The 57394-nt window shown below is 72.0% G+C and carries 50 protein-coding genes and 1 pseudogene (1 of these 51 only partly in view); 18 read left to right on the top strand and 33 right to left on the bottom strand.

The window, feature by feature from the left end; genetic code table 11:
- Positions 1-44 precede the first annotated feature (44 nt).
- The gene (locus AB0B55_RS29495) at positions 45-734 is read left to right on the top strand and encodes a metal-dependent transcriptional regulator (protein ID WP_355053263.1); all 690 of its coding nucleotides are present in this window, start codon (positions 45-47) and stop codon (positions 732-734) included.
- 15 nt (positions 735-749) lie between these two features.
- On the opposite strand, the gene AB0B55_RS29490 is transcribed toward AB0B55_RS29495, so the two are convergent.
- Both AB0B55_RS29490 and AB0B55_RS29485 read right to left on the bottom strand, forming a co-directional pair.
- Positions 750-1295, bottom strand: coding sequence for a hypothetical protein (locus tag AB0B55_RS29490; RefSeq protein WP_357122672.1), 546 nt, complete (start codon positions 1293-1295; stop codon positions 750-752).
- A gap of 88 nt (positions 1296-1383) precedes the next feature.
- The gene (locus AB0B55_RS29485; RefSeq protein WP_357122670.1) at positions 1384-1638 is read right to left on the bottom strand and encodes a DUF5522 domain-containing protein; all 255 of its coding nucleotides are present in this window, start codon (positions 1636-1638) and stop codon (positions 1384-1386) included.
- Between the two features lie 50 nt (positions 1639-1688).
- Between AB0B55_RS29485 and AB0B55_RS29480 the strand changes: the two genes are divergently transcribed.
- Positions 1689-2648, top strand: coding sequence for a MerR family transcriptional regulator (locus AB0B55_RS29480; RefSeq protein WP_357122667.1), 960 nt, complete (start codon positions 1689-1691; stop codon positions 2646-2648).
- Here the strand turns inward: AB0B55_RS29480 and AB0B55_RS29475 are convergent.
- Entirely contained in the window at positions 2624-3559 is a 936-nt protein-coding gene (locus AB0B55_RS29475; RefSeq protein ID WP_357122664.1) for a DUF2332 domain-containing protein, read from the bottom strand. The two genes, AB0B55_RS29480 and AB0B55_RS29475, sit on opposite strands and share 25 nt — an antisense overlap.
- 138 nt (positions 3560-3697) lie before the next feature.
- Between AB0B55_RS29475 and AB0B55_RS29470 the strand changes: the two genes are divergently transcribed.
- Entirely contained in the window at positions 3698-4810 is a 1113-nt protein-coding gene (locus AB0B55_RS29470; protein WP_357122661.1) for an FAD-dependent monooxygenase, read from the top strand.
- 144 nt (positions 4811-4954) lie between these two features.
- On the top strand, positions 4955-5083 hold the full coding sequence (locus AB0B55_RS29465) for a hypothetical protein (RefSeq protein ID WP_357122658.1): 129 nt from the start codon (positions 4955-4957) through the stop codon (positions 5081-5083).
- A gap of 102 nt (positions 5084-5185) precedes the next feature.
- On the opposite strand, the gene pyrE is transcribed toward AB0B55_RS29465, so the two are convergent.
- The 3 genes from pyrE to nrdR all read right to left on the bottom strand — a co-directional run bounded on the left by pyrE (position 5186) and on the right by nrdR (position 9327).
- Positions 5186-5710 carry an orotate phosphoribosyltransferase gene (gene pyrE, locus AB0B55_RS29460; RefSeq protein ID WP_357175240.1) on the bottom strand — a complete coding sequence of 175 codons (525 nt, stop codon included), beginning with the start codon at positions 5708-5710 and terminating at the stop codon, positions 5186-5188.
- A 174-nt stretch (positions 5711-5884) separates the two neighbouring features.
- Positions 5885-8791 (bottom strand): vitamin B12-dependent ribonucleotide reductase, encoded by a 2907-nt coding sequence (locus AB0B55_RS29455; RefSeq protein ID WP_357175237.1) that lies wholly within the window; start codon positions 8789-8791, stop codon positions 5885-5887.
- A gap of 35 nt (positions 8792-8826) precedes the next feature.
- A complete protein-coding gene (nrdR, locus tag AB0B55_RS29450; RefSeq protein ID WP_355053254.1) occupies positions 8827-9327 on the bottom strand; it encodes a transcriptional regulator NrdR in 501 nt (166 codons plus the stop codon).
- A 518-nt stretch (positions 9328-9845) separates the two neighbouring features.
- Here nrdR and lexA point away from each other — a divergent pair.
- Entirely contained in the window at positions 9846-10631 is a 786-nt protein-coding gene (gene lexA, locus AB0B55_RS29445) for a transcriptional repressor LexA (protein ID WP_355053253.1), read from the top strand.
- Positions 10632-10745: 114 nt separating this feature from the next.
- Here lexA and AB0B55_RS29440 read toward each other — a convergent pair whose 3' ends face one another.
- A complete protein-coding gene (locus AB0B55_RS29440; RefSeq protein ID WP_357175234.1) occupies positions 10746-12476 on the bottom strand; it encodes a hypothetical protein in 1731 nt (576 codons plus the stop codon).
- A 50-nt stretch (positions 12477-12526) separates the two neighbouring features.
- The gene (hflX, locus tag AB0B55_RS29435) at positions 12527-13981 is read right to left on the bottom strand and encodes a GTPase HflX (RefSeq protein WP_357122642.1); all 1455 of its coding nucleotides are present in this window, start codon (positions 13979-13981) and stop codon (positions 12527-12529) included.
- Positions 13982-14166: 185 nt separating this feature from the next.
- Here hflX and AB0B55_RS29430 point away from each other — a divergent pair, with 185 nt between their 5' ends.
- Entirely contained in the window at positions 14167-15633 is a 1467-nt protein-coding gene (locus AB0B55_RS29430) for an NAD-dependent malic enzyme (RefSeq protein ID WP_355053250.1), read from the top strand.
- Positions 15634-15784: 151 nt separating this feature from the next.
- Here the strand turns inward: AB0B55_RS29430 and dapF are convergent, their stop codons facing one another.
- The 3 genes and pseudogenes from dapF to AB0B55_RS29415 all read right to left on the bottom strand — a co-directional run bounded on the left by dapF (position 15785) and on the right by AB0B55_RS29415 (position 18307).
- Positions 15785-16630 carry a diaminopimelate epimerase gene (gene dapF, locus AB0B55_RS29425; RefSeq protein WP_357122638.1) on the bottom strand — a complete coding sequence of 282 codons (846 nt, stop codon included), beginning with the start codon at positions 16628-16630 and terminating at the stop codon, positions 15785-15787.
- Between the two features lie 7 nt (positions 16631-16637).
- Positions 16638-17540 (bottom strand): annotated as a pseudogene (miaA, locus tag AB0B55_RS29420) (tRNA (adenosine(37)-N6)-dimethylallyltransferase MiaA); the annotation flags it as partial.
- Positions 17540-18307, bottom strand: coding sequence for a hypothetical protein (locus AB0B55_RS29415; protein WP_357122635.1), 768 nt, complete (start codon positions 18305-18307; stop codon positions 17540-17542). The pseudogene miaA and the gene AB0B55_RS29415, both read right to left, overlap by 1 nt.
- Before the next feature lie 201 nt (positions 18308-18508).
- On the opposite strand from AB0B55_RS29415, the gene AB0B55_RS29410 reads away from it, so the two are divergent.
- The 3 genes from AB0B55_RS29410 (at position 18509) to AB0B55_RS29400 (ending at position 23991) form a co-directional block, all read left to right on the top strand.
- Complete coding sequence (locus AB0B55_RS29410) at positions 18509-19717, top strand: DUF349 domain-containing protein (RefSeq protein WP_357122632.1); 1209 nt, start codon at positions 18509-18511, stop codon at positions 19715-19717.
- Between the two features lie 942 nt (positions 19718-20659).
- A complete protein-coding gene (locus tag AB0B55_RS29405; protein ID WP_355053246.1) occupies positions 20660-22267 on the top strand; it encodes a cellulase family glycosylhydrolase in 1608 nt (535 codons plus the stop codon).
- 344 nt (positions 22268-22611) lie between these two features.
- On the top strand, positions 22612-23991 hold the full coding sequence (locus tag AB0B55_RS29400; RefSeq protein ID WP_357175231.1) for a cellulose binding domain-containing protein: 1380 nt from the start codon (positions 22612-22614) through the stop codon (positions 23989-23991).
- Between the two features lie 46 nt (positions 23992-24037).
- Here the strand turns inward: AB0B55_RS29400 and miaB are convergent, their stop codons facing one another.
- Positions 24038-25537 carry a tRNA (N6-isopentenyl adenosine(37)-C2)-methylthiotransferase MiaB gene (gene miaB / locus AB0B55_RS29395; protein WP_357122626.1) on the bottom strand — a complete coding sequence of 500 codons (1500 nt, stop codon included), beginning with the start codon at positions 25535-25537 and terminating at the stop codon, positions 24038-24040.
- Positions 25538-25592: 55 nt separating this feature from the next.
- Here miaB and AB0B55_RS29390 point away from each other — a divergent pair, with 55 nt between their 5' ends.
- On the top strand, positions 25593-25844 hold the full coding sequence (locus AB0B55_RS29390) for a DUF2277 family protein (protein WP_357122623.1): 252 nt from the start codon (positions 25593-25595) through the stop codon (positions 25842-25844).
- 151 nt (positions 25845-25995) lie between these two features.
- Here AB0B55_RS29390 and AB0B55_RS29385 read toward each other — a convergent pair whose 3' ends face one another.
- Positions 25996-26475 carry a hypothetical protein gene (locus AB0B55_RS29385; RefSeq protein ID WP_357122620.1) on the bottom strand — a complete coding sequence of 160 codons (480 nt, stop codon included), beginning with the start codon at positions 26473-26475 and terminating at the stop codon, positions 25996-25998.
- A 240-nt stretch (positions 26476-26715) separates the two neighbouring features.
- On the bottom strand, positions 26716-27705 hold the full coding sequence (selD, locus tag AB0B55_RS29380; protein WP_357122617.1) for a selenide, water dikinase SelD: 990 nt from the start codon (positions 27703-27705) through the stop codon (positions 26716-26718).
- Between the two features lie 194 nt (positions 27706-27899).
- On the opposite strand from selD, the gene AB0B55_RS29375 reads away from it, so the two are divergent.
- The 4 genes from AB0B55_RS29375 to AB0B55_RS29360 all read left to right on the top strand — a co-directional run bounded on the left by AB0B55_RS29375 (position 27900) and on the right by AB0B55_RS29360 (position 31345).
- Complete coding sequence (locus AB0B55_RS29375) at positions 27900-28655, top strand: amino acid ABC transporter ATP-binding protein (protein ID WP_357122614.1); 756 nt, start codon at positions 27900-27902, stop codon at positions 28653-28655.
- A 57-nt stretch (positions 28656-28712) separates the two neighbouring features.
- A complete protein-coding gene (locus AB0B55_RS29370) occupies positions 28713-29648 on the top strand; it encodes a glutamate ABC transporter substrate-binding protein (RefSeq protein ID WP_357122611.1) in 936 nt (311 codons plus the stop codon).
- An 82-nt stretch (positions 29649-29730) separates the two neighbouring features.
- Positions 29731-30387 carry an amino acid ABC transporter permease gene (locus AB0B55_RS29365; protein ID WP_357122608.1) on the top strand — a complete coding sequence of 219 codons (657 nt, stop codon included), beginning with the start codon at positions 29731-29733 and terminating at the stop codon, positions 30385-30387.
- A gap of 85 nt (positions 30388-30472) precedes the next feature.
- A complete protein-coding gene (locus tag AB0B55_RS29360) occupies positions 30473-31345 on the top strand; it encodes an amino acid ABC transporter permease (RefSeq protein WP_357122605.1) in 873 nt (290 codons plus the stop codon).
- A gap of 103 nt (positions 31346-31448) precedes the next feature.
- Here AB0B55_RS29360 and rny read toward each other — a convergent pair whose 3' ends face one another.
- The 7 genes from rny to AB0B55_RS29325 form a co-directional block, all read right to left on the bottom strand.
- Positions 31449-33215, bottom strand: coding sequence for a ribonuclease Y (gene rny, locus AB0B55_RS29355; protein ID WP_357122602.1), 1767 nt, complete (start codon positions 33213-33215; stop codon positions 31449-31451).
- A gap of 583 nt (positions 33216-33798) precedes the next feature.
- Positions 33799-34491 (bottom strand): regulatory protein RecX, encoded by a 693-nt coding sequence (locus AB0B55_RS29350; RefSeq protein WP_357175228.1) that lies wholly within the window; start codon positions 34489-34491, stop codon positions 33799-33801.
- Between the two features lie 14 nt (positions 34492-34505).
- Positions 34506-35552, bottom strand: a complete 1047-nt coding sequence (gene recA, locus AB0B55_RS29345) for a recombinase RecA (protein ID WP_354884861.1) — start codon at positions 35550-35552, stop codon at positions 34506-34508.
- Positions 35553-35736: 184 nt separating this feature from the next.
- On the bottom strand, positions 35737-35937 hold the full coding sequence (locus tag AB0B55_RS29340) for a DUF3046 domain-containing protein (protein ID WP_357122594.1): 201 nt from the start codon (positions 35935-35937) through the stop codon (positions 35737-35739).
- Positions 35938-35941: 4 nt separating this feature from the next.
- Positions 35942-37363 carry an MFS transporter gene (locus AB0B55_RS29335; protein ID WP_357175225.1) on the bottom strand — a complete coding sequence of 474 codons (1422 nt, stop codon included), beginning with the start codon at positions 37361-37363 and terminating at the stop codon, positions 35942-35944.
- 265 nt (positions 37364-37628) lie between these two features.
- On the bottom strand, positions 37629-39233 hold the full coding sequence (locus AB0B55_RS29330; protein WP_357175222.1) for an FAD-dependent oxidoreductase: 1605 nt from the start codon (positions 39231-39233) through the stop codon (positions 37629-37631).
- Between the two features lie 111 nt (positions 39234-39344).
- A complete protein-coding gene (locus tag AB0B55_RS29325; RefSeq protein ID WP_357175219.1) occupies positions 39345-40034 on the bottom strand; it encodes a TetR/AcrR family transcriptional regulator C-terminal domain-containing protein in 690 nt (229 codons plus the stop codon).
- A gap of 88 nt (positions 40035-40122) precedes the next feature.
- Here AB0B55_RS29325 and AB0B55_RS29320 point away from each other — a divergent pair, with 88 nt between their 5' ends.
- Positions 40123-40353, top strand: coding sequence for a hypothetical protein (locus AB0B55_RS29320; RefSeq protein ID WP_357175216.1), 231 nt, complete (start codon positions 40123-40125; stop codon positions 40351-40353).
- Between the two features lie 40 nt (positions 40354-40393).
- Here the strand turns inward: AB0B55_RS29320 and AB0B55_RS29315 are convergent, their stop codons facing one another.
- Both AB0B55_RS29315 and AB0B55_RS29310 read right to left on the bottom strand, forming a co-directional pair.
- Positions 40394-41098: a UdgX family uracil-DNA binding protein gene (locus tag AB0B55_RS29315; RefSeq protein WP_357175213.1), complete on the bottom strand. Its 705-nt coding sequence runs from the start codon at positions 41096-41098 to the stop codon at positions 40394-40396.
- Positions 41099-41357: 259 nt separating this feature from the next.
- Positions 41358-42698 (bottom strand): aminotransferase class I/II-fold pyridoxal phosphate-dependent enzyme, encoded by a 1341-nt coding sequence (locus AB0B55_RS29310; RefSeq protein WP_357175210.1) that lies wholly within the window; start codon positions 42696-42698, stop codon positions 41358-41360.
- 34 nt (positions 42699-42732) lie between these two features.
- On the opposite strand from AB0B55_RS29310, the gene AB0B55_RS29305 reads away from it, so the two are divergent.
- The gene (locus AB0B55_RS29305; RefSeq protein WP_357175207.1) at positions 42733-43974 is read left to right on the top strand and encodes a bifunctional pyridoxamine 5'-phosphate oxidase family protein/GNAT family N-acetyltransferase; all 1242 of its coding nucleotides are present in this window, start codon (positions 42733-42735) and stop codon (positions 43972-43974) included.
- A complete protein-coding gene (gene leuE / locus AB0B55_RS29300; protein WP_357175204.1) occupies positions 43974-44645 on the top strand; it encodes a leucine efflux protein LeuE in 672 nt (223 codons plus the stop codon). Before AB0B55_RS29305 ends, leuE begins: the two co-directional genes overlap by 1 nt.
- A gap of 126 nt (positions 44646-44771) precedes the next feature.
- Here leuE and AB0B55_RS29295 read toward each other — a convergent pair whose 3' ends face one another.
- The 10 genes from AB0B55_RS29295 to AB0B55_RS29250 all read right to left on the bottom strand — a co-directional run bounded on the left by AB0B55_RS29295 (position 44772) and on the right by AB0B55_RS29250 (position 54957).
- A complete protein-coding gene (locus tag AB0B55_RS29295) occupies positions 44772-45698 on the bottom strand; it encodes a sporulation protein (RefSeq protein WP_357122567.1) in 927 nt (308 codons plus the stop codon).
- A gap of 72 nt (positions 45699-45770) precedes the next feature.
- The gene (locus AB0B55_RS29290; RefSeq protein ID WP_357122564.1) at positions 45771-46835 is read right to left on the bottom strand and encodes a hemolysin family protein; all 1065 of its coding nucleotides are present in this window, start codon (positions 46833-46835) and stop codon (positions 45771-45773) included.
- Positions 46832-48199: a hemolysin family protein gene (locus AB0B55_RS29285; RefSeq protein WP_357122561.1), complete on the bottom strand. Its 1368-nt coding sequence runs from the start codon at positions 48197-48199 to the stop codon at positions 46832-46834. Before AB0B55_RS29285 ends, AB0B55_RS29290 begins: the two co-directional genes overlap by 4 nt.
- 161 nt (positions 48200-48360) lie before the next feature.
- A complete protein-coding gene (gene mnhG / locus AB0B55_RS29280; RefSeq protein ID WP_357122558.1) occupies positions 48361-48744 on the bottom strand; it encodes a monovalent cation/H(+) antiporter subunit G in 384 nt (127 codons plus the stop codon).
- A complete protein-coding gene (locus tag AB0B55_RS29275) occupies positions 48744-49007 on the bottom strand; it encodes a monovalent cation/H+ antiporter complex subunit F (RefSeq protein ID WP_357122555.1) in 264 nt (87 codons plus the stop codon). Before AB0B55_RS29275 ends, mnhG begins: the two co-directional genes overlap by 1 nt.
- Positions 49007-49603: a Na+/H+ antiporter subunit E gene (locus AB0B55_RS29270; RefSeq protein WP_357175201.1), complete on the bottom strand. Its 597-nt coding sequence runs from the start codon at positions 49601-49603 to the stop codon at positions 49007-49009. Before AB0B55_RS29270 ends, AB0B55_RS29275 begins: the two co-directional genes overlap by 1 nt.
- The gene (locus tag AB0B55_RS29265) at positions 49600-51105 is read right to left on the bottom strand and encodes a Na+/H+ antiporter subunit D (protein WP_357175199.1); all 1506 of its coding nucleotides are present in this window, start codon (positions 51103-51105) and stop codon (positions 49600-49602) included. The genes AB0B55_RS29270 and AB0B55_RS29265 overlap by 4 nt, the downstream gene beginning before the upstream one ends.
- Entirely contained in the window at positions 51102-51590 is a 489-nt protein-coding gene (locus AB0B55_RS29260; RefSeq protein ID WP_357175196.1) for a Na(+)/H(+) antiporter subunit C, read from the bottom strand. The genes AB0B55_RS29265 and AB0B55_RS29260 overlap by 4 nt, the downstream gene beginning before the upstream one ends.
- Positions 51587-54421 (bottom strand): Na+/H+ antiporter subunit A, encoded by a 2835-nt coding sequence (locus tag AB0B55_RS29255; RefSeq protein ID WP_357122543.1) that lies wholly within the window; start codon positions 54419-54421, stop codon positions 51587-51589. The genes AB0B55_RS29260 and AB0B55_RS29255 overlap by 4 nt, the downstream gene beginning before the upstream one ends.
- A 149-nt stretch (positions 54422-54570) precedes the next feature.
- Complete coding sequence (locus AB0B55_RS29250; protein WP_357122540.1) at positions 54571-54957, bottom strand: hypothetical protein; 387 nt, start codon at positions 54955-54957, stop codon at positions 54571-54573.
- Between the two features lie 178 nt (positions 54958-55135).
- Here AB0B55_RS29250 and AB0B55_RS29245 point away from each other — a divergent pair, with 178 nt between their 5' ends.
- Positions 55136-57394, top strand: partial view of a DEAD/DEAH box helicase gene (locus tag AB0B55_RS29245; RefSeq protein WP_357175193.1) — the 5' portion only. It continues 2424 nt past the right edge of the window; the window shows 2259 of its 4683 coding nt (coding positions 1-2259); it begins with the start codon at positions 55136-55138; its stop codon lies off the right edge, out of view.

Here is a 57394-nt window from a genome sequence, read left to right as displayed (position 1 = left end):
GCGCGCGGCAGGGTAGCATCGTGCATCGGAGGGCCGCTTACCTTATGAAGTCTCACGATCTGGTCGACACGACCGAGATGTACCTGCGCACCATCCTCGAGCTGGAGGAGGAGGGAGTGCCGCCGCTGCGCGCCCGGATCGCCGAGCGCCTCAAGCAGAGCGGCCCCACCGTCAGCCAGACCGTGGCCCGGATGGAGCGCGACGGCCTGCTCACCGTCGAGGGCGACCGGCACCTGACGCTCACCGCGCTCGGCCGGGGCACCGCCGTGGCCGTGATGCGCAAGCACCGCCTCGCCGAGCTGCTGCTCGTCAACGTCATCGGGATGCCCTACGAGGAGGCCCACGAGGAGGCCTGCCGCTGGGAGCACGTGATGAGCGACGCCGTCGAGAAGCGGGTGTACGACCTGCTCAACCGGCCGACCCGCTCGCCGTACGGCAACCCGATCCCGGGTCTGGAGGAGCTGGGCTCCCCCGGGGCCCCGGCCAGCGAGGCCGGCGAGGGCGAGCGCAACCTGGCGTTCCCCGGGCTGTCCGGGCCGGTCGTGGTCCGCCGGATCTGCGAGAGCGTGCAGACCGACTCCGACGTGCTGCGCCAACTGCACGCCGCGGGCGTCGACCCGGGCGCCACGGTGACCGTGGCCCAGGAGCGCGACGGGGTGTCGATCGACCGCTCCGGTGACCGGGTACGGCTGCCCCGCGAGGTCGCCTCCCGGGTCTTCGTCGCCGCCAGCTGACCGGGACTCGGGCGGTCACAGCGCCCGAGTGTCGACCTTCTTGGCCACGGCGATCAGCTCAGCGGCCAGCTTGTCCGCAGCAGTGCGCTCGCCCCGGGCGCCGGTCCAGGTCAGGGTGGCGAGTCGGCCGTCGGTGGCCAGCCAACCGACCTCGGCGACCGGCCCGTGCCCGCCGCTCGCGGCGGCCGTCCGCCGGTACGCCTGCTGACCCAGGCCGGTGACCTTCGTCGCCTTGTCGGGCACCACGTCCGCGCCGAAGGTGGTCTTGTCGATGCTGGTCTCGGACACGCTGAGCGTCAATTCCGGCAGCGCCGCGCGCTCGGCCCGGACCACGCAGGTGTGGGTGTCGTTCCGCTCGCTGGCCGCCGCCACGTCGAAGCGCACCTTGACGATCTCTTCGATCACCGCGAAGTCCAGCAGCCGGCACGCCCCGCCCGACGAGGCCGCCGCCACGTCCAGGGCCACCGGCGCCGGTGGTGGCACCGCCACCGGCCCGGCCTCGGCGGCACAGCCGCTCACCAGCAGGCCCGCCAGCCCGGCGACCACGATCCGCCCGCGCACGTTCCACCCTCTCGCCGACCGACGGCGGAAGGGGCCCGCCGGATGTCCGTCGGAAACCGTACGGGGTGTCCGGGTCCGGCGGAAGTCCTCATTCCGAGGGTGGATCGTCCACGTACGGGCAGTGCCGGCAACCCCGTCCGCAGCACGTGCCACGACGTGCCAGGAAGCCGGCGCTGAGCACGAACAGACCCGTCGCCGGATCGGGGTAACCGGCCTCTCCGGCGGCCAGCGCGGCGTCGTGCGCGGCGAGGATCCGGGCCCGGTCGGGGTGCTCGGGCGGCAGGCGGGACGGGTGCGGCTCGGTGAGCGGCCGGCCGGCCAGGGGTCGTCGCTCTCCGCTCACCGGGCCAGTCTGCTTGAGTCTCCACCGGGGGGAGACGCGAGGGTGGTGGCATGAGCGGTGACGAGCGGTACACGATCGGCGACCTGGCCCGGCGCACCGGCCTGAGCGTCAAGACCATCCGCTACTACGCCGACAGCGGGATCGTCCCGCCGACCGACCGGAGCTCCGCCGGCTATCGCCTGTTCGACGCCGAGGCGGTCGCCCGGTTGGAACTCGTCCGGACGTTGCGTGACCTGGGCGTCGACCTGGCCGCCATCCGTCGGGTGGTGGACCGTGAGGCGCCCCTGCGCGAGGTGGCGGCCACCCACGCGCAGGCCTTGGCGGCGCAGATCCGCGTGTTACGACTGCGCCAGGCGGTGCTGACCGTCGCCGCACGGCGCGGGGCCGGCCCGGCGGAGGTCGACGACCTGCGCCGGTTGGCCCAGCTCACCGCCCACGAACGGGCGCACCTGGTGGACGACTTCCTGGACAGCGTCTTCACCGGCGATCCGCCGATGTACCCGGGTGTGCTCGTCTCGATGACGCCGGAGCTGCCCGACGACCCCACGGCCGAGCAGGTGCAGGCGTGGCTGGAGCTGGCCGAGCTGTGCCGCGACCCGACCTTCCGGACGAGCATGCGGCGGCTCGCCCGCCAGCACGCCGCCGACAACGAGGTGCCCGGCCTCCCCCGCCCGGACGCCGTCGCCCTGGTCCGGGACGGGGTGGCGGCTGCCCTGGCCGCCCGTCTCGATCCGGCTGGGCCCGAGGCCGATCCGGTGGTCGCGGCGGTCACCGGCCGGTACGCCCGCCTGCACGGCCTCGCCGACGACGCCGACCTGCGCCGACGGATGCTGGACCGGCTGGTCCTGGCCAACGACCCCCGCCGGGACCGCTACCTCGACCTGCTGTCGGTGATCAACGGCTGGTCGGGTGGGGGTGCGGTCGCGCCGGCCGTGGGCTGGTTCGTCCGAGCGTTGCGCGTCCGGATGCCGGTGGAGGCTCAGCCTCAGCCGAACCAGGTCATCGCCTGACCATGGCCCCGGGTCCAGGCCAACGGCTTGCCGTCCAGCGCGAGGACGTTGTGCAACGCCGCGTTCGGCGAGTCGGGTAGCCCCTCGTGGGGCAGCACCTCCGGGGCCTCGTTCGCGATCCAGTGCCCTGGCAGCTCACCGACCAGCCGCACGAACGCGTCCCGGCGCGCGGCGGGTACCTGGTAGAGCACGGACGTGTGGAAGACCACGAGCGTCGCGTCGGCCGGCGCGCGGGCCGCCAGTGCCGGCAGGTCGTCCACCAGGTCGCCCCGGACCAGCAGCGGCGGGTCGGCGGCGGCGACCGCCGCCGCCGCGCGCAGCCGGGCCCGCCGGTGCGCGTGCTCCGGCCAGATCAGGGCGTCCAACCAGGACACGTCGTCGGGGTCGCGCACGTCGAGCGGGTTCAGGTCGAGGCCGGCCCGCCACACCACCTGGGGTACGCGCCCAGGCGGCACCAACCCGCTGGCCGCGCACTCCAGGACGGGCCCGCCGTCGCCGACCTCGTGCTCGCCGTACCGGTAGGCGTACCGGTCGGGGTAGAGGCACAGCCCGGCCGACGCGCCGACCTCCAGCAGGGCGAGGGGCTGCGGCAGCGCGGCGAGCACCGGCAGCAGCACCGCGCACCGGCCCGCCTCGTTCGTCTGGGTGGCCCTGCGCTTCAGCTCGGTGTCGATTGCCGGCCAGTGGGCCAGCACGTAGTCGTGGAACGCGGTCGGGTCGTCGACCGGGCCGCCCAGCCAGCGGACCACGCCGTACAGCAGGTTCGGCTGGCGCTTGGCGGGCGGGAGCCCGTCGAGCAGGGCGAGCAGGGCGTGGTCGTCGGCGACGGCGTACGACAGCCGCTCGTACGTGGGTGAGACCCCGTACGCCTCGCGGCGGGCGAACTCGACGTACGCCTCGGCGGTTGTCATGCCCTGATCGTCGCAGCCCATTGGCCGGAAATTCAGCCCCCGGACCCGTGCGCTGGCTCACCCACCTTCTAGAGTGCTGCCGCGGCCAAACCGCTGAGCAGCAGCTCAGCCGGCCGGCGCAGCGGAAGGGAACACGTCGTGCGGGGTGACAATGTCCGGGTACTCATCGTCGGCGGGGGCATCGCCGGGCTGGCGACGGTCGCCGCGTTGCGTCCGTGGGGCGCGACGGTCGACGTGGTCGAGCGGGCACCCGGGCCGACCGACTCCGGCACCGGCATCTACCTCACCGGCAACGCGACCCGCATGCTCGACGTCCTCGGGCTGCGCGAGCCGGTCGCCGACGTCGACGTGGAGATCACCCGGCAGCGCAGCGCCAACCAGCAGGGACGTCGCCTCTTCGACATCGACGTGACCGCGCTGTGGCAGGGCGTCGGCCCGTGCGTGTCGCTGCCGAGGGCGCGACTGCACCGGGCCCTGGCGGCCGGCGTCGGAGACGCCCCGATCCGCTGGGGTCGCCACCCGGTCGCGCTCGACCCGGAGGGCGACCGGGTCGCCGTCGAGTTCGACGACGGCAGCACCGGACGGTACGACCTGGTGATCGGCGCGGACGGGGTGCACTCGACGGTGCGCCGGCTCGCCTTCGCCGGTCAGGCGGCCCGCGACCTGGGCCAGTACGCGTACCGCTGGGTCGCTCCCCGGATCGACGACGAGCCGTTCTGGTCGGTGCAGCTGGGGCGGGGCCGGCAGTTCCTGACCATCCCGATCAGCGCCGAGCACACGTACTGCTACTACAACGACGGCCCGGTGGCCGACCGGCCGGGCTGGCGCGACGACGTGGCCGCGTCGTTCACCGAGCCGGCGGCGACCATGCTCAAGGCCCTCGACCACGACGACAGCACCCTGCACGCCGGCCCGAACCAGGAGGTCGTCCTCGACTCCTGGACCCGCGGGCCGGTGCTGCTGATCGGCGACGCCGCCCACGCCACCTCGCCGAACATGGCCCAGGGCGCGGCGATGGCGCTGGAGGACGCGGTCGTGCTCGCCTCGTCGCTGGCCGCCGCCGACTCCCTCCCCGAGGCGCTACGGGGGTACGAGGCGCGGCGACGCCCCCGCACCAACTGGGTGCTCAGCCAGACCCACCGCCGGGACAAGGCCACCGGCCTCCCGCCCGCGCTGCGCGACCTGGTGATGCGCCGCCTCGGTGAGCAGATGTTCCGCTCGAACTACGGTCCGCTGTTCGCCCAGCCCTGACCCCCGTCGGGTCGGTCGGGACACATTCCACGATCATGCGCCCGGATTCCACGACCCGTTCAGCCGCCACCGCGCCCGGCTCACCAGGCCGGGTGGACGGTCGCCAGGCACGGCCGGCAGCAGCGGATCCGGGGAGTGGAGCCAGTGCGCAGACAGTGGACGAGCTGGGCGTTCGCCGCGGTGGCGACCGGTGTGGTGGTCGGCGTCGTGCCGTCTGCCGTGGCGGGCGCGATGGACGGCGCGCGGGCAGCGCCCCTCGGCATGATCCCTTGATGCTGACCAGTCGTGGCCGAGCTGCTGCGACTGGTCAGCATCAGATGATCGTGCCGGTGTTCTGAGCAGGAACTGGCTCACGCAGCCGCCTTGTCAGGCCACTCAGCCCGGCAGGGCGAGTTCCAGATCGCGACGGGTCAGGGCGGCGCGCAACCGCAGCCCTTCGGCGGCCAGATTCTCCAGCCCGCCCTGCTCGCGGTCGATCGCACAGATCACCGAGTCGACTGTCGCGCCGTTGGCCCGTAACTGCCGACACGACGCGAGCAAGGCGCCGCCGGTGGTGACCACGTCCTCGATCACCACGACCCGCCGGCCGTCCACGGGAGCGCCCTCGGCGGCCTTGCCGGTGCCGTACTCCTTCGCCTGCTTGCGGACGAAGGCGGTCAGCAGCCCGGTCAACTGGGACATCACGGTGGCGATCGGGATACCGCCCATCTCCATCGCCGCCAGCACGTCACACTCGGGCAGCAGGGCGACCATCGCCTCGGCCACCTCCCGCAACAGGCCGGGCTGCGCCTCGAACAGGTACTTGTCGAAGTACTCCTCGCTCGTCTGACCGGAGCGCAGGCGGAACGACCCGGTCAGGTGACACGTTTCGTAGACGCGACGCGCGAGGGGAGAAGTCACGCGGCGAGCCTCGCATCTCCCCGGCCGGCAACCAACCTCCGTGCCCACTGCGGTGGAGATCGAATTCGGCTGACAACGCCCAGCTTCGCGGACATCTCCCGAACCGGAACTGAGCCTCGCAAACAGCGCTGCCCCGACCTCGGGTCAGAGGCCGGGGCAGCGCTGGGGCGTACGTCAGCTGCAGCCGCTGGTGGAGCCGCAGCCCTCGCAGACGTAGCAGCTACCGGCCGGGCGCATCTTCGTACCGCAGGTGAAGCAGAGCGGCGCGTCGGCGGCCTTGCCGATCACGGCCTCCAGCAGCTCGGTGCTGGAACCCACGCTCGTCACCGGCTTGGCGGCGGCCACGTCGGCCATCTCCTGGGCCGGCTGGGCGACGGCCTCGGTCTTGGCCGGAGCCTCCACCGGCGCGGAGGACGCCATCGCGGTGAGATCCGCACCGGTGACGGCGGCGGCCTCCGCGTCGGCCTCGGCCCGCAACTGGGCGGCCCGCTCACCGGCGGTGAAGATGCCCAGCTCGGCGCGGCGCTCGTAGGGCAGGAAGTCCAGCGCCAGGCGACGGAAGATGTAGTCCATCACCGAGGCCGCCATCCGCACGTCCGGGTCGTCGGTCATACCGGCCGGCTCGAAGCGCATGTTGGTGAACTTGCTGACGAACGTCTCCAGCGGCACGCCGTACTGCAGGCCGATGCTGATGGCCACCGAGAAGGCGTCCATCACGCCGGCCAGGGTCGAGCCCTGCTTGGACATCTTGAGGAAGACCTCGCCGAGGCCGTCGTCCGGGTAGGACGACGCGGTCAGGTAACCCTCGGCACCACCGACGGAGAAGCTGACCGTCTCGGACGGGCGCTTCTTCGGCAGGCGCTTGCGCACCGGCCGGTACTCGATGACCTTCTCCACCGCGGCCGGCGCGGCGGTCGTGGTCTCGACGGTGGCCGGCTCGGTGGCCTTGTTCTTCTTGGCCACCGACAGCGGCTGGCCGACCTTGCAGTTGTCCCGGTAGATCGCCAGGGCCTTGAGGCCGAGCTTCCAGCCCTCGAAGTAGATCTTCTCAACGTCCTCGACGGTGGCCGCCTCCGGCATGTTGACCGTCTTGGAGATGGCGCCGGAGACGAACGGCTGGATGGCCGCCATCATCCGGACGTGGCCCATCGGGGCGATGGTCCGCTCACCCATCGCGCAGTCGAAGACCGGGTAGTGCTCCGGCTTCAGGCCGGGGGCGTCCACCACGTGGCCGTGATCGGCGATGTGCTCGACGATCGCCTCGACCTGCTCCTCGGGGTAGCCGAGGCTGCGCAGGGCGCGCGGCACGGTCTGGTTGACGATCTGCATCGAGCCGCCGCCGACCAACTTCTTGAACTTGACCAGCGCCAGGTCCGGCTCCACGCCGGTCGTGTCGCAGTCCATCATGAAGCCGATCGTGCCGGTCGGGGCGAGGACGCTGGCCTGCGCGTTACGCCAACCGTTCTTGTCACCGATCTTGTTGCCCTGGGTCCACTGCTTGGTCGCCTCACGGACGATCGCGGTGGCCACCGGGCTGGTCGGCTTGATCTCGTCATTGGCGGCGGCGTGCTTGCGCATGACCCGCTTGTGCGGCTCGGCGTTACGGGCGTAGCCGTCGTACGCGCCGACGACCCCGGCCAGCTCGGCCGAGCGCCGGTACGCGGTACCGGTCATCAGGGACGTGATCGCGGCAGCGACCGAGCGGCCCTGCTCCGAGTCGTACGGCAGACCGGTGGCCATCAGCAGGGCGCCGAGGTTGGCGTAGCCGATGCCGAGCTGCCGGTAGGCGCGCGACGTCTCGCCGATCTTCTCGGTCGGGAAGTCGGCGAAGCAGATCGAGATGTCCATCGCGGTGATGACGAACTCGACGGACTTGACGAACTTCTCCACCTCGAAGCCACCGTCGGCGCGGAGGAACTTCATCAGGTTGAGCGAGGCCAGGTTGCACGAGGAGTTGTCCAGGTGCAGGTACTCCGAGCACGGGTTCGACGCGGTGATCCGCCCGGTCTCCGGGCAGGTGTGCCAGTCATTGATCGTGTCGTCGTACTGCAGGCCCGGGTCGGCGCACTCCCAGGCGGCCTGGGAGATGGCACGGAAGAGGTTCTTGGCATCGACGGTCTCGATCGTCGCGCCGTCCAGCCGACCGCGCAGGTCGAAACCCTTGCCGTTCTCGACCGCCGACATGAACTCGTCGGAGACCCGGACCGAGTTGTTGGCGTTCTGGTACTGCACGCTGACGATGTCGGAGCCGCCGAGGTCCATGTCGAACCCGGCGTCGCGCAGCGCGCGGATCTTGTCCTCCTCGCGCGCCTTGGTGACCACGAACTCCTGGATGTCCGGGTGGTCCACGTCGAGGATGACCATCTTGGCCGCGCGCCGGGTGGCACCGCCGGACTTGATGGTGCCGGCCGAGGCGTCCGCGCCACGCATGAAGCTGACCGGGCCGGAGGCGTTGCCGCCGGAGGAGAGCAGCTCACGGGACGAGCGGATGCGCGACAGGTTGACGCCGGAGCCGGAGCCGCCCTTGAAGATCAGCCCCTCCTCCTTGTACCAGTCGAGGATGGAGTCCATCGAGTCGTCGACGGCCAGGATGAAGCAGGCGCTGACCTGCTGCGGCGACGGCGTACCGACGTTGAACCAGACCGGCGAGTTGAAGCTGAACACCTGGTGCAGCAGCATCCAGGTCAGCTCGTGCGCGAAGATCTCGGCGTCGGCCGGGCTGGCGAAGTAGCCGTACTCCTCGCCGGCGGTGCGGTACGTGCTCACCACCCGGTCGATGAGCTGCTTGAGCGACCACTCCCGCTCCGGGGTCCCCACCGCGCCCCGGAAGTACTTCGTGGTGACGATGTTCGCCGCGTTGACGCTCCACGACTCCGGGAACTCCACGCCCCGCTGCTCGAAGTTGATCGAGCCGTCCCGCCAGTTCGTCATCACGACGTCCCGGCGCTCCCACGAGACCTCGTCGTACGGGTGGACCCCCTCCGTCGTCCACACGCGCTCGATCTTCAGCCCCGCGCCTGCCTTGTTCCGTGAACGGCTCGTTGTCACGCCGTCGCCCCCCTCGTCTGCGCGGTCACCCACCGCGCGTCCTGATCTCTCGGAAAAACAGTGAAGTCTCAGTTGGTACGGCCGGCGGCCTCGACCGCGTCGGCCCGACCCTGCTCCCGGGCTCGCGCCGCAGCCCGCAGCGTCTCGATCTCGCGCTCGAAGTCGGCGAGCGAGTCGAAGGAGCGGTAGACGCTGGCGAACCGCAGGTAGGCGATCTCGTCCAGGTCGCGCAGCGGACCCAGGATCGCCAGGCCCACGTCGTGGCTGGGGATCTCGGCGGCCCCCTTGGCCCGGACCGTCTCCTCCACCCGCTGCGCGAGCAGCGCGAGTGAGTCGTCGTCCACCGGCCGGCCCTGGCACGCCTTGCGCACCCCGCCGATGATCTTCGTGCGGCTGAACGGCTCGGTCACCCCGCTGCGTTTGACGACCGCGAGGACCGCCTCCTCGACCGTGGTGAACCGCTTGCCGCACTCCGGGCAGGAACGCCGCCGCCGGATGAGCTGACCGTCGTCGGCCTCCCGCGAGTCGACCACCCGGGAGTCGGCGTGCCGGCAGTACGGACACCGCATCGCGGACCCCCTAATCATGATCAATCGCGTCGTACCGGACACACCCGGGCACAGGCCGCCGCAACGGTGCCATGCGCTCATGGCGCCCGCTGTGATCGACCCTACGGGAGTGCGGTCGGTAGTCAGACCCAACCTGTGGGCAACTTACGCCCGTGTCACTACTACATCTAGGGGTCGACGGTATGTCGCCGACGAACCCGGGTCAAGTTGACCGGCGTGTCCGGCGCGTCACGGACCATCGGCGTCGTCCACCCCCCGCGAGACCAACGCCGACACCCCGCCTGGGTTACCGGCCGCCCACCCCGAGCGCGACCGGAATCGGGCAACAATCGAACACGCGTGCTACTCGACGTACCATTTATCAGAACATCCGTACGAGGAGAGTGGTTTTTCACCCCGACACGCCGGTGAGAGGTCGTACAGATGTTTGAAAATGACCGATCTCACCTATACGGTCAGGAACAACCGCACGCACCACGAGCCGACGAGGCACCCAGCGCCGACCAGGGAGGACGGACGTGACCGAGGACCGGGCCAGCCGGCCGAAGAGCCCGCAGCAGATTACCGAGGCGGGCCCGCCGGCCACCCGACGCCGCACCGCCGCGCGCAGCCGGACGGGTCAGCCCGCCGTGCGCCCGGTCACACCGGTGGTCAGCGCCTTCCCCGACCCGGCGACGGTCGACCTGACCGCCCGCCAGCGCCGCATCCTGGAGTTCATCCGCACCTGGGTGGAGCGGCACGGCTACCCGCCGAGCGTCCGGGAGATCGGCGAGGCGGTCGGCCTGGTGTCCCCGTCGAGCGTCGCCTACCAGCTCAAGGAGCTGGAAAAGAAGGGCTTCCTGCGACGCGACCCCAACCGACCGCGCGCCGTGGACGTCCGCGCGCCCAGCGAAGCCATCGACGACGAGCTGTCCCGCGCCCAACGGCCCACCCCGGCGTACGTGCCGATGCTCGGCCGGATCGCCGCCGGTGGACCGATCCTCGCCGAACAGGCCGTGGAGGACATCTTCCCCCTCCCCCGCGAGCTGGTGGGCGAGGGCGAGGTCTTCATGCTCCAGGTCAAGGGCGACTCGATGCTCGACGCGGCGATCTGCGACGGCGACTGGGTCGTCGTGCGGCAGCAGCCGACCGCCGACTCGGGTGAGATCGTGGCCGCCATGCTCGACGGCGAGGCGACCGTCAAGACCTACCGTCGCCGGGACGGGCACGTCTGGTTGATGCCGCAGAACCCGGCCTTCGACCCGATTGCCGGTGACGACGCCACCATCATGGGCCGGGTCGTCGCGGTACTCCGCCGGATCTGACCGACACGCGGGTGGGTGCCGTCGGCGCTCACCCGCGTCGCTCGACCGTTCGCCCCCTGCTGACCGGGCAATCCGGCAGAACCGTCGCAGTGCGGCCAGGTGACGCCGATCGCGTCAGTAGCGGTCGCCCCGAGGGCCACGACCGCCGCCGGGATACTGCCCGTACGGGTCGACGGGCGCGTCATCCTCACGTCGGCGACCGGGCCGCTGAGCCCGGTAGTCCGGCTCCTGCCCACCGCGGCGCGGCGGCTCGGCCCGACCACCGCCGGCTCGACCACCGCCGGGCTGACCGCCGCCGGGCTGACCGCCGCCGGGCTGGCCACCGCCGCCGTACACACCGCCGCCCGGCCGGCCACCACCGCCACCGGGCCGGCCCCCTCCGGGACCGCCGGCACGGCCGCCGCCGTACACACCGCCGCCGGCCGGAGCGCCGCCAGCCCCACCGGGCCGGGCAGCGCCGTAACCGCCTCCTGCCGGGCCGGCTGGACGCCCACCCCCAGCACCGGCCGGACGTCCACCCCCGCCGCTGGGGCGTTCGCCTCCGCCGCCGTAGACAGCACCGCCAGCGGGAGCGGCACCGCCCCGGCCGGAGCCGCCGTAGACCCCGCCGCTGGCTGCTGCGCCGCCGTACACGCCGGCGTTGGGACGGCCGCCGCCCGGCGGAACACGGTCGGCCCCGGGCGTGCCAGCGCGGTCGTCGGCGTCGTCCGCCGAATCGTCGGCGGCGGGCGGTCGACGGCGGGCGCGCACGATGCCGAAGATGCCGGCGCCGACGAGCAGCAGACCGAGTACGCCGACCGCGCCCACCAGATAGGTGATATCGGTGAAGCTGAGCCCGTCCATCCACGACTTCTTGGCCGCCGGCTTGTCGCCCGCGGTCGCCGCCAACGGCTCGGCCGCGCTGGTGGACGGCGTGTAGCTCAGGATGTCGACCGGCTCGTCGGCGGCGAACTGACCGGCGTCGGAGACCGTCACGAAGGACTTGCCGTCCGGGGTGTAGGAGATCGCCTCGCCGAACGGGTCGGCCAGCGCCGTCACCCGTGGCTTACCGGTGGTGAGCGCTCCCACGATGTCGTTGTCGGTGACGTCGTACTCGAAGGCGTCCGCGTAGGTACGGACGACGACGCGGGTGCCATCCGGCGATCGGGCTGCGCCGGTGATCGCGAGCCGCCCGTAGACGCTCAGCGGATTCTCGGTGGTGGTCTTCGGCAGCTTGATCTCGCCGACCTTCTTCATCGGCACCGGCGGGGTGTCGCCGTTGTTCAGCTTCGCCGACGGGGTGAAGATCTCCGAGTTGCCCTTCGCCACCTTCGTGATGATCAGTGGCAGGCCGTCGGCCCCCACCAGCAGCGCCTCCGCGTCACGGGGCTTGTTCTCCGGGTAGGAGAGCCGGTGCAGCACCGGCTGCTTGTTACCGGCGATCGGCATCGTCCAGACCGCGATCCGCGTCCGCCGCTCCTTGCTGGTGGCGTTGTCGCCGATGTCACCGATCCACAGGGTGTCGCCCTTCGGCGAGACGGCGAGATCCTCGGTGTCGAACGGCCCCGAACCCGAGTAGCGGACCGCATCCTTGGCGACCTTGCACTTGCTGTCGAGGAAGAAGATCCGCTTCCGCGAGTCGACCTCGGTGCCGTCGTTGATGACGATGTAACCGCTCTTGGTCGCGACCAGGCCGGACAGCTCCCGCAGGCGCTCGTCGGTGACCGTACAGCGCTTCTTGCCGGCGACCGCGGCGAGCGGCTGGGATGACACGGGAGCGGGAGCGGCTACGGCGACTCCGGCCAGCGCCACGGTTGCCCCGAACAGGCCGAGGGCAACCGTGACCGAGGAAACAACGCGGCGCATTCGGCCAGTGTCGCATGCCGCGCGTTTCGGATGGATGACGCCGGGGCCGCTCAAGGCCGGCTGCCGACCGCCTCGCCCTTGGGCGCCACGTCGTACGGCGCCAGCTCGGCGGCGAGCGCCGCGCTGACCCGGACGTGCAGCAGAGTGCCTTCCGCCAGGTGCGACGTGCTGAGCACCTCGCCCGAACGGTGCACCCGGGACACGAGGTCCCCCCGGTCGTACGGCAGGACGGCCCGCACCTCCACGGCGGGCTGCGGAAGCCGCTCCTCGATCGCCGCGCGCAACCCGTCGACGCCCCGACCGGAGTGCGCCGAGACGAAGATCGCGTCCGGCCAGAGGCGCTTGAGCCGCAGCAGCGTGTCCTCGTCGGCAGCGTCGGTCTTGTTGACCACCAGCAGCTCGGGGAGCCGGTCCGCGCCCACCTCGGCGAGCACCTCGTGCACCGCCCGCACCTGCTCCTCCGGATCCGGATGGGTGCCGTCGACGACGTGCACCACCAGATCGGCCTCCGCGACCTCCTCCAGCGTCGAGCGGAACGCCTCGACGATCTGGTGCGGCAGGTGCCGTACGAAGCCGACCGTGTCGGAGAGCGTGTAGAGCCGCCCGTCCGAGGCGGTGGCCTTGCGGGTCGTCGGGTCCAGCGTGGCGAACAGCGCGTTCTCCACCAGGACGCCCGCGCCGGTCAGCCGGTTGAGCAGGCTGGACTTGCCGGCGTTGGTGTAGCCGGCGATGGCCACGGCGGGCACCGAGTTGCGGGTACGACGGGCACGCTTGGTGACGCGTACCGTCTTCATGCTCTTGATCTCGCGACGCAGCCGGGAGATGCGGTGCCGGATGCGCCGCCGGTCGGTCTCCAGCTTGGTCTCACCGGGACCACGGACACCCACACCGCCGCCGGCGCCGCCGCCGCGACCGGAACCACCGGTCTGGCGGGACAGCGTCTCACCCCAACCGCGCAGTCGGGGCAGCAGGTATTCGAGCTGGGCCAGCTCGACCTGCGCCTTACCTTCCTTGCTCTTGGCGTGCTGGGCGAAGATGTCGAGGATCAGCGCCGTGCGGTCGACGACCTTGACCTTGGTGCGCTGCTCCAGGTTGCGCAGCTGCGACGGGGACAACTCGCCGTCACAGATGACCGTGTCGGCGCCGGTGGAGAGCACCACCGCGCCGAGGTCGTCGACCTTGCCGCGACCGATGTAGGTGGCCGGGTCGGGTCGCGTACGACGCTGGATCAGCCCTTCGAGCACCTGCGAGCCCGCCGTCTCGGCGAGCGCGGCCAGCTCGGTCAGGGAATTCTCCGCGTCGGTCACCGTGCCCTCGGTCCAGACGCCCACCAGGACCACCCGCTCCAGCCGAAGCTGGCGGTATTCCACCTCGGTGACGTCGCTGAGCTCGGTGGAGAGGCCTGGGACGCGCCGGAGAGACTGCCGCTCCGACAGGTCCAGCTCGCCGGTGGTGACATCGTCGAACTCGTCCTCGACGGGGACGAAGTTCTCCTGGTCTCGCAAGCGGTTCTCCTGTCCGTTTTGATAAGTAGAACGTAATCCTGACACGTCACAACGCCCAGCGCACCTGCTATATGCCCGTGCTGGAGGTCGCCAAAAGCGGGGGCGAATACCAGTCGACCTCCACAACCCGGTAGAAATGCTCAGGCGGCGGCCGACCGGCCGCACAGCCGTGACGGAGGGATCCCGTGGCCATCACCCGACTGCCGAGCGCCGGATTTTCGATCACCATCCGGATCGCCGTGACCGCGGACGCATCCTCGATCGGTCGGCTCACCACCTCCGTCGGCGAAGCCGGAGCGATCGTCACGGCGCTGGACGTGGTGGACTCGGACCCGACCCACGTGATCGTCGACCTGACCTGCGACACCGCCGACGCCAAGCACGCCGACCAGGTGGTCGACGCGCTCCGGACGCTGGACGGCGTGGACGTGCGCAAGGTGTCCGACCGGACGTTCCTCCTGCACCTCGGCGGCAAGATCGAGGTGACCTCGAAGGTCGCCCTGCGCAACCGTGACGAGCTGTCCCGCGCGTACACCCCGGGGGTGGCCCGGGTCTGCATGGCGATCGCCGAGAACCCGGCGGACGCCCGGCGACTGACCATCAAGCGCAACACCGTCGCGGTGGTCAGCGACGGCTCGGCGGTGCTCGGCCTGGGCAACCTGGGCCCCGCCGCCTCGCTGCCGGTGATGGAGGGCAAGGCCGCGCTGTTCAAGCGCTTCGGCGGGGTCGACGCCTGGCCGGTGGTGCTGGACACCCAGGACACCGACGAGATCGTGCAGATCGTCAAGGCGATCGCGCCCGCGTACGGCGGAATCAACCTGGAGGACATCGCCGCGCCGCGCTGCTTCGAGATCGAGGCCCGGCTGCGCGAGGCGCTGGACATCCCGGTCTTCCACGACGACCAGCACGGCACCGCGATCTGCGTGCTGGCCGCGCTGACCAACGCGCTGCGCGTCGTGGGCAAGCAGCTCTCGGACGTCCGGGTGGTCGTCTCCGGCGCGGGCGCGGCCGGCACCGCGATCATGAAGCTGCTGCTGCGTCAGGGCGTCGGCGACATCATCGCGTACGACCGCCAGGGCGCCCTGCACCGCGGCCTGACCGACCTCAACCCGGCCTGGCAGTGGCTGGCGGAGAACACCAACAAGGAGAACTACTCGGGCGACCTGCCCGGGGCGATCCGGGGCGCCGACGTGTTCATCGGGGTCAGCGCCCCGAACCTGCTCACCGGCGACGACATCGCCGGCATGGCGAAGGACGCGATCGTCTTCGCGCTGGCCAACCCCGACCCGGAGGTCGACCCGCGGGAGGCGCGCAAGCACGCCGCGGTGGTCGCCACCGGCCGCTCGGACCAGCCGAACCAGATCAACAACGTGCTCGCCTTCCCCGGGGTGTTCCGCGGCATGTTGGACGCGCACGCCGAGGAGTTCACCGAGGAGATGGCGATCGCCGCGGCGCGGGCCATCGCCGACGTCGTCGGTGAGGACAAGATCAACCCGACGGTGATCGTGCCGAGCGTCTTCGACTCCCGGGTGGCCCCGGCGGTCGCCGCCGCCGTCCGCGCCGCCGCGCACAACCCGAGCCCGCTCCCGGCCGCCGACCCCGGCCCGGCGGACCTCCCCGAAATCGCCGCCACCGCCAGCGCCACCCCCTAAACCCCCACCTAGCCCCCTCCCCCGCCCGGCCCCCGCTTCGACTTCCCCGGTGATCAAGAGGTTCGCGTCAGAATCGGTGCGATTCTTGACGCGAACCTCTTGATCAACACGTGCGAAGGGCCCGGAGGCAGGTGGGGTGGGGTTGGGGGGGTTAGGGGGTTGGGGTGGGGAGGGTTACCTGGCCGGTTGCTACCAGGATTGCGGGGCCGGAGAGCCAGCAGGAGTCCTTGGTGACCGTTACGGTCAGGCGGCCGCCGGGGACGTCCACCGCCACCACACCGGTGTCCCGGCCGGCGTCACGCAGGACCACGGCCGCCACCGCGCAGGCGCCGGTGCCGCAGGACAGGGTCTCGGCGCTGCCGCGCTCGTACACCCGCATGAGGCTGTGCCCGTCGGTGTCGCCGACCGGGTCGCCCGCCACGATCAACTCGACGTTCACGCCGGCCGGGAAGACCGCCGGGTCGAACTCGGGCGCGACGGTCAGGTCCAGCGCGGACAACTCCACGCCACCGGGCAGGACGCACACCAGATGCGGGTTGCCGACGTCCACGACCGTGCCGGACAGGGTCAGACCACCCAGGGTGGCGGCCGACTCGTCGTACATCCGGGGTCTGCGCATCTCGACGGAGACCGCGCCGCCCTCGACCAGCGCGCGCACGACGCCGGCGCGGGTGGCCACCGGCAACGCCGCGCCGACGGGCGTGGCGAGCCCGGTGTCGAGCAGGTAGCGCACGAAGACCCGGGCGCCGTTGCCGCACATCTCGGCGAACGAGCCGTCCGCGTTCCAGTAGTCCATGAACCACTCGGCCTCGCCGGCCTGGCCGGCGCCGTCAGGATGCTTGGCCGCGCGGACCACCCGCAGTACGCCGTCCGCGCCGATGCCGCGACGCCGGTCGCAGAGCGCCGCGACCAGCTCCGGGGTCAGGTCGAGCTGACCGTCCGGGTCGGGCAGGAGGACGAAGTCGTTGCCGGTGCCGTGCCCCTTGGTGAACTCCACGATCCCATCATCGCGCAGCAGCCGGCACCAGGTGCAGGGCGGCCTCGATCAGGTCCGGCGCGGCCGAGTCGAGCCACTGGATGCGGGGATCACGCCGGAACCAGGACCGCTGCCGGCGGACGAACCGCCGGGTGGCCCGGACCGTCTCGTCGTGCGCCTCTTCCTCGGTCAGCTCGCCGTCGAGCAGGCGCAACACCTGCTGGTAGCCGAGCGCCCGGCTCGCCGTCCGCCCCTCGGCCAGGCCCCGGCCGACCAGCTCGCGGGTCTCGTCGACCAGCCCGTCGGCCCACATCCGGTCCACCCGCAGCGCGATCCGCTCGTCCAGCAGGCCGGTGTCGAGGTCGACGCCGAGCTGCACCGACGGGTAGTACGGGGTGGGCTGCGGCAGCGACGCGGCGAACGGCGCGCCGGTCAGCTCGATCACCTCCAACGCCCGGACGATCCGCCGGCCGTTGCCCGGCAGGATGCCCTCGGCGGCCACCGGGTCGACGGCACGCAGCCGGGCGTACAGCGGCGCCGGCCCGACCTCGGCCAACTCGCGTTCCAGCCGTTCCCGCAGCGCCGCGTCGGTGCCCGGGAACTCGAAGCGTTCCAGCACCGCCCGCACGTACAGCCCCGAGCCACCCACCAGCAGCGGCACCCGCCCCCGGGACAGGATGTCGTCCACCGCCGCACGGGCCAGCCGCTGGTACTCCGCGACGCTGGCCGGCTCGGTCACCTCCCAGATGTCGAGCAGGTGGTGCGGCACGCCGTCCCGCTCGTCGACGGTCAGCTTCGCGGTGCCGATTTCCATGCCCCGGTAGAGCTGCATCGAGTCGGCGTTGACCACCTCACCGTCGAGGGCGTGCGCGAGCGCGATGCTCAGCGCCGACTTGCCCGCCGCCGTCGGCCCCACCACCGCGACGACTGTCACATCCGCTCCCAGGACGCCACGAAGTAGGCCACCCCGTAGGGCGCCGACTCGTGCAGCAACTCGCCGCGCCACCCGCCGCCGCCGACGCGGGCCGCGTCGGCGAGCACCTGCCACGCCGCCCGGCCGGCGACCTTCAACTGCGCCGACAGACCGGGGTCCAGGTCGCGCAGGGCGTCCAGGTCCGCCTCGGCCAGGGCCGTGGCGACCCCTTTGTCGTACGGGAGAGCGCGCTGGTCGTCGTACCCGGGAGCCTGCTGGCCCCGGCAGGCCGACCCGTCACCGAGCACCAGCAGCGCCACCCGGTCGCCGGCGGCGGCGACCTGGGCGCCGAGCGCGGCCACCTCGACCGGCCCGGCGTCGGCGGCCACCTGAACGGCGGTCACCTGCGCTGCGGTCTCGGGCCCGGCCGCCACCCGCGTCGCGGTCGCCTGCCCGGCCGTCGTCGGCCCATGCCGGGACAGCAGCCACGCGCCGATGGTCAGGCTCAACGGCAGCACGGCGCCGCGGTCCGGCTGGCCGGGGACCAGGGGCACGTCCAGGTCGACGCCCCACGGCTGGAGCGAGCCGGTGGCCGGGGGCTGGACCGGGCCGGTCACCGGGCCGACGCCGAGCAGCACCACCACCTCCGGGCCGGTCGCCAGCAGCCGGCCGACGGCGAGATCGCAGGCCGACCGCAGGTCGTCCAGTTCGCTGGCGGCGGCACCGGCCACTTCGGGCACGAGCAGGGGCGGATGTGGGCAGACGGCGGCGGCGACCAGTGGCACCCGTTCACCGTAGCGGGAATCCCCGGTGCGTCTCCGCCGCGATCCGGTCAATCAGGCCCTAGGACACCGTATGGTCACGGTCGGCGATAGGCGCTCGACGCGGACCGGGTCGGACCTGTGACAATGCCGGAAGCAACTTGGCTGCGCCGTGGCGGCGACGGGGGACTGCTCCCTCGACGCCGGGAGAACGAGGATGGGCACATGAGCGACTGGACTGCCTTCGGACGGGTGGACGCGGACGGCACCGTTTACGTCAAGACCGCCGAGGGCGAGCGGGTGGTCGGATCCTGGCAGGCAGGAGCGCCGGAGGAAGGGCTCGCGCACTTCGCGCGCCGCTTCGCCGACCTGGTCACCGAGGTGGATCTGACCGAAGCGCGGCTCAACTCGGGCGCGGCGGACGCCGGGCACTCGTTGAGCACGATCCGGCGGATCCGCGCCACGCTGCCGGAGGCCCACGTGGTCGGCGACATCGACGCCCTGACCGCCCGACTGGACAAGCTGGCGACCCTCGCCGAGGAGAAGGCCACCGAGGCGCGCGCCGCCCGGGACGCCGCCCGCGGTGAGGCCCTGGCCCGCAAGACCGCCCTGGTCGAGGAGGCCGAGAAGCTCGCCGCGGAGTCGACCGGTTGGAAGACGGCCGGTGACCGCCTCAAGGAGATCCTCGACGAGTGGAAGACCATTCGCGGGGTCGACAAGAAGGCCGACGGCGAGCTGTGGAAGCGCTTCGCCGCCGCGCGGGACGGCTTCACCCGACGCCGCGGCGCCCACTTCGCCTCCCTGGACGCGCAGCGCAAGCAGGCGCAGACCGTCAAGGAAGAGCTGGTCGCCGAGGCCGAAAAGATCAAGGAATCCACCGAGTGGGCCGCCACGGCCAACCAGCTCAAGGAGCTGATGACCCAGTGGAAGGCCGCGCCCCGCGCCTCCAAGGAGGCCGAGCAGAAGCTCTGGGAACGGTTCCGGGCCGCCCAGGACGCCTTCTTCAGCCGGCGCAGCGAGGTCTTCTCGGCACGGGACAACGAACAGCGCGGCAACCTGGAGCGTAAGCAGGCCCTGCTGGCCGAGGCCGAGGCCCTGGACATCGACGCCGACCCCAAGGGCGCCCAGGCCAAGCTGCGCGAGATCCAGGCACAGTGGCACGAGGCCGGCCGGGTGCCCCGCGAGGCCGCCGCCGGGCTGGAGCGCCGGTTGCGCGTCATCGACGACAAGGTCCGCGAGGTGATGGACTCCGCGTGGCGGCGTACCACCAAGGAGGACAACCCGCTGCTCGCCCAGATGCGGGCCCAGGTGGCGGAGGCCGAGGAGCGGCTGTCCCGGGCGCAGAGCGCCGGGGACGCCCGGCGCATCAAGGAGGCCGAGCAGGCCCTCGCCTCCAAGCGACAGTTCCTCCAGCTCGCCGAGCAGGCCGGCTGACCCGACGCAATTCGCGAGCCCCCGGTCCCCGCGCGGGACCGGGGGCTCGCGCGCGTCCCGGGGTCGTCCACTCCGCACCACCTAGCCGCGCATCCCCACCTCATCCGACACGCCCGCCCGTATGCCCACACGCCCACACGCCCACACACCCGCACACCCGCACACCCGCACACCCGCACACCCGCACACCCGCACACCCGCACGCCCGCACGCCCGCACACCCGCACGCCCGCACGCCCGCACGCCCGCACACCCGCACACCCGCACGCCCGCACACCCGCACACCCGCACGCCCGCACACCCGCACGCCCGCACGCCCGCCCGCCCGCACGCACGCACGCACGCACGCACGCACGCACGCACGCACGCCAAGATCCTCACAACATCCCCGAAGTTGCTGCCTCGGACGCGCGGGAACCAGCAACTTCTCCGAAGTTGTGAGGATCTTGGAGCGGGCTAGCGCGGGGGGCGCGGGAGTCAGGCCTCGGGCGTCTGCCCATCGACATGATCGCGCTCGATCCTGGATCCAGTGGCTATCCAACGCGGTGACACCACTACTTCCAGGATCGAGCACGATCTTGCCGCCACCGGGCGGCGCGGGGGCGGCGCGGGGGCGGCGCGGGGGCGGGACCGGGCCGGACGGGGGCGGGACCGGGGCGGGACCGGGGCGGGACCGGGGCGGGGGCGGGACCGGGTGTGCAGTTGACGCATTGAGGTGGGCTGATGAGAATGGGCGACGGAGTCAGGTAGGGCCACCGGGCCGAGGGCGCCGACGGCGAGCATCGCCGTCGAGGATCGGCCGGTGAGCTGCCGCGAGTTTCCCGTCCGCGTGACATGGGCCGTCGCGCACTGTCCGCGTACCCCCGAAGGGGCCGTGATGTGCGCACGGCCGCCTGCCGACGTCGTCGATGGACGGCGTCGTGCGTCCGAAGTGGAGCTCGAATGACCCGTACGAAAGCTCTCGGCAGCGCGCTGACCGCGCTCGCCACCGCCGCGGCCGGCGTGTTCCTCGCCGCCACCGTCAGCACCACCCCGGCTTCCGCCGCCGGTACCGGAACCGGTTATCTGCACACGAACGGTAGCCAGATCGTGGACAGCACCGGGGCCACGGTCCGGTTGACCGGCATCAACTGGTTCGGCATGGAGACCGACAACAAGACCTTCCACGGGCTCTGGTCGAGCAATCCGTGGCGGGGTCAGCTCGACACGATGGCCCGGCTGGGCTACAACACGCTGCGGGTGCCGTACTCGAACGACGCGCTGAAGGCGGGCGCGACCGCCACCGGGATCAACGACTTCGTCAACCCGGACCTGGTGGGGCTGTCGCCGTTGCAGATCCTGGACAAGGTGATCGCCTACGCCGGCAGCAAGGGAATGCGGATCATCCTGGACCGGCACCGGCCGACGTCGGCGGGGCAGTCGCCGCTGTGGTACACGTCGACGGTCTCCGAGGCGACCTGGATCAACGACTGGAAGATGCTCGCCCAGCGGTACGCGGGCAATCCGACGGTGATCGGCGCGGACCTGCACAACGAGCCGCACGCCGAGGGTACGAACCCGGCGGCCACCGGCGCGTGCTGGGGTTGCGGCGACACGGCGCGGGACTGGCGGCTCGCCGCGGAGCGGGCCGGTAACGCCATTCTCGGCGTGCAACCCAACTGGTTGATCTTCGTGGAGGGGGTGAGCTGCCCGAGCGGTGGTCTCTCCAACGTGTGGGACAACGACCCGAGCAACGACGAGGACTGCGGCTGGTGGGGCGGCAACCTGTCGAAGGCCGGTCAGTACCCGGTCCGGCTGAACGTGGCGAACCGGCTGGTCTACTCGCCGCACGAGTACGCGACGTCGGTGTACCGGCAGACCTGGTTCGACGCCCCGGACTACCCGGCGAACATGCCGGCGATCTGGGACAAGTACTTCGGTTACCTCTACAAGCAGAACATCGCCCCGATCATGATGGGTGAGTTCGGCAGCACCCTGGCCGACCCGAAGGACCGGGTGTGGCTGGAGAAGTTGATGGCGTACACCGGCACCGGCGTGACCGGGATGTCGTTCACCTACTGGTCGTGGAACCCGAACTCGGGTGACACCGGCGGCATCGCGCTGGACGACTGGACCAACATCAACACCACCAAGCAGGCGATCCTGCAGCCGTACCTGATCGCGCCGAGCGGCGGCGGACCCACCGGCGGGCCGACCGGCGGCCCCACGGGCGGGCCGACCGGCGGGCCGACGAGCGCGCCCCCCGGCGCCTGCACGGCCACCTACCGGCAGGTCAACGCCTGGCAGGGCGGCTTCCAGGGTGAGTTGACCGTGAAGAACACCGGCACTGCCGCAGTGAATCCGTGGTCGGCCACCTGGACCTGGCCGTCCGGCGTGACGCTGGGCAGCGGGTGGAACGCCACCGTCACCCAGTCCGGTACGACGGTCACGGCCGCCGCGCCCAGCCACGCGCCGTCTCTGGCGGCGGGCGCCTCGGTCACCGTGGGCTTCACCGCCAACGGTACGGCCAGCGCCCCGGCGACCGTGAAGCTCAACGGCGCGAGCTGTTGAGCAACCGAGGTGGTCGACGCCCACGCCGAGGGCGTCGGCCACCTCGGGCCGGGCGCACGTCGTGCCGGGCCGAGAGCCGGGCGCACGCCGGGCCAGGCCAGGGCAGGCGCACACCGAGCCCTCCGTAGGGCGGCGGACCAGGGCCGCACGGAGCATTTACATCAAGGTTCTCCTATGCTTCCATCGGGAAAGCGCTTGCCTTCGCTGCGGCCGGCGCGAACGCGGGAGCCGCTTCTTCGCACCGAAACGCACCGGCGGACCCGGGACCTGAGATCCCGGATCACCTAGCCGCCCACGGGCATGGGCGTCGCGACAGTGTGTCCGCCTCATCGAAAGGAAGCAGCATGCGCACAACACAGCGTCGGATGACGCTGCTCGCCACCACCGCCGCCGCGACCGCCGCGCTGGTCACCGGCGGTCTCCTGACGGCCGTGTCGGCCCAGGCGGCAGCCGGCTGTCAGGTCGCCTACTCGGTCGCCAGCCAGTGGCCGGGTGGGTTCACCGGCAACGTCACGGTCACCAACCTCGGCGACCCGGTCTCCGGGTGGACGCTGCGCTGGTCGTACGGGGCCGGCCAGCAGGTCAGCCAGGCGTGGGGGGCCACCGTCACGCAGAGCGGCAGCCAGGTCTCCGCCGCCAACGTCGACTACAACGGCAACCTGGCCACCAACGGCAGCGCCTCGTTCGGCTTCAACGCGAGTTGGAACTCCAGCAACCCGGCGCCGACCAGCTTCACCCTGAACAACGTGGCCTGCACCGGCGGCACCACCACCCCGACCATCGCCCCACCGACCACCCCGGGCACGCCCACCAACCCGCCCACCACGCCGCCGATTCCCAGCGATCCGCCGCCGAGCGTTCCGCCGCAGACCGGCCTGGTCGGCTGGGCCACCCAGAACGGCGGCACCACCGGCGGTGGCGGCGCACCGGCGACCACCGTCACGAACGCCTCGGCGCTGACCAGCGCGCTGAACGCGACCGGGTCGGCGGTGATCCGGGTGTCCGGCACCATCTCCTGCTCGGGCATGCTGCGGGTGCGGTCCAACAAGACCATCCTCGGCAACTCCGGCGCGACGATCGTCGGCTGCGGGCTCAACGTCAGCGGTGACCGCAACGTCATCATCCGGAATCTGACCTTCCGGGACTGGAACGACGACGCGATCAACGTGCAGGAGTCGGCCACCAACATCTGGATCGACCACAACACCTTCAGCAACGGGTACGACGGCGCGGTCGACATCAAGCGCGGCTCGGACTTCGTCACGGTGTCGTGGAACCGGGTCTTCAACCACGACAAGACGATGCTGCTCGGGCACAGCGACGACAACGGCGCCCAGGACACCGGGCACCTGCGGGTCACGTACCACCACAACTGGTTCGACGGCAGCAAGCAGCGCAACCCCCGGGTGCGCTTCGGCAACCCGGTGCACGTCTACAACAACTACTACCGGGCCAACACCGGCTACGGCGTGGCCTCCACCGAGAACGCGGGCGTGCTCGTCGAGGGCAACTACTTCGAGAACGTCCCCGACACGTACCACCTCGGCGAGGCCGACTCCGGGCCGGGCCGGCTGGTGGCCCGCAACAACCACTTCGTCAACTCGCCCGCCGGCCAGACCGGTGGCAGCGTCGCCAGCATCCCGTACTCGTACCAACTGGACACCGCGAGCAACGTCAAGTCCATCGTGACGGGCGGCGCCGGCGCCGGTCGCATCACGGTCTGACCGTGGGTCGGTCGGGGTCCGCCGTGCCGGCGGGCCCCGACCTGCGTCAGTGCGCGGCGCAGCCGCCGGCGGGCGCGGGCGCGACCGCCGGGGCACCGACCGTGGGCAGTCCGAGCAACACCCCGGGGGTACGCGGGGAGCGCCCGGCCTCGGCGGCGTCACCGGCCCGGGTCCGGCGGTGCGACAGGGGCGCGCCGTCGGCGTTGAGGTGGTGCGGCGCGGCGTAGGTGATCTCGGTGTGCACGATGTCGCCGGGCCGGATCGACCCGGCGAAGCTGCCGGCGTCGAAGTGCACGAGACGACCGTCGCGGGCCCGCCCGGACAGCCGCCCGGTCCGCTCGTCCTTGCGCCCCTCGCCGACCGCGACCAGCACCTCGACGGTCTCCCCCACCAGGCGCTTGTTCTCCGCCCAGGTGATCTCCTCGACGCAGGCGATCAGCCGCTCGTAACGCTCCTGCACGACCTGCTTGGGCAGCTGGCCGTCCATGGTGGCGGCGGGGGTGCCGGGGCGCTTGGAGTACTGGAAGGTGAAGGCCGACGAGAAGCGGGCCTCGCGCACCACGTCCAGCGTGCGCTGGAAGTCGGCCTCGGTCTCGCCGGGGAAGCCGACGATGATGTCGGTGGTGATCGCCGCGTCCGGCATCGCCGCCCGGACCTTCTCGATGATCCCCAGGTACCGCTCGGAGCGGTACGACCGGCGCATCGCCTTCAGCACGTCGTCGGAGCCGGACTGCAACGGCATGTGCAGCGAGTGGCACACGTTCGGGGTCTCGGCCATCGCGGCGATCACGTCGTCGGTGAAGTCCTTCGGGTGCGGGCTGGTGAACCGGACCCGCTCCAGGCCGTCGATCTCACCGGTCGCGCGCAGCAGCTTGCCGAACGCGTACCGGTCGCCGAACTCGACGCCGTACGAGTTGACGTTCTGCCCGAGCAGGGTCACCTCCAGCACGCCCTCGTCGACGAGGGCGCGCACCTCGGAGAGGATGTCGCCGGGGCGCCGGTCCTTCTCCTTGCCGCGCAGAGAGGGCACGATGCAGAACGTGCAGGTGTTGTTGCAGCCCACCGAGATCGAGACCCAGCCGGCGTACGTCGACTCGCGGCGGGTCGGCAGCGTGGACGGAAAGACGTCCAGCGACTCCAGGATCTCCACCTCGGCGGCGGCGTTGTGCCGGGCCCGTTCCAGCAGGACCGGAAGCGCGCCGATGTTGTGCGTGCCGAAGACCACGTCCACCCAGGGCGCCTTGCGGACGATCTCGCCACGGTCCTTCTGCGCCAGGCAACCACCGACGGCGATCTGCATCCCCGGGTGCTTGTCCTTCACGGGGCGCAGATGACCGAGGTTGCCGTAGAGCCGGTTGTCGGCGTTCTCCCGCACCGCGCAGGTGTTGAAGACGACGATGTCCGGGGTGTCGTCGGCTTGGGGCGCGCGCACGTAGCCGGCCTGTTCGAGCAGGCCGGAGATGCGCTCGGAGTCGTGCACGTTCATCTGGCAGCCGTAGGTGCGCACCTGGTAGGTGCGCGGGCTGCCCGCCGCTGCGGTAGTCATGACCTGGACAGCGTATCCGGGTCGGCCGGATCACCCGAACCGAGGAGCACCCGACATGTGCCGAAGCATCAAGACGTTGCGGGAGCCGTTCACCCCGCAGGTGACCGACGCGGACATCGAGGCGGCGGCGTTGCAGTACGTCCGCAAGATCTCCGGCTTCCGGGCGCCCGCCGCGCACAACGCCGCCGCCTTCGAGGCCGCCGTGGCCGCCGTGACCGAAGCCACCCGCACCCTGCTCGACCAGTTGGTCGTGCGGGGATCGGGCACTGCCGATCGACCGGCCACCGCCGCCACCGGACCCGCCTGACGTCCCGACGCACCCGGCCGGCCGGATTGCTCGCCACCATCCAGCCGGCTCGGCTCGAGCGACCCCGGCCGGCTCGGCGTGACCGGCCGGCCGGTCGGGCTTGAGCGACCCCGGCCGGCTCGGCGTGCGCGGCCGGCCCGTCGGTAGCGGGTCAGGCTGCGGCGAGGACCGGCGCGACGGTGTCGGGCGCCCAGCGGGAGCGGTGACACTGCGACCAACCCCGGCAGCCCGGGTCACCCAACGAGCAGAGCCGTCGCCGGCTGAGCACCTCGCCGTCGTCGGTGTCCCGGACGTCGAAGTGCACCGGGCGGACCGTGCCGTCCGGTGCGACGAGCAGGTGCCGGCTGGCGTCCAACGTGTCGTCCCGCAGCAGGCAGTCCCGGCCCAGCAGCCGGGCCAGCGCGGCGATGCTGGCGTGCTCGGAGAGCCGCTCGGGCACTCCGTAACAGTCGATCACCGTCGGGAACTCGCCCGGCGCCTGCCAGACGTCACACACCACCGCGTACGCGGGCAGTCGCGCCGGGTCCGCCGCGGCCAGCGGCATCACCACCCGACCGAGCGCCTCGGCCAGCGCCGGGTAGACCTCCACGGGTCGTACCCGGTCGATTCTCCAGTTCCACAGCTCGGTCATTCCGCCTCCTCGCTGCGTTCGTCCCACCGGCCTCCGGATCGGGCCTTACTGACGATGGTGGGGGGCATATGACCTCAGCCGGGGGCAAGTTACCGGTCTGTGACCATTCCGGGCAAAATTTCCCTGAGCGGCATTGCTCGGAGTAGCGGGAAGGTGACAGTTTATCGGGTATCGTGCGCCAGCCGAACCACCGGGCCAGCGTGTCCCGGCACCATCGGTAGCGGTTCGGTGGGCCGTGGGTCAGCGCAGGACGACCAGGTGCTCCCCGCGGGGCAGCAGCTCTCCCACCACCGGTGCGCCCGGCAGCTCACCCGCGACCAGCAGACCGCCGGACGTCTGCGCGTCGGCCAGCAGCAGCCGCTCTCCCTCGTCGGCCGCGCCGAAGTCCGTCCACGGGGTGACCCACTCCAGGTTGCGTCGGCTCCCGCCACTGACGTACCCGTCGCGCAGCGCCTCCCTTGCGCCCGCCAGGTACGGCACCCGGGCCGTGTCGATGGCCACCGTCAGCCGGCTGGCGCGGGCCAGCTTCGAGGCGTGCCCCAGCAGACCGAACCCGGTCACATCGGTGCCGCACCGGATGCCGGCGGCGACCGCGGCGCGCGCCGCGTCCCGGTTCAGCGCGCTCATCGAGGCGACCGCCTCCGGGAAGCTCTCGCCGGTGGACTTGTGTCGGGTATTGAGCACGCCCACACCGAGCGGCTTGGTCAGGGACAGCGGTATCCCGGCCCGGCCCGCGTCCAGAGTGATCAGCTCTTCGGGGCGTACGGTGCCGGTGACCGCGAGGCCGTACTTCGGACCGTCGTCGTCCACACTGTGCCCGCCGGCCAGGTGACAGCCCGCCTCCCGGGCCACGTCCTGGCCGCCGCGCAGCACCTCCCGCGCCAGTTCCAGCGGCAGCACGTCCCGCGGCCAGCAGAGCAGGTTCAACGCCACCAGCGGGATGCCGCCCATCGCGTACACGTCGGACAACGCGTTGGCCGCGGCGATGCGCCCCCAGTCGTACGCGTCGTCGACGACCGGGGTGAAGAAGTCCGCGGTGCTGACCAGGCCCGTACGCTCGTCCAGGCGGACCACCGCGGCGTCGTCGCCGTGGTCGAGGCCGACCAGCAGCTCGGCGGTGCCGGTGGCCGGGCCGAGACCGGCCACCATGGCCTCCAACTCGCCCGGCGGGATCTTGCAGGCGCAGCCGCCGCCGCGCGCGTATCGGGTCAGCCGTACGGGTTCGGTCATCCCCCCATGATCTCGGCAACGCCGTGCCACCGCCACCGTCGCGGCCCACCGGTGACCGAAACCGGACCCCCGTAGCCGATCGTGACCGGTGTTACCGCTCCGTGACCAACTGGGTTGCGTTCCGCCACATCATGCCGCCTACAGTTGCCCAACCGGGGGTCGACCGACCCCGATCCGGGGAGACGACAGGGACGGTGGACGACGTGACGACGGGCGAACCGCTCATCGTGCTGGACGCGGTCAACAAGTGGTTCGGACCGCTGCACGTGCTGGACGACGTCTCGCTGTCGGTGGGTCGGGGCGAGGTGGTCGTGGTCATCGGCCCGTCCGGCTCCGGCAAGTCGACGCTGTGCCGCGCCATCAACAGACTGGAACCGATCAACTCCGGCACCATCACCTTCGACGGTCAGCCGCTGCCGGCCGAGGGCAAGCCCCTCGCTCGCCTGCGCAGCGAGGTGGGCATGGTGTTCCAGTCCTTCAACCTCTTCGCCCACAAGACCATCCTGGAGAACGTCACCCTCGGGCCGGTCAAGGTCCGCAAGGAGAAGCCCGCCGTGGCCCGCGAGCGCGGTCTGGCCCTGCTCGACCGGGTCGGTATCGCCAACCAGGCGGACAAGTTCCCCGCCCAGCTCTCCGGCGGCCAGCAGCAGCGGGCGGCCATCGCCCGAGCGCTGGCCATGCAGCCCAAGGCGATGCTGTTCGACGAGCCCACCAGCGCCCTCGACCCGGAGATGGTCGGCGAGGTGCTGGACGTGATGACCTCGCTGGCGCGCGACGGCATGACCATGGTCGTGGTCACCCACGAGATGGGCTTCGCGCGGCACGCCGCCAACCGGGTCATCTTCATGGCCGACGGCCGGCTCGTCGAGGACGCCTCCCCGGCGGAGTTCTTCGAGAACCCGCGCAGCGAGCGGGCCAAGGACTTCCTCTCCAAGATCCTCACGCACTAGGCGTCCGTAGTGGAGCGCGCCGCACAAGGGCGGGCTCCGTCGAAGAAGGAGAAGAGTATGCGTATGACGCGCGTGGCGGCGGTCGCCATGATGGCCTCCCTCGCCCTTTCCGTCGCGGCCTGCGGCAAGGAGGGTGAGCCGACGCCGAGCGCCGGTGGCAACGCCTCCGGCGCCGCCCAGGGAGACACCTGCAAGAGCTCCGGCGCGACCTTCACCCCGAAGTCGGACGCTGCCGTCGCCGGCAGCCCGACCTTCGAAAAGATCAAGACGGCCGGCACGGTCTCCGTCGGGGTCAAGTTCGACCAGCCGAACCTCGGCTACAAGGACGCCCAGGGCAAGCGGTGCGGCTTCGACATCGAGATCGCCCAGTACGTCGCGAGCACGCTCGGCATCGACCCCGCGAAGATCCAGTACAAGGAGATCGCGTCGGCCAACCGGGAGACCGCGATCAAGGGTGGTGAGGTCGACTACTACGTCGGCACCTACTCGATCACCGACAAGCGCAAGAACGACATCTCCTTCGCCGGCCCGTACTTCGTCGCCGGTCAGGACCTGCTGGTCCGCAAGGACGAGTCGTCGATCACCGGCAAGGACACCCTCAAGGGCAAGAAGGTCTGCTCGGCCACCGGCTCGACGCCGATCCAGAGGGTCCGCGACGAGGGTCTGACCGAGGCGAACAACATCGTCGAGTTCAAGACCTACTCGGAGTGCGTCTCGCAGCTGCTGGACAAGAAGGTCGACGCCGTCACCACCGACGACGCGATCCTCAAGGGCTACGCGGCGCAGGACCCGGACGGACTCAAGGTGGTCGGCCAGCCGTTCAGCACCGAGAAGTACGGCATCGGCCTCCCGAAGGACGACAAGGCGCTGCGCGACTACGTCAACGACCAGATCGAGGCCGCCTTCACCAACGGCACCTGGCAGAAGATCTACGACGGCACGCTCGGACTCTCCGGCTCGGCCGGCACCCCGCCGAAGGTCGAGCGGTACTGATCGACCCGGCTCGACACGAGTAGCGGCGCCGGGCGGGGTTCGTCCCCGTCCGGCGCCCGTGGAGAGGGACTGAGAGCGAGGCATGGGCGAGTTCTTCCGCGTACTGACGGACAACGGGCAACTGTTCGTCGACGGGTTCACCAACACCGTCAAACTTTTCCTGATCGCCGCGGTCGGCAGCCTCGTCCTCGGCACGCTGCTCGGCGCGATGCGGGTCTCGCCCGTGCCGGCGCTGCGCGCGTTCGGCGCCACGTACGTCAACCTGGTGCGCAACACCCCGCTGACGCTGGTCTTCGCGTTCCTCGTGTTCGCGGTGCCGAAGCTCGACGTCAACTTCGACTACGACACCAGCGCCGCCATCGCGCTGACCGTCTACACCTCCGCGTTCGTCTGCGAGGTGATCCGCTCCGGCGTCAACACGGTCGCCGCCGGGCAGGCCGAGGCGGCCCGCGCCCTGGGCATGACCTTCGGTCAGGTACTCACGCTCATCGTGCTGCCGCAGGCGCTGCGCGCGATGGTCCCGCCGATGGTGAGCGTGTTCATCGCGATGTTGAAGAACACCACGATCGCCGCCGGCTTCTCGGTGCTGGAGGCCGGCGCGATCCCCGCGTACATGGCCGAGCGGGGCGAGCCGCAGTTCGCCGTCCTGCTCTGGATCACCATCGGCTTCCTGATCCTGATCCTGCCGCTGGTGGCGTTGCAGCGGTTCCTCGAACGCAAGTGGCGGGTGGCACGGTGAGCCCGGCTACGGCGAACGAAAGGTGCGCGGTGAGCGCGAGGAGTGAGCTTGCGAGCCCCGCAGTCGCGAACGGAGGGTGGTTGAGTTGAGCCAGGCGTCGATTCTCTACGACCTGCCCGGTCCCCGCGCCAAGCGGCGCAACGCGATCCTGGGCGTCGTCTCCACGGCCGGCATCATCGCCCTGCTCGCCTACATCGGCTACAAGTTCGCCGACACCGGGCAGTTCGAGGCTCGCAAGTGGGAGCAGTTCCAGTACGCCTCGGTGCAACGCGAGCTGCTCGGCGGCCTGTGGGCGACGCTGAAGGCCGCCGGCATCGCCGCGGTCCTGGCGCTGCTGTTCGGCGCGATCTTCGCCAGCGGCCGCCTCAGCGACAAGTGGATCCTGCGGGCCCCGTCGACGTTCGTGGTGGAGCTGTTCCGCGCGATCCCCCTGCTGATCCTGATCTTCTTCGGCTACTACGTGCCGCTGCAGTACGGCTGGTCGATCGACAAGCTGTGGGCGCTGGTCATCGGGCTGATGCTCTACAACGGCTCGGTGCTCGCGGAGATCTTCCGCGCCGGCATCAACGCGGTGCCGTACGGGCAGACCGAGGGCGCGTACGCGATCGGCTTGCGCAAGAACCAGGTACTGCGGCTCATCCTGCTGCCGCAGGCCGTCCGGTCGATGCTCCCGGCGATCGTCAGCCAGCTCGTCGTGCTGCTCAAGGACACCGCGCTGGGCTTCATCATCACGTACCCCGAGCTGCTGTTCGCCGGGAAGCAGATCGGCGGCCGGTTGCCGTTCGGGCTGCCGTACGTGCCGACGTACCTGATCGTGGCGGCCGTCTACATCACGATCTGCGGGCTGCTGTCGATCTTCGCGTGGTGGTTGCAGCGGCGGCTGGGCCGCATGCCGCGAACTGCGGCCAAGATAGTGCCGTCCCAGGACTTCGGTCGAGACTCAACGGCGATGATCTGACCGGACGACCGCCTGGAGTGTGATCGACCCAGTTTCGCCAATATCGGGGTGTCCCCATTGAGGGGACACCCCGATATTGCTGAATTCGTGGTGATCGGGTCGATCAGCGGGCGATCTCGGTGACCCGGGACTCGCGGACCACGGTGACCCGGATCTGACCCGGGTAGGTCAGCTCCTCCTCGATCTGCTTGGCCACGTCACGGGCCAGCACGGCCGCCCCGATGTCGTCGACGTCGTCCGGCTTGACCATCACCCGGATCTCCCGGCCGGCCTGCATGGCGAAGACCTTGTCCACGCCGAGCTTGCCGGCCGCGATCTCCTCGATCCGCTCCAGCCGCTTGACGTACGCCTCGAGGCTCTCCCGGCGCGCGCCCGGCCGACCACCGGAGCAGGCGTCGGACGCCTGGGTGAGGACGGCCTCGATGGTCTGCGGGGGCACCTCGTTGTGGTGCGCCTCGATGGCGTGCACCACGTCCTCGTGCTCGCCGTACTTGCGGGCCAGGTCGGCGCCGATGATGGCGTGGCTGCCCTCGACCTCGTGGGTGAGCGCCTTGCCGATGTCGTGCAGGAACGCCGACCGCTTGATGGTGGGCACGTCCAGCCGCAGCTCGGCGGCCATGATGCCGGCGATGTGCGCGGTCTCCACGAGGTGCTTGAGCACGTTCTGGCCGTACGACGTGCGGTAGCGCAGCCGGCCCAGCAGGGTCACCAGCTCCGGGTGGATCTCGGTGATACCCACCTCGACCAGGGCGTCCTCGGCGGCGCGCAGGCAGAGCTGCTCCACCTCCTGGCGGGCCAGGTCGTAGACCTCCTCGATCCGGTGCGGGTGGATCCGCCCGTCCAGCACGAGCTTCTCGAGGGTGAGCCGGCCGACCTCGCGGCGCACCGGGTCGAAGCAGGAGAGCAGCACGGCCTCGGGGGTGTCGTCGATGATCAGGTTGACGCCGGTGACCGACTCGAAGGCCCGGATGTTGCGGCCCTCGCGGCCGATGATGCGGCCCTTCATCTCGTCCCCGGGCAGGTGCAGGACGCTCACCACGCTCTCGGCGGTCTGTTCGCTGGCGACCCGCTGAATCGCGTCCACCACGATGTGCCGGGCCCGCTGCTCGGCGGTGTTGCGCGCGTCGGACTCGATGTCGCGCACCAGGAGCGCCGCCTCCCGCTTGGCGGACGTCTCGATCGCCTCGATCAGCTCCAGCCGGGCGGACTCGGCGGTGAGGCCGGCCACCCGCTCCAGCTCCCGGCGGCGCAGCTCCTCGGCCTCGGCCAGCTCGGTCTCGCGCTGGGCGAGCGCGGACTCCCGGGCGGCGAGGGCGGCGCCCGCCGCCGTGAGCTGCCGCTCCCGCTCGGCGAACCGCTCCACCTCCTCGGTGTGCAGCCGCTCCCGCTCGTCCATCCGGGCCGCCCGCCGCTCCACCTCGGCGGCCTGTTCGCGGGTCGTGGCGGCGAGCACCGCGACCTCCCGCTCGCCGCTGCGGCGCGCGGCCGTGCGGAGCTGCTCGGCGTCCGCCTCGGCCTGCTTGTGCGCCCGTTCCAGCACGGTGTCCGCCTCGGCGCGGGCGTCGTCGAGCACTCGCCGGGCCTCGGCCCGGGCCGCCTTCGCCTCGGCTTTGGCCGCCGCCGCTTCGGCGCGGGCCGCGGAGGCGGCGGACTTCGCCACGTCGATCGTGCTGTTCGCCTGGTCGGCCGCGTCGCGCAGGGCGGCCAGGGACTGCTCCTGACGGTCCTTCTCGGCGATGAAGGCGGGATCCTCCGGGGCGGACGTCGAGCCGATCCGGCGCAGCGTCCGGATGCCGACCAGCACCGCCGCGACCACGACCACGGCGAGGATCAGGACGGCCGCGAGGAGCACCACGTCGAGGGCGTTCATGCCGGAACCCCGCGAGGTCCATCCGTGCGCCTGTGCCGCCGCCCCGCCATGGCCGCCTCCCCTGAACGTCATGACCGCAGCGACTGTGCCCAGGGCACACTCCTGCGGCTGTGGACGCCCGACCGGAGCGGCTGGCCGTAGATAGCTCTCTCCGCCGGCGGTGCCCTCGGGCATCGTCGGCGACCGGGTGCAGTTGTCGCGACGTCCCGGACCGGCCAGTCCGGAACTGCCGCCAAAGGCCGTGGAGCCGGCCAAAGTGATGCTGTTCTGTTACGAGATCTATGTTGTGCGCTTAGCCTGCAATGGTCGGGCAATGTGAGCCTGTATGGCGAGGCTAGGTCTCCGAGGGCGGTCTGGTCAAGGACTCATGATCAAACCCCCCGAACGGAGAGAAGTTGCAGCGTCACGCAAAGCTGATGTCGTGTCGGACACGGCAGGACAAAGGCGGCGAGCCGACGCCTCGATTCGACCGTCGTGCCTGTTCAGCGACCGCACAGGTCCGCCGACGGGCCGTCAATGTGACACCCGCGACCCGACGTCGGCCCGTCGCACCCGTCCCTGGGTCAGCGCGGGATCGTGCCGCTCAGTCGATCGGGCGGTTGTCCCGCTCCAGCTCGCCCTCGGCGTCGGCCAGGGCGTCGGCGTCGATCTGCTCGGCGAACTCGGCCGCCTCGGCGCTCTGCGCGGCGAGCGCGTCCTTCACCGCCCGGATGGCCACGCCGGGCGGGTAACCCTTGCGGGCCAGCATGCCCACCAGCCGGCGGAAGACCGCGTCCGGCTCACCCCGGGCGGTACGCAGTTTGCGCTCCACGAGGGCACGGGCGGTCTCCGCCTCGGTCTCCTCGTCCAACTCGCCCAACGCCTCGGTGGCCACCTCGCCGTCCACGCCCTTGCGGCGCAGCTCGTTGGCGAGCGCCCGGCGGGCAAGACCGCGCCCGGAGTGTCGACTCGACACCCAGGCTCGCGCGAACGCGGTGTCGTCGATGATGCCGACCTCGTCGTACCGGTCGAGCACGTCGGCCGACACCTCTTCGGAGATGCCCCGCTTGGCCAGCGCCCCGGCCAGCTCGGCGCGGGTACGCGGTCGCACGGCGAGTTGGCGCAGGCAGATCTCGCGCGCCAGCTCGGACTCGTCGCGCGGTGTGGACGCCTGCTCGTCGGCCGGCGACTCGGCCCGCCGGCCGCCCCGGCGAGGGCGCGGCGGAGCGGCGTCATCGCCCGTACGAGGCGGACTGGCATCCCAGCCCCGCCCCGTACGGGCGCGTCGTCCTGCCATCGGTCAGCGACCGGTCAGAAGTCGACCGGCGGCAGCTCCGGGCCACCGGCGGCGTCGCCCGCGCCGACCCCGACGCCGAGCTTCTCCAGGATCTTCTTCTCGATCTCGGCGGCCACGTCCGGGTTCTCCTTCAGGAACTCCCGGGCCTTCTCCTTGCCCTGGCCGAGCTGGTCACCGTCGTACGTGTACCACGCGCCGGACTTGCGGATGATCGCCTGCTCCACGCCGACGTCGATCAGCGAGCCCTCGCGCGAGATGCCCTTGCCGTACATGATGTCGAACTCGGCCTGCTTGAACGGCGCGGCCACCTTGTTCTTCACGACCTTGACCCGGGTGCGGTTACCGACCACGTCGGTGCCGTCCTTGAGGCTCTCGATGCGGCGCACGTCGAGCCGGACCGAGGCGTAGAACTTCAGCGCCCGACCACCGGTCGTGGTCTCCGGGCTGCCGAACATCACGCCGATCTTTTCCCGGAGCTGGTTGATGAAGATCGCCGTGGTGCCGGTGTTGCTGAGCACACCGGTGATCTTGCGCAGCGCCTGGCTCATCAGCCGGGCCTGCAGACCCACGTGGCTGTCGCCCATCTCGCCCTCGATCTCGGCGCGCGGCACCAGGGCCGCCACCGAGTCGATCACGATGATGTCGATCGCGCCCGAGCGGATCAGCATGTCGGCGATCTCCAGCGCCTGCTCGCCCGTGTCCGGCTGGGAGACCAGCATCGCGTCGGTGTCGACGCCGAGGGCCTTCGCGTACTCCGGGTCGAGCGCGTGCTCGGCGTCGATGAAGGCGGCGATGCCGCCGGCCCGCTGGGCGCTGGCCACCGAGTGCAGGGCCACCGTGGTCTTACCGCTGGACTCGGGGCCGTAGATCTCGACCACCCGGCCGCGCGGCAGGCCGCCCACGCCGAGCGCCACATCGAGCGCGATGGAACCGGTCGGGATCACGGCGGTCTGGACGACCGGCCGCTCTCCCAGCCGCATCACCGAGCCCTTGCCGAACTGCTTGTCAATCTGAGCGAGAGCAAGGTCGAGTGCCTTCTCCCGGTCAGGCCCTGCTGCCATGGTTGCCACCCCTGCCTTCGCCGGCGTCTTTGCTGAGCTTCGCGTCACGCGGACACGCTAGGCGCTAGGTCCGACAGAAAACCAGCCGACGGGCCGCGAGCTGTGGACGAGCACCCCGCTGTGGACAATAGCCGAACAGGTGTACGACTCGACAAGCGACACGCGGACCCGACGAAAAGGCTGCTCAGCGTAGTCGCGCGGGCACGCGGTCGGGATACGCGGCGCAGACCGCCCGCCACACCACGTTCGTCCGCTCCCCCGCCGCCAACGCCTGCTCGACGGTCCGGCCGTCAAGCTGGGACAGCACCTGATCCCGGGCGATGCTGGCCGCGTAACCCGGCCCGAACGCCTCCTCCAACCGCGCCCAGAAGTCGGTCAGCCGCACGTGATCAATCCTCCTCACCCGGCGCCCCGGTCGGCACCGGGCGCAACGCTAGCGCCACCAGGGGCACGGTCGCGACCGCCGCGAGCAGGGTGAGCACGGGATAACCGGCCACCTGCATGACAAACCCGCTGAGCACCGCGGCACCCGCGCCCGCCAACCCCATGATCAGGTCCGAGAATCCCTGGACGCTCGGCCGCACATCGGCCGACACCGACTCGGAGAGCAGCGTCGAGCCGGCCACCATCGTCCCCGACCAGCCCAGCCCGAGCAGGACGAGACCGACCGAGAGCCGAGGCGTGTGGTGCCCGGCGGTGCCGGCCACCGCGCAGGCGGCCAGCAGCAGTCCGACCCCGCCCAGGATCACCGCCCGCCGGCCGAGCCGGTCGGTGAGCCAGCCGACGAGCGGGGAGAACGCGTACATGCCGGCGATGTGCAGACTCAGCACGATCCCGACCAGCCGCAGCACGTCGGCGTCGGCGTGCGACTCACCGAGCCGCACCGGGGTCATCGCCATCACCGCCACCATCACCAGGTGACCCACCGCCACCGCGGCGATGCCGAGCCGGGCGGCGGGCTGAGCGCGTACCACCGACCAGGCCGCCCGCATCCCGGCGCCGCGCGGCGCGCGGGCACCGACCGGCGCGGCGGCCGGCCCGACGCCACCGCCCGCCGGCGACCCGGCGGTCCCGGCGGTGGGGGCGGTCGCCGCCGCCGCACCGCCCGGCGGCACGGCGGCGACCGGCCCGGGACCGTCGGGCACGGATGCGGCGTCGGCCGCCGCGAGTCGCCGCGCGGTGAGCAGCGGGTCGGGCCGCAACAGGCCGAGGAGTACGGCGGCAGCCAGCACGAACGCCGCCGCGCTGAAGGCGAACGGACCGGCCAGCGCGGGCAGCCCCCAGCCGGTGGTCACCCGGTCGGCCAGGGCGGCGAAGTTCGGCGCGGCCACCGCGCCGATGGTGGTGGCCCAGACGATCAATGAGAGCTGGCGACCTCGACGGGCCGGCTCGGCGAGGTCCACGGCGGTGTAGCGGGCCTGGAGGTTGGCGGCGGTGCCGCCACCGAACAGCAGCATGCCGAGAAGGAGCAGCGGCACCGAGCGGGTGGCCGCCGCCAACACCACGAGGACGCCACCGACGGCGCCCACCGTGTACGCCAGCACCAGGCCGGGCCGGCGACCGTGCCGGGCCATGATCCGGGTGACCGGGACGGCGAGCAGCGCCGCGCCGACCACCCCGGCACTCTGCGCGATGCCGGCCAGCGCGGTGCCGGCCACCCGGGCGGCGAGCAGCGCGCCGACGGAGATGCCGATGGTCACGCCGATGCCACCGATGATCTGGGTGGTGACGAGCAGCCGCATGGTGCGCCGCTGAATCGGCGCGACGTCGAGTCGGGCGGCGGTACGCGGCTCGGTCAGGTCGGTGGCCATCGGCGCTCCTCGAGGACGGGGTTCCCATCCTCGCGCACCCACCCCGAACCCCGACGCCCCGCAGGCGGCGCTACCCGCCCCGCCCGGCCGCACGCCCGGACGCCCGCACGCCCGCCCGCACGCACGCACGCCCGCACGCCCGCACGCCCGCACGCCCGCAAGATCCGCGCAACTTCAGGGAAGTTGCTGGCTCGGCGCGCCGGGAAGCAGCAGGTTCCCCGAAGGTGCGCGGATCTTGGTCAGTGCCGGCGGGGACGCGTGGACGTCAGCCGGTCATCACCCGCTGGTGCAGGGAGGACACCGCCGCGCGGGCCGCCACGAACGCGCCGTGCTGCCAGGCCACCTCGTGACTGAGCCAGTCCCCGGCGAAGTAGACCCGTCCGGCCGGCTGGAGCAGCCGGTCGTATCCGGCGGTGCCGTACCGGGGTGAGGTCCAGGCGCCCTCGATGTAGCGGGTCCGGTCCCAGGCGTGCGAGTACGAGCTGACCAGCTCGCTGCGGTACTTGTCGCCGTGGATCTTCACGCCCTGGCTGACCGCCCGCTCCTGGCGCAGCTCGGGGGTGAGCCCGCTGTAGGCCCGGGCGTTCGCCCCGGTGTTGTAGTAGCCGACGACCAGACCCCGCTTGCCGTGGAAGCCGTAGGACGGGTACCAGATGTGCGACAGGTCCAGGTCGGTCTCGGTGATGCCGCCGTAGATCCGCTGGTCGGTCTCCCACCAGCGGCTGCGGTACTCCAGACCGATCTTGCCGGCGGCGGTGACGGGGAAGTCGGCCAGGGCGGCGGTCACGTCGACGCCGAGGTTGTGCGGCACCCGGGCCATCAGGTGCGGTGGCAGCGCGGCCACGCAGTAGTCGGCGGTGATCTGCGACAGCCGGCCGCCCTGGCGATAGGTCACCTCGACCCGGCTGCCCCGGTCCGTCACTCCGGTCACCTCGGCGTTGAGGCGGATCCGGTGCCCGCCGACGGCCTTGGCGAGGGCGCGGGGGATCTGGTCCATCCCGCCGACCGGCTGGAACATCAGCATGGCCTGGTCGTAGCCGAACTCGAAGGAGAAGTACCGGCCCACGTTGCTGGCGAAGACGTCGGAGAGCGCCGGCGGCGCGCCGAGCAGGCTGCCGACGTCGTTACCCGCGCCGGGGTACGTGGAGAAGCCGCGTCGGCTGGTCCCGGTGTACGCCCAGTCGCTGGCACGCCCGCCGATCGCGCCGAAGCTCTGCAGAAACGACAGCAGCCGCTCCCGGTCCTCGGTGGTGAGTCGCGCGTCCAGCGCGCCCTGGTCGGTGGCCTTCGCGAGCATCTCCGAGACGTAGCCGTAGACGTCGGCCTTGGCGGTGCGGTAGCGGACCGGCTCGGTCATTCCGGCGGACTCGTTGTAGATCCAGGCGTCGGCGTTCTGGTTGGTGAAGACCTCGACGGGTACGCCCAGCTCCCGGCAGTAGTCCATGGTGACCATCCACTGTGCGATCCGGCCCGGCCCGGCGTTGAAGTAGACGCCGTCGGAGAAGCCGGCCCGCTGGGTGTGGCCGTCGAGGTCGGTCTCGACGTCGCCGCCACGGATGGTCAGGTTCCGCCCGCCGACGCGGTGCCGCGCCTCCAGGACCGTGCAGTGGTAACCCGCCTTGCCCAGCTCGTACGCGGCGGTGAGCCCCGCGATGCCGCCGCCCAGCACCACGACGCTGGCGCCCGGCCGCCCGGACAGCGTGAAGTCGGACGGCTCCGGCGCCCGGAAGGCCGGCGTCGGCGACGCGGCGGCGCTGGGCGCGAGACCCATGGCGCCCATCGTGGCGAGCATCGCGCCGGCCCCGCCGCTGACCCCGACCGCGCGCAGGAATCCACGCCGGCTCACCGTCGACTGCGTCTGATCACTCATGAACGCCTCCCCTACAAGATCGACTCACGTGAGTCTGTGGAGGGCGTGTTACACCGTTCACGCAACGCGGTTTCCAGTAGGTATCCGGTCTTCTGAATACCGTGGCGACCCTCAGGACGGTGGGTGCCGCGCCACCGAGCGGAGAACGCCGTCCAGGCCCTCCTCGAACAGCAGGTCGTCGCCCCACCGGGAGTCGTCGAGGTGGCCGGAGGCGTTGAGAGTCGGGTAGGCCTCGGCGTGGGCGGTGAGATGGTCGCGGGCGGCGGCCCGCGCGTCCGGGTCGGCGCTCCTGCGCCAGGTGGCCTCGGTGAGCGAGGCGCCGATGACGTAGTTGGCCAGTGTTCGCGTGGCCACCGCGAGGTGGCGGCCACGGCAGCCGCCGCGTACCAGCGCCGCCTGGAGGAACTCGGTGCGGGCCAACACGTTGGGGCCGAGCATCGGACGCCCGACCAGGCCCGGCGCCCAGGGATGCCGGAGCATGGCGGAGCGCCAGCCGCGGACGAGGACGCGGACGTCCCCCGGCCAGTCGTCGGTCGCGTCGGGGATCGGCACGTCGCCGAAGATCTGGTCCATCGCCAGGTCCAGCACGTCGTCCTTGGTCCGCACGTGCCAGTACAGGGCGGTCGCCGTCACGGTGAGGCGCTGGGCGAGGCTGCGCATCGTGAGGCCGTCGATGCCGTGCTCGTCGAGCAGGTCGACCGCCGCGCCCACGATCCGGTCGATCGTCAGTGGTGGCCGGCGCTGCGTCCGGGAGGGCTCCGGGCGTAGCCACACCGACGAGGGAGAACGGCGCTCTGTCATGCCGTCACCCTAATACGGTGGACAGGAAACTTAACGTCGGTAAGCTAGCTGAACATCCGTACACCGACCACCGCACGGAGGTCCCCTCATGCCTCTTCTGCGAGTCCACGTCGACACCGACCGGAGCACCGCTCGGCGCGTCCTGCACCTGCACCAGGAGGGCAGGAGCCATCACGAGTCGCGGGAGGCGGCCCGGGAACAGGCGTGGCGGCAGGGCCGGACCCCGGCTGGGGAGCCGGTCTTCGTCGGCGTCACGAACGGCCGCCGCAACGTCCAGTTGCTCTACGACGTCGAGGTCTACTCCGACACCGCCGGCTGACGCCCGGCCCGACGCGAGCGGGCGCGACGGCGCCGCGCGGCTATCCGGCGAGGGCGCGGGCGGCCACGGTGAGGTCGGCGACCAGCCCCTCGTACGCGGCGTCCTGGTCGTCGGCGCGCAGCACCGCGGACGGGTGGATGGTCGCCAGCAGCCGGGTCGGCGGAGCGTCGGCCAGCGCGCCGGCGCTGTCCACCGGGACCCGCTGGAAGTCCTCGGGGCGCTGGGCCGCCGCGGGCCAGGGCAGCAGTTCGCCGCGCTGCCTCGTGACCCGGAAGGACGGGCCGAGCAGCGCCTTGGCGGCGGTGGCACCGAGCACCACCACGATCGCCGGGTCGAGCCGGGCGAACTCGGCGACCAGCCAGGGACGGCAGGCAGCGATGTGGATCCGGTCCGGCGTCTGGTGGATGCGCCGCTTGCCGCGCACCTCAAAACGGAAATGCTTCACAGCGTTCGTGAGGTACAGCGCGGCCGGGTCGAGGCCGGCGTCGTCGACGGCCCTGCGCAGCAGCCGACCGGCGGGACCGACGAAGGGCAGGCCCTTCTGGTCCTCCATGTCGCCGGGCTGCTCGCCCACGAGCACCACGCGGGCGCTCTCGTCACCCCGCCCGAAGACGGTCTGCGTGGCGTCCCGGTACAGCTCGCAGCCACGACAGTCGCCCGAGGCCGCCCGCAACCCCTCGATGGTGTCGGCCTCGGGAGGGATGAACCGCTGGGCGCCGGGGGCGGCGTCGGTCTGCTCGGCCATGCCGACTGTTATATACCTGTTCGGCCGGCCCTGCCGGATCTGCCTTAGGTGAGATCCGACGGTCCCCCCGTCAGTACCCGCCGCCACCGCCACCGCCACCACACGACGCGAGCGCGATCAGCACGATGATGATCACGATGACCGCGACCGCGACCCCGATCCAGAGCCCTCGATTGCCGCCTGAAGCCATGTCAGCCACCTCCACCGGCGCGCATACCCGCCACGGACCCGGCAAACCTCCCGCGGAGGTCGCCACGGGTCAGGTGGCGAAACCGGACGGTGGATCGGGACGGGTGGCGCGGGCCAGCGCGGCGGCCAGGGGCGTCAGGTCCGCCACGGCCAGGGAACTGACGGTGACGCGCACGGCGGGCGGGGCGGCGATCCGGTAGAGGGCGCCGGGCGCCACCACCCAGCCCGCGTCACGTAGCGCGGTGACCACGCTGGTCTCGTCCGGCACCGGCAGCCAGACGTTGATGCCGCTGCGGCCGTGGGCGGTCAGGCCGTGCTCGGCGAGCGCGGCCACCAGACCCGCGCGCCGCAACTCGTAGCTCTGCGCCGCACGGCCCACCAGGTCGTCGACCGCCGGGTCCCGCCACAGGGCCAGCACCAGCCGTTGCAGCACGGTGGACACCCAGCCCGCGCCGACCCGCGTCCGGCCGGTCACCCGGGCCACGGTGGTCTCGTCGCCGGCCAGCACCGCCAGTCGCAGGTCCGGGCCGAAGGGTTTGCTCACCGACCGCACGAAGGCCCAGCTCGCGGTCGTGCCGGCAAGCGGGTGCAGGGGTACGCGGGCCAGCTCGGCGGCGTGGTCGTCCTCGATCAGCAGCAGGTCCCGTCGCCCGGCGAGCAGCGCGCGCAGTTCCTCGGCGCGGGCGGCGGAGACGGCCGCGCCGGTCGGGTTCTGGGCGCGGCTGGTGACCACCAGCGCCCGCGCGCCAGCGGTCAGCGCGGCCGCCACCCCGGCCGTGAGCGGCCCCTCGTCGTCCACCGGTACGCCGATCGGGCGCAGCCCGAGGGCGGCGACCAGGTCGAGCAGGTTGGCCCAGCCGGGGTCCTCCACCGCGACCGCGTCGCCGGGGCGCAGGTGGGCGCCGAGGAGGCGTTCGATGCCGTCCAGCGCGCCACCGGTGAGGGTGAGGTCGTCGGCGGGTACGCCGTCGGCGCGCAGCCGGGCGCGGGCGACCTCGGCCAACTCCGGGAGCACTCCGGCCTGCGAGTAGCCGATCGGTGGGCCGGCGTCGGCGGCGAGCGCGGCGAGGTGCGGACCGATCGGGGGCAGCAGCCGGGGGTCGGGCTCGCCCCGGGACAGGTCACGCGCGCCGGGCAGGGGCGCGGGGCGCAACGCGGAGCGACGGGCGGCCACCGGTGGCCGTGGGCGGACGCGGGTGCCGTGCCGGCCGGCGGTGGTGAGCACGCCACGCTGGCGCAGCTCCTGATAGGCGCGGGCGACGGTCGCCGGGCTGACGGCGAGGTCGGCGGCGAGGGCCCGCACCGGCGGCAGGGCCGCGCCGGGTGGCAGAGCGCCGGTACGGATGCCCGATTCGATGCTGGCCAAAATCGTGGCGGCCGTCGTCCCGGTGAACTGATAGCGTGCTGACACAAACAGGAGATTGTACTAGAACAAAGGGGCGCGCATGTACCCACCCACCGCCCGGACCACCGCCACCCGTTCCCGCGAGCGGATGAGCTACGACCGCGAGGCGGCACACGCCGTCCTCGACGAGGCGTACCACTGCGCGCTCGGCTTCACCGTGGACGGCGAGCCCCGCGTACTGCCCACCCTGCACGTCCGCGTCGGCGACACCCTCTACCTGCACGGCTCCACCGGCAGTCGCCCCCTGCTCGCCGCCCGGGGCGACGGTCTGGCCGTCTGCGTCGCGGTCACGCTGCTCGACGGGCTGGTGTACGCCCGCTCCCAGTTCCACCACAGCGCCAACTACCGCTCGGTGGTCGCACACGGCACCGCCCGACTGGTCACCGACGCCACGGAGAAGAGCGCCATGCTCACCGCGCTCGTCGAGAAGGTGGGCGCGGGCCGCAGCACGGACAGTCGCCCGCCGAACCGGCGCGAACTGGCCGAGACCGCCGTGCTGGCGCTGCCGCTGCGCGAGGTGTCCGTCCGGTCGCGCACCGGCGGCGTCCGCGAGGACGAGGCCGACCTGCACCTGCCGCACTGGGCCGGCGTCCTGCCGCTACGGCTGACCGCCGGGCTGCCGCAGCCCGCCGCCGGGGTCGCCGCGCCGCTGCCGGCGTACCTGCGGACGATCCGCACGCCCTGGCACGACCCGGCGCCGCTGAGCGGCGAGCACGTCCGGCTGGAACCGCTGGACCTGGCGCACGCCGACGACCTGCACGCCGCCACCGCCGACGACGACGTCTGGCGGCACCTGACCGTTCCACGGCCCACCGAGCCGGCCGGGACCGCCGAGGTGATCGCCGCCGCGCTGGCCGCCCAGCAGCGCGGCGAGCGGGTGCCCTGGGTGCAGCGCTGCGCGGCGACCGGGACGGTGGTCGGCAGCACCTCGTACTACGAGATCGACCCGGAGCGGCGGTCGGTGGCGATCGGGCACACCTTCCTCGGCCGTCCGTGGTGGCGTACCGGGATCAACACCGAGGCCAAGCTGCTGCTGCTCGGCCGGGCCTTCGACGAGCTGGGCGCGGTACGGGTCGCCTGGCACACCGACATCCGCAACGTTCGGTCCCAGGCGGCCATCGAACGGCTCGGCGCGACCCGGGAGGGGGTGCTGCGGATGCACCGCCAGCGCCCGGACGGCTCATGGCGGGACACGGTGCAGTACGCGATGACCGTCGACGAGTGGCCGAACGCACAGGCCACGCTGCGGAAAAGACTTCGCCGTACGGCGTCGGTGGCGTGATGATGGCGGGCGTGCTGGGGATCACCGACATCTGGACGTACGTGCTGGGCACCGTGGCCATCATCCTGCTGCCCGGACCGAACTCGCTCTTCGTGCTCTCCACCGCCGCCAAGCGGGGCGTGGGGGCCGGCTACCGGGCCGCGGGCGGGGTGTTCGTCGGCGACGGGGTGTTGATGGTCCTTTCCGCCGCCGGGGTGGCGTCGCTGCTCAAGGCGTACCCACCGTTGTTCCTGGTGATCAAGTACGCCGGCGCGGCGTACCTCGGTTATGTCGGGCTGACCATGCTGCGCGGCGCCTGGCGGCGCTGGCGCGACCGCAACGACCCGAGCACGCCGCGGCTGATCGACGCCGCGGAGCCGGCGCAGCTGCGCAGCCCGTTCCGCAAGGCACTGGTGATCAGCCTGCTGAACCCGAAGGCGATCCTCTTCTTCATCTCGTTCTTCATCCAGTTCGTCGACCCCGGGTACGCGTGGCCGGCGCTGTCGTTCCTGCTGCTCGGCCTGATCGCCCAGGTCAGCAGCGCGCTCTACCTGACCGCGCTGATCTTCGCGGGGACGTTCCTGGCGGCCCAGTTCCGCCGCCGCCGTCGTCTCGCGGTGGGCAGCACCACGGCGGTGGCAACGCTCTTCCTAGCCTTCAGCCTCAAACTAGCCACCGCCAGCGCCGGCTGACCCCGACCCCACTGCTCGTCGCCCCACCCGACCCCACCGCTCTCCGCGATCTTGCACTTTGTGCTGTCTTTTTGCGCCTTTCGCACCGCTCTACGGCGACAGTAAGTGCAAGATCGGCGCGGGGGGTCAGGTGCCGTCGCCTCCTCCGCCGCCGCCGACCCCGGCTCCTCCGGCTGTGCCGCCCAGTCCGTAGCCGGGTTTGATCGGGGCGTCGGGGTGGCGGCTGACGTGGGCGGAATGGCCGATCTGCGCGGACCAGTCGGCGTGGGCGGCGGCCGCCGCGTGGCGGTTGATGGCGTGGCGCAGCCAGCCGTCCACGGTGGCGACCCAGTCCCGCTGCCCGGCGTCGGCGTGCCAGATCCGGAACCGGCTGATGCTCTGGTGGGTAATCCCGGCCAGGGCCAGCTTGCGGTCCACCCAGGTGATCACCTCGAGGCCCGCCGAGTTCGTCACGAAGATCAGTTCCAGCTCGGTGATCGGGCCGGCGTAGAGCGGCCCCACCCAGTAGCCCCAGCGCTGGTGCAGCGGTAGAGCATGCTCCACCCCGGGCAGGCCGCCCTCCACCAGCCCGGCCTGGCGGATCGAGAAGCCCAGCGTGTCCAGCGCCGCCAGCACGTGCTGCTGGGTGGGGACCGGGTGCACGAAGACCGGCACCATGGCGCCCTGGTCCAGGTCCGGGTCGACGGACACCTCGGTCCGCAGACCCATCCGCAGACTGAGCAGCGGCACCCCACCGAAGGTGGTCACCGGGGTCTCCCACGGCAGCGGCAACGCGAAGTCGACGGCCCGGCGGCGGCCCGCCGGGACCACGAACCGCCCGGCGATCGGGAGCTGGAAGAACTGCATGAGGCGTCGCGGGGCCGCCGGGTCGTCCGGCTCGACCGTCGTGACCAGGCCGAGCCGGATATGGCGTACGAGCACGTCGTCCGGCCCGGCGGCGAGAGTCACCCGCCCGGGCAGGCGCAGGCCCGGACGGGTGCTCGGGTTTCCCAGCGTGGTCTGTACGGACAGCCCGGTCCAGCCGGACTCCCGAGACACCCCCGTCAACCGCATCGCGCCCCCCGCCAGGTCACCTCAACTGTCGCGGACCCGGCGGGGGGTCACCCGGAACTTGCGGGAATTCTCCTAGCGGAGTCGCCGACCGCGCGGCACCGTGTCGGTCTCGTCGTCGAACTCGCCGATGACCTCCTCCAACAGGTCCTCCAGGGCGACGAAACCGATCGGGCGGGCCGGGCCACCGCCGTTGCGGACCAGCGCGAGCTGCGACTGCCGGGCGCGCATCGCGGCCACCGCCTCGGTGACCGAGGACGTCGCCGGCAGGGTGAACGCCGGTGTCATCAGCTCCCCGGCCACGGCGGCCCGGCCGGTGGTGACCGCCCGTACCGCCTCCCGGACGTGCACCAGACCGCAGACGTCGCCGCCCGCGTCCAGCACGGCCAGCCGTGACCGGCCGCTGTCCCGGCTGACCTGCTCGATCCGCTCGGCCGGGTCGTCGCGCCGGACCGTGACCATGGTGGCGAACGGCTCCATCACCTGCGCCACCGACGTGCCCTGCAACTCGAGCATGCTGGTGAGCAGTTGGTGCTGCTCGGCGCCGAGCAGCCCGTGCTCGCGGGACTGTTCCAGCAGGATCCGCAGCTCGTCCGGACCGTGCACCTGGGCCAGCTGGTCCTGCTGGTTGACCCCGACCAGCCGCAGGATCGCGTTGGCCAGCGCGTTCAACGCGGACAGCACCGGCCGGGACACCCGGGCGAACGCCCGGAACGGCAGCGCGAGCAGCGTCGCCGACCGTTCGGCGTCGGTGATCGCCCACGACTTCGGTGCCATCTCCCCCACCACCAGGTGCAGGAAGGTCACCAACCCGAGGGCGAAGACCAGGGCGATGACGTGACTGGCCGCGTCGGGCAGCCCCACCACGTGCAGCAGCGGGCTGACCAGGTGCTCGATCGCCGGCTCGGCCAGCGCGCCGAGCCCCAGGGTGCACAGGGTGATGCCGAGCTGCGCACCGGCCAGCATCAGCGACAGCTCGCGGACGCCGTCGAGCGCCGCCCGCGCCGCCCGGCCACCGGTGGCCGCCGCCTGCTCCAGCCGGTACCGCTTGCTGGCCACCAGGGCGAACTCGGCGGCCACGAAGAACCCGTTCAGCCCCAGCAGGACGCCGGAGCTGATCAACGCGATGCCGGGGCTCATGCGGACACCTCGCGCCGCTCGCCACGGTCGGTGAGTTGCAGCCGGACCGAGTCGGCGACGTGCCGGTCCACGGCCAGCACCTCGACCAGCGCCCGGGGCTCCGCCTCGCCCTCGTCGGCCTCGACGCCCTCGGGCAGCAGACTGATCTCCAACCGGTCGCCGACCTCCGGCACCCGGCCCAGCTCCCGCATGACCAGCCCGGAGAGCGTGTCGTACTCCGGGGCCTCGGGCAGCGCGATGCCGGTGCTGTCGGCGACCTCGTCGATCCGCCAGCGGGCCGGCACCACCCAGGAGCCGTCGTCCTGGCGGGCGGGCGCCCGCTCCGGCGGGTCGTCCTCGTCCCGGATCGGACCAACCAGCTCCTCGGCGATGTCCTCCAGGGTGATCACGCCGGCGAAACCGCCGTACTCGTCGACCACGCAGGCCATCTGCCGGTGCCCGGAGCGCAGGCGGTCCAGCACCGTGGGCAGGGGCAGGGTCTCCGGTACGAGCAGCGGCGGGCCCGCCACCGCGCTGACCGGGGTGGTGGCCCGTTCGGCGGGGGGTACGCCGAGCACGTCGGCGATGCCGACGATGCCGAGCAGGTCGTCGACACCCTCCGCGCCACGGACCGGGAAGCGGGAGTGGCCGGTGTCCAGCAGCTCGACCACCCGACTCACCGGCTCGTGCCCCCGGACGATGTGCACGTCGACCCGGGGAACCATGGCCTCGCCGGCGGTCAGCTCACGAAAGTCGAGCCCCCGGTCGAGCAGCGTGGACATCTCGGCGTCCAGGCTGCCCTCCTCACGTGACTCGGCGATGATCTGTTCCAGGTCGGCGGGGGTCGCCCCGCTGGGCAGCTCCTCGATCGGCTCGATACCGACCCGGCGCAGCAGCCGGACCGACGCCCGGTCGAAGAGCCGGATCACCGGACCGGCGATGGCCAGGTAGAAGAGCGTGGACCGGCTCAGCGCCCGGGCCAGCGGTACGGCCCGGGCGATGGCGAGGTTCTTGGGCGCGAGCTCGCCGAGGACCATCTGCACGACGGTGGCGATGACCAGGGCCAGCGCCACCGACAGCGGCAGGCTCACGGACTCGCTGACGCCGGCGACGCCGAGCAGGTCGGCGAGGCCACCACCGAGGTACGGCTCGGCGACGTAACCGACCAGCAGCGCGGTGACGGTGATGCCGAGTTGCGCGCCGGAGAGCATGAAGGAGAGCCGGCTGGTGACGGCGAGGGCCCGGGCGGCGGCCTGGTCGCCGTCGTCGGCGAGCTGGCGCAGCTTGCCCCGGTCAACGGCGACGTAGCCGAACTCCTGCGCCACGAAGTAACCGGTGGCGGCGGTGAGCACGATGATGAGAAGAAGACCGACGACGATCAACACGGGACGCTCAGGGCTCCCGGGGCCGTCGGGACGGGGATACGCCGGGCACGACCCGGCTGGCTACTGCTGCCCTCCTGGGCAGAGGAGTCGATCATGCCGTCATTTTATCGGCGTTGCCTGGGACTCCGCTGGGGGTGGGCCGAAGGAGTCGATCGTCCTGTTCAGCCCGGCCGGGACCGGCTTTCGCCGCGCCCACCGGTCGACTCGGTCCCGGCCAACTCGTCGGCGTCGAGCAGGCCCCGGTCGAGTCGGCCGGACCGGTAGGCGGCCCGGCCGATCATCTGCGCGGCGACCGGGGCGGTGGCCAACTGGAAGACCCCGACCAGCAGGATCATGCCGAGGTCGGCCCGGGACCGCAGCCGCAGCGCGATCCCGAGCAGCAGCAGGAGCACGCCGAGCACCTGGGGCTTGGTGGCCGCGTGCATCCGGGACAGGGCGTCCGGGAAGCGCAGCACACCGATGCCGGCGCACAGCGCGAGCAGCGCGCCGGCGACCAGGCAGACGGCCCCGAGCCAGTCGGCGATCGTCGCGAGCACGCCCGGCATCAGGAACGCTCCCGGACGGCGAAGCGGACCAGCGAGACCGAGCCCACGAAGCCGAGCAGGGACAGCACCACCAGCACCGGCAGCGTGGTGGCGTGCCGGTTGACCGCCGCCTCCGCGCCCACCGCGCCGACCATGGTGGCGAGCAGCATGTCCGCCGCGATCACCCGGTCCAACAGCGAGGGCCCCCGGTAGAGCCGGATCAGCACGAGCAGCGCGGTCACCGACAGCAGGACGGTGAGGACGACGGCCAGGAACGTGATCATTAGGCGAATCCCTTCTCGGCGGGACCGGGCTCCACGCGGCGCAGTTCGTCCGCGCTGCCCACCGCCCGGACGATGCGTCGTTCGACGTCGAGGGTGCGGTCCCGGGCGAGCGCCAGGTCGGCCGGGCCGTGGGTGTCCAGCACGTGCAGGTAGAGCACCCCCGGCTCACGGTCCACCTTGAGGACCAGCGTGCCGGGCACCAGCGAGACCGCCTCGGCGGTGAGCGCCAGGATCAGATCCGTACGCACCCGCAACCGGACGGCGATGATCGCGCCACGGGGCCGGTAACCGGGTTGCACGGCGATCCGGGCGATGTGCAGGCTCGCGCTGACCAGTTCGACGACGAACCGACCGGCGAACGCCAGCAGCGCCCCCGGGCGCAGCCGCCCGCCGAAGGTGACCGCCGGCAGCGGGAAGAACAGCAGGACCGAGCCTCCCACCAGCAGGCCACCGATGATGTTTGCCAGGTTGATCTCGCCCCAGAGCAGGTTCCAGACGAGCACCAGCCAGCTCAGCGCCAGCGTCTGGTCCCGCCAACGCCCGAGCCGACCTTCCCTGGCGGCGTCCGTCGGGGGTGCGCCGCGTCGGCCCGTCACGGCACGCCGCCGGGCAGAACAGCGCGCACGTACGGCGTACGCGAGAGCAGGTCGGTGGCCGCGTCGGCGGTGACGTCGAAGAGCGGACCGGCCAGCACGGTCAGCGACACCCCCAGGGCGACCAGGGCGACGGTCGCGCCGACCGTCAGGGCGGGCAGCCGGACGACGGGTTCGTCGGTGGCGATCCGGGGCGCCCGCCAGAACGCGATGTTCCACACCCGGGAGGCGACGTACAGGGTGAGCAGACTGGTGAGCGTCCCGGCCGCCACCAACGTCGCGGGCAGCGCGCCGCCGGCCGCCACCCCGGCCTGGAGCAGCCCGAGCTTGCCGAGGAAACCGGAGAACGGGGGCACCCCGGCGAGATTCATCGCCGGGACGAAGAAGAGGACGCCCAGCAGGGGCGCCACCCGGGCCAGTCCGCCGAGACGACGCAGGTCGGTGCTGCCGGCGCGCTCCTCGACCAACCCGGCGACCAGGAACAGGGTCGTCTGGATGGTGATGTGGTGCACCACGTAGAAGATCGCCCCGGCGAGCCCGGCCGCAGTGCTCAACGCCACCCCGAAGATCATGTAGCCGATGTGGCTGACCAGGGTGAACGAGAACAGCCGCTTCATGTCCGACTGCGCCACGGCCCCGAGGATGCCGACCACCATGGTCAACCCGGCGACGACCATGAGCAGGTCGTCGACCTGGCCACCCGGGAACAGCAACGTCTCGGTACGGATGATCGCGTACACGCCCACTTTGGTGAGCAGCCCCGCGAACACGGCGGTCACCGGGGCCGGAGCGGTGGGATAGCTGTCCGGCAGCCAGGCCGACAGGGGGAAGACCGCGGCCTTGATCGCGAACGCGAGCAGCAGCATCAGTTGCAGGGTCACCCGGACGTTGTCCGGCAGGTCGTCGAGACGCTGGGCGAGCTGCGCCATGTTGAGCGTGCCGGTGGCCGCGTACACCAGCCCCACGCCGGTCAGGAAGATCATCGAGGAGAGAACGCTGACCACCACGTACGTCGAGCCGGTGCGGATGCGCGTCTCGGTGCCGCCCAGCGTGATCAGCACGAAGCTGGCCGCCAACAGGATCTCGAAGCCGACGAACAGGTTGAACAGGTCACCCGCCAGGAACGCGTTGGTGACGCCCGCGGTGAGCACCAGGTACGTCGGGTGGAAGATCACCACCGGCGCGCTCTCGCTGGTCTCGCTGCGGCCCTGCCCGATCGAGTACACCAGCACGCACAGGGTCACCGCCGAGGACACCACCAGCATCAGCGCGGCCAACTGGTCGGCCACCAGCACGATGCCGACCGGCGGCGGCCACCCACCGACCGCGAGCACCACCGGCCCGTGCCGGTACGCCTGCACCAGCAGCACCAGCGCAACGGTGAACGTCACCGCCAGGCAGAGCACGCTGACCGTACGCTGCACCCGGGGCCGGTCGGCCAGCAACAGGGTCAGCGCCGCGCCGAGCAGCGGCACCACCACCGGCAGGGGCAGGAGCCGGCTCACGACGCGTCGTCCTGCTGGCCACGTCGGAGTCGGCGGCGGGCCGGCTCCGGGTCGACCTGCTCCGGATCGCCGTTCGGACCCTCCCCGCCACGGTCGACCGCGCCCACCCCGTGGTCCTCCGCGCGACGGATGATCTGGCGGTCCTCCAGGTCGTCGGGCACCTCGTCGTCGCCGGTGAGATACCAGCTCCGGTACGCCACGGCGAGCAGGAACGCGGTGAACCCGAACGTGATCACGATGGCGGTCAGCACCATCGCCTGCGCCAGTGGGTCACTCATCCGGTCCACCGGGCCGGTGCCCACGACGGGAGCGCCACCCGATCGGCCACCCAGCAGGATCAGCAGGTTGACGCCGTTGCCGAGCAGGATGACGCCGAGCAGGATCCGGGTGAGGCTGCGCTCCAGCAGCAGGACCACCCCGCACCCGACGAGCGCCGCGACGGCGAGCACCAGCACCAGCGTCGGCCCGGCGCCACCCGCCGTCACGGCCGTCCGCCCTTGTCGATGGCTAGGCCGCCGCTCTCCGTACCGGTGGCCTCGATGTGCCGGTCCACCTCCGCGCCGAGACTGCGCAGGATGTCCAGCAGCAACCCGATCACGATCAGGTACACGCCGATGTCGAAGAAGAGCGACGTGACCAGGTGGACGTCGCCGACCAGCGGTAGGGACACGTCGAGCTTCGCGCTCTGCAGCACCGATCCGCCGGCCAGCAGCGCCACCGCGCCCGTACCCACCGCCAGGGCCAGCCCCGCGCCGAGGATCAGGCCGGCGCCCACCGGGGCGGCGTCGGTCAGCTCGTACCTGCCGCCGGCCAGGTAGCGGACGACCAGCGCGAGCCCGGCCACCAGGCCGCCCGAGAATCCGCCGCCCGGCGCGTTGTGCCCGGAGAAGAGCAGGAACAGCGAGAACAGCACCACCGTGTGGAAGATCAGTCGGGTGACCACCTCAAGGACGAGCGAGCGCTGCTCGTCGTAGAGGGTCGGGCCACCCCGTAACCAGACGGGCCGGTGCGGCGGGGCGGCCCCTTCGGCGGACTCCGGCCGGCGCGGCCTCGGCCCGGTACGGGACCGCTCGAAGATCAGGCTGGCCACCCCGGTCGCGGCCACCACCAGCACCGACACCTCGCCCATGGTGTCCCAGGCCCGGATGTCGACGAGGGTCACGTTGACCACGTTGCGGCCGTACCCCTCGCCCACCGCGAGGGCCGGGAAGACGGTGGAGATGTCCGGCGCGCGGCGGGCGCCGGCCGCGACGAGCGCGAGCCCGCCCGCCACCACGCCCATCGCCACGCCGATCGCCCGACGCGTCCATCTGCTGCGGCGCAGCGGTCGGGCCGAGAACCGCTGCGGCAGGCGGCGCAGCACCAGCACGAAGACCGCGATGGTCGCGGTCTCCACCAGGAACTGGGTGAGCGCCAGATCAGGTGCGCCGTGCAGGATGAACAGCATGGCCGTGCCATAGCCGGTGACGCCGACCAGCAGCATCGCGGTCAACCGCCGACGAGCGCCGACCGCGAGCAGCGCGGCCACCGCGATGACCACCACGACCACCGGTTGCAGCGGGTTGTCCCAGAGCGGGAGCCGGGCCCGCCAGGGGGCGGCGGCGAGCATCGCCCCACCGGGCAGCAGCACGAGGGTGACGAGAATGATGCCGAGGTACTGCGGTAGCGAGCCGCGCTGGGTCGCGCCGGTGACCCCGATGGCGAACCGGTCGAACCGGCCCACGACCCACTCGTACCCCTGATTGCCGCCGACCGGCGACCGGAGCCGGGCCAGCGCGGGGGCGAGCGGCCCGCGCAGCGCGAAGAGCAGGATGCCGCCGGCAAGCGCCAACACGGACAGACCGAGCGCCGCGGTGGGTCCGGGCCAGAGCGTCAGGTGCGCGTCGAGGGTCCCCAGCAGCTCGGCGTACGGACTCAGCAGACCGTCCAGCACGCCGGCGGCGGGACCGGCGAGCAGCCCGACGACGGCGAGCACCGCCGGTGGGAGCAGCATCGACGCGGCGACCGGCCCGGGTGGTACCGGTTCGACGCCCGGCCGGTCGGCGAACGCGCCCCAGAGGAAGCGGGCGCTGTACGCGACGGTGAGCACCGTTCCGGCGACCAGCCCGGCGAGGACCACCGGATCGCTGGTGAACGCCGCGAACACCGCCTCCTTGGCGACGAACCCGACGAGCGGCGGTACGCCCGCCATCGACGCCGCCGCCAGCACCGCGACCCCGAACAACGGGCGGGACCAGCGGCGCAGCCCGGACAACTCGCGCAGGTCACGGGTCCCGGCGCCGTGGTCGATGACGCCGACGACCAGGAACAGCGCCGCCTTGAACAGGGCGTGCGCCAGCAGCATCGCCGTGCCGGCCAGCGCGGCGTCCGGTGTGCCCGAGCCGGTCACCGCGACCAGCAGGCCCAACTGGCTGACCGTTCCGTACGCGAGCAGCAGCTTGAGGTCGTTCTGTCGCAGCGCCGCCCAACCGGCGACGAGCATGGTCGCCACCCCGGCGATGAGGACCAGCGGTCGCCACGGACCCACCGTGGCGAGCACCGGCGCGAGCAGCCCGACCAGGTAGACGCCGGCCTTGACCATGGCCGCCGCGTGCAGGTACGCGCTGACCGGGGTGGGCGCCGCCATCGCGACCGGCAGCCAGGAGCTGAACGGGAGCACCGCCGACTTGGACAGCGCCCCGGCCAGGATCAGCAGCACCGCCGTGACGAGGTAGCCACCTCCGGGCAGCGGGTGGGCGGCGATCTCGGACCAGCGGTAACTCCCGGCGTGCTCGCCCAGCAGGATGAACCCGACCAGCATGGCGAGCCCGCCCAGCGTGGTGACGGTCAGCGCCTGCGCCGCCGCCCAGCGGCTGGCCCGGCGTTCGGTGCTGTGCCCGATCAGCAGGTACGAGAAGATCGTGGTCAACTCCCAGCCGACGTAGAGCAGCAGCAGATCGTCGGCGAACACCAGGACGAGCATCGCGCCGGCGAAGGCCACCAGGACGGCGGCGACCTGGGCCATCCCGGGGGAGCCGGCGTCGAAGTACCGGGCGCTGTAGACCAGCACGAGCGCGCCGACGCCGCCGACCAGCAGGGTCATGAGCCACGACAGCGTGGTGACGCGCAGCGCGATGTCGAGGCCCAACTGCCCGATCCACGGGTACGTCTCGACGACCGCGCCGCCGTGCGCGACGGCCGGGGTACGGGCCAGCGCCCAGCCGAACGCGGCGGCCGGCGCGAGCGCCAGCGGATAGCACGCGCGCGGACCCCACCACCGGACGAGAAGCGGCGCGACGAGGGCCGCCACGAGGTGGAGGATGAGCAGTACCAGCACTCGCGCTCCCGATCGAGGTGGCCGACACCCGTACAGCGGTGGTGTCTTCAGCGATCAGACGCCAGATCCCCGAGCCTCGGGCGGTTTTACCGGAATTGCCCCGCCATAGGGCTCAATGTGCGATCAACGGCGAGCGCCAGCGGCGGCGGTCAGCGCAGCAGAGCGTCGCCGACCGGCAGCGCGTCGTCGAGATCCTGGTGACCTCGGCGCAGGTCGGCCAGCAGGTCGACGCGACCGAGTTGGCGGGCGACCTTGGCGACGACCCGCTCCGCGACGGCGAGGGACCGCATCGAGAGCAGGCGGCCCCGGCTCTCCCGGCGCAGCACGAAGTAGTGCACCGCGACGCGGACCTGCCCCCGGTCGGCGGCGCTGGCCTGGGCGGTGGAGACGACCAGCTCCCGCAGGCAGCCGGCGAGACGCTCGGCGAGCTCCAGCTCGGGCCCGTGCAGACCGCCGCGGAGCGTGGCGAGGTGACTGTCGACCTTGCGGATCAGCACATCGGTGCCGGGCTCGACGTGTCGCGGCTCGCCGGTCATCCGATCCCTCCCACCCGATTCGCGTTGCGGGTGAAGTTACTTTATGTTGCTCCTTACAAGCAAGCAGTTAAGTGAGACTTAACGTATTAAAGGTGCATCACGCGCAATTTCCACACAGCGCGGCACGATCCGCCGTGGGTCGTTCGTTGTTGTCGTACCGACGGGGCACGATGGACCGGTGAGCGGGGCAGACACGGGCAAGGGCGAGGTGTTGGACGGGTTCGGTCCCGCCACTCGCGCCTGGTTCGACGCCGCCTTCGCCGCGCCCACCGCCGCCCAGACCGGCGCCTGGAAGTCGGTCTCGGCCGGCCGTAACGCCCTGGTCGTGGCGCCCACCGGCTCCGGCAAGACGCTCGCGGCCTTCCTCTGGTCGCTGGACCGGCTGGCCCGCGAGCCCGCGCCGACCGAGGCTCGCCAGCGGTGCCGCGTGCTCTACGTCAGCCCGCTCAAGGCCCTCGCCGTCGACGTCGAACGCAACCTACGCGCGCCGCTGGCCGGCATCCGGCAGGCGGCCACCCGGCTCGGCGTCCCACCACCCGACATCACCGTCGGGATGCGCACCGGTGACACGCCGGCCGACGAGCGACGGGCCTTCGCCCGCACCCCACCCGACATCCTCATCACCACACCCGAGTCACTGTTCCTGCTGCTCACCTCGGCCGCTCGGGATTCGCTGCGCGGCGTCCAGACGGTGATCGTCGACGAGGTCCACGCGGTGGCCGGCAGCAAGCGCGGGGCCCACCTCGCCCTCTCCCTGGAACGCCTCGACGAGCTGCTGCCCACGCCGGCACAACGGATCGGCCTCTCCGCCACCGTCCGGCCGATCGACGCCTGCGCCCGGTTCCTCGGCGGCGCCCGGCCGGTCGACGTCGTGCAGCCGCGCACGGCGAAGACGATCGAGGTCAGCGTGCAGGTGCCGGTGGAGGACATGACCCGCCTCGACGAGCAGGAGCAGCCTCCCGAGGACTCCCTCGGCGGGCCTGGGCCACGCCGCGCCTCGATCTGGCCGGCCGTCGAGGAGCGGGTCTTCTCGCTGATCGGGCAGCACCGCTCCACCATCGTCTTCACCAACTCCCGCCGCAGCGCCGAGCGCCTGTGCGCACGGCTCAACGAGCTGGCCGCCGAGGAGGTGGCCACCGCCGCGATCGCCTCCGCGTCGGGCGAGGGCGCGATCGTCGTACCCCCGGGGTCGTCGTCGGGCGATAAGCCGGCGGCCGACGACGGCCCGGCGAGCGGCGCGCAGCGGTGGGGTGGCCCCGCCGGCCCGGGCAGCAGTCGCGCGCCGGCCGAGGTGATGGCCCAGTCCGGCGCGGCGGCCGGGGCAGCGCCGGTGATCGCCCGCGCGCACCACGGCAGCGTCTCGCGGGAGGAGCGCAAGCACATCGAGGAGGCGCTCAAGTCCGGCCAGCTCCCGGCGGTGGTGGCGACCTCCAGCCTGGAGCTGGGCATCGACATGGGCGCGGTCGACCTCGTGGTGCAGATCGAGGCCCCGCCGAGCGTCGCCGCCGGCCTGCAACGCGTCGGGCGGGCCGGGCACCAGGTGGGCGCGGTCTCCCGGGGCGTGGTCTTCCCCAAGCACCGGGGCGACCTGCTGTCCTGCGCGGTTGTCGCCGAGCGGATGACCGACGGCGCGATCGAGGAGTTGCACTACCCGCGTAACCCGCTGGACGTCCTGGCCCAGCAGATCGTCGCGATGGTGGCCCTGGAGCCGTGGCAGGTCGGCGACCTGGCGGTGCTGGTCCGGCGGGCGGCGCCCTTCGCGGAGCTTCCCGATTCGGCCCTGCACGCCGTGCTGGACATGCTCTCCGGCCGCTACCCGTCCACGGCGTTCGCCGAGTTGCGTCCCCGACTGGTCTGGGATCGGGCCAGCGACCAGCTCACCGGCCGTCCCGGCGCGCAACGGTTGGCGGTGACCAGCGGCGGCACGATCCCGGACCGAGGGCTGTTCGGGGTCTTCCTGGCCGGTGCGGAGCGGGCCGCCCGGGTCGGCGAGCTGGACGAGGAGATGGTCTACGAGTCGCGCGTCGGCGACGTCTTCCTGCTCGGCTCGTCCTCGTGGCGCATCGAGGAGATCACCCCCGACCGGGTGTTGGTCTCCCCCGCGCCGGGTCAGGCCGCGCGGATGCCGTTCTGGAAGGGCGACCAGCTCGGCCGCCCGGTGGAGCTGGGCCGGGCCATCGGCGCGCGGGTCCGCGCCCTGCTGCGCCAGAGCGACGAGGCGGCGCTGGCCACGCTGCGCGAGGGCGGCCTGGACGACTGGGCCGCCACCAACCTGATGGCCTACCTGCGCGACCAGCGGGCGGCCACCCGCTCCCTGCCCGACGACCGGACCGTCGTCGTCGAGCGCTTCCGTGACGAGCTGGGCGACTGGCGACTCGCCGTGCACAGCGTCCTCGGCGCGCGGGTCAACGGGCCCTGGGCTCTCGCCGTGGGTCGC

It is taken from the genome of Micromonospora sp. NPDC049107 (assembly GCF_040648595.1).
Lineage (GTDB): Bacteria > Actinomycetota > Actinomycetes > Mycobacteriales > Micromonosporaceae > Micromonospora.
This window is presented reverse-complemented; position numbering and strand designations above follow the sequence as displayed.

What these genes read in the sequence shown, in the direction of transcription:
- AB0B55_RS29495 (WP_355053263.1), top strand. Translation starts at nt 45, where the DNA reads ATGAAGTCTCACGATCTGGTCGACACGACCGAGATGTACCTGCGCACC.
- AB0B55_RS29480 (WP_357122667.1), top strand. Translation starts at nt 1,689, where the DNA reads ATGAGCGGTGACGAGCGGTACACGATCGGCGACCTGGCCCGGCGCACC.
- AB0B55_RS29475 (WP_357122664.1), bottom strand. Translation starts at nt 3,559, where the DNA reads ATGACAACCGCCGAGGCGTACGTCGAGTTCGCCCGCCGCGAGGCGTAC.
- nrdR (WP_355053254.1), bottom strand. Translation starts at nt 9,327, where the DNA reads ATGCGGTGTCCGTACTGCCGGCACGCCGACTCCCGGGTGGTCGACTCG.
- AB0B55_RS29440 (WP_357175234.1), bottom strand. Translation starts at nt 12,476, where the DNA reads ATGCGCCGCGTTGTTTCCTCGGTCACGGTTGCCCTCGGCCTGTTCGGG.
- AB0B55_RS29410 (WP_357122632.1), top strand. Translation starts at nt 18,509, where the DNA reads ATGAGCGACTGGACTGCCTTCGGACGGGTGGACGCGGACGGCACCGTT.
- AB0B55_RS29405 (WP_355053246.1), top strand. Translation starts at nt 20,660, where the DNA reads ATGACCCGTACGAAAGCTCTCGGCAGCGCGCTGACCGCGCTCGCCACC.
- AB0B55_RS29400 (WP_357175231.1), top strand. Translation starts at nt 22,612, where the DNA reads ATGCGCACAACACAGCGTCGGATGACGCTGCTCGCCACCACCGCCGCC.
- miaB (WP_357122626.1), bottom strand. Translation starts at nt 25,537, where the DNA reads ATGACTACCGCAGCGGCGGGCAGCCCGCGCACCTACCAGGTGCGCACC.
- AB0B55_RS29390 (WP_357122623.1), top strand. Translation starts at nt 25,593, where the DNA reads ATGTGCCGAAGCATCAAGACGTTGCGGGAGCCGTTCACCCCGCAGGTG.
- AB0B55_RS29385 (WP_357122620.1), bottom strand. Translation starts at nt 26,475, where the DNA reads ATGACCGAGCTGTGGAACTGGAGAATCGACCGGGTACGACCCGTGGAG.
- selD (WP_357122617.1), bottom strand. Translation starts at nt 27,705, where the DNA reads ATGACCGAACCCGTACGGCTGACCCGATACGCGCGCGGCGGCGGCTGC.
- AB0B55_RS29370 (WP_357122611.1), top strand. Translation starts at nt 28,713, where the DNA reads ATGCGTATGACGCGCGTGGCGGCGGTCGCCATGATGGCCTCCCTCGCC.
- AB0B55_RS29365 (WP_357122608.1), top strand. Translation starts at nt 29,731, where the DNA reads ATGGGCGAGTTCTTCCGCGTACTGACGGACAACGGGCAACTGTTCGTC.
- rny (WP_357122602.1), bottom strand. Translation starts at nt 33,215, where the DNA reads ATGAACGCCCTCGACGTGGTGCTCCTCGCGGCCGTCCTGATCCTCGCC.
- AB0B55_RS29350 (WP_357175228.1), bottom strand. Translation starts at nt 34,491, where the DNA reads ATGGCAGGACGACGCGCCCGTACGGGGCGGGGCTGGGATGCCAGTCCG.
- recA (WP_354884861.1), bottom strand. Translation starts at nt 35,552, where the DNA reads ATGGCAGCAGGGCCTGACCGGGAGAAGGCACTCGACCTTGCTCTCGCT.
- AB0B55_RS29335 (WP_357175225.1), bottom strand. Translation starts at nt 37,363, where the DNA reads ATGGCCACCGACCTGACCGAGCCGCGTACCGCCGCCCGACTCGACGTC.
- AB0B55_RS29330 (WP_357175222.1), bottom strand. Translation starts at nt 39,233, where the DNA reads ATGAGTGATCAGACGCAGTCGACGGTGAGCCGGCGTGGATTCCTGCGC.
- AB0B55_RS29325 (WP_357175219.1), bottom strand. Translation starts at nt 40,034, where the DNA reads ATGACAGAGCGCCGTTCTCCCTCGTCGGTGTGGCTACGCCCGGAGCCC.
- AB0B55_RS29320 (WP_357175216.1), top strand. Translation starts at nt 40,123, where the DNA reads ATGCCTCTTCTGCGAGTCCACGTCGACACCGACCGGAGCACCGCTCGG.
- AB0B55_RS29315 (WP_357175213.1), bottom strand. Translation starts at nt 41,098, where the DNA reads ATGGCCGAGCAGACCGACGCCGCCCCCGGCGCCCAGCGGTTCATCCCT.
- AB0B55_RS29305 (WP_357175207.1), top strand. Translation starts at nt 42,733, where the DNA reads ATGTACCCACCCACCGCCCGGACCACCGCCACCCGTTCCCGCGAGCGG.
- leuE (WP_357175204.1), top strand. Translation starts at nt 43,974, where the DNA reads ATGATGGCGGGCGTGCTGGGGATCACCGACATCTGGACGTACGTGCTG.
- AB0B55_RS29295 (WP_357122567.1), bottom strand. Translation starts at nt 45,698, where the DNA reads ATGCGGTTGACGGGGGTGTCTCGGGAGTCCGGCTGGACCGGGCTGTCC.
- AB0B55_RS29290 (WP_357122564.1), bottom strand. Translation starts at nt 46,835, where the DNA reads ATGAGCCCCGGCATCGCGTTGATCAGCTCCGGCGTCCTGCTGGGGCTG.
- mnhG (WP_357122558.1), bottom strand. Translation starts at nt 48,744, where the DNA reads ATGCCGGGCGTGCTCGCGACGATCGCCGACTGGCTCGGGGCCGTCTGC.
- AB0B55_RS29275 (WP_357122555.1), bottom strand. Translation starts at nt 49,007, where the DNA reads ATGATCACGTTCCTGGCCGTCGTCCTCACCGTCCTGCTGTCGGTGACC.
- AB0B55_RS29250 (WP_357122540.1), bottom strand. Translation starts at nt 54,957, where the DNA reads ATGACCGGCGAGCCGCGACACGTCGAGCCCGGCACCGATGTGCTGATC.